At 65.1% G+C, this 55058-nt stretch carries 58 protein-coding genes (1 of these 58 running past the window's edge); 18 read left to right on the forward strand and 40 right to left on the reverse strand.

Annotated features, from left to right (window positions below):
- A partial coding sequence (locus tag QDT69_RS24230; RefSeq protein ID WP_279708994.1) for a hypothetical protein occupies positions 1-210 on the reverse strand: 210 nt, incomplete at its 3' end.
- Here QDT69_RS24230 and QDT69_RS24235 point away from each other — a divergent pair.
- Together QDT69_RS24235 and QDT69_RS24240 are read left to right on the forward strand one after the other, a co-directional pair.
- The gene (locus QDT69_RS24235; protein ID WP_279708995.1) at positions 194-1330 is read left to right on the forward strand and encodes a hypothetical protein; all 1137 of its coding nucleotides are present in this window, start codon (positions 194-196) and stop codon (positions 1328-1330) included. The genes QDT69_RS24230 and QDT69_RS24235 overlap by 17 nt on opposite strands.
- Before the next feature lie 150 nt (positions 1331-1480).
- On the forward strand, positions 1481-2707 hold the full coding sequence (locus QDT69_RS24240) for an ABC transporter substrate-binding protein (RefSeq protein ID WP_279708996.1): 1227 nt from the start codon (positions 1481-1483) through the stop codon (positions 2705-2707).
- 295 nt (positions 2708-3002) lie between these two features.
- Here the strand turns inward: QDT69_RS24240 and QDT69_RS24245 are convergent, their stop codons facing one another.
- A complete protein-coding gene (locus tag QDT69_RS24245; RefSeq protein ID WP_279709201.1) occupies positions 3003-3206 on the reverse strand; it encodes a hypothetical protein in 204 nt (67 codons plus the stop codon).
- 12 nt (positions 3207-3218) lie between these two features.
- On the opposite strand from QDT69_RS24245, the gene QDT69_RS24250 reads away from it, so the two are divergent.
- A complete protein-coding gene (locus QDT69_RS24250) occupies positions 3219-3497 on the forward strand; it encodes a nuclear transport factor 2 family protein (protein ID WP_279709186.1) in 279 nt (92 codons plus the stop codon).
- Between the two features lie 95 nt (positions 3498-3592).
- Here the strand turns inward: QDT69_RS24250 and QDT69_RS24255 are convergent, their stop codons facing one another.
- The 9 genes from QDT69_RS24255 to QDT69_RS24295 form a co-directional block, all read right to left on the reverse strand.
- Positions 3593-4843 carry a TCR/Tet family MFS transporter gene (locus QDT69_RS24255; RefSeq protein ID WP_279708997.1) on the reverse strand — a complete coding sequence of 417 codons (1251 nt, stop codon included), beginning with the start codon at positions 4841-4843 and terminating at the stop codon, positions 3593-3595.
- Between the two features lie 40 nt (positions 4844-4883).
- On the reverse strand, positions 4884-6266 hold the full coding sequence (der, locus tag QDT69_RS24260; protein WP_279708998.1) for a ribosome biogenesis GTPase Der: 1383 nt from the start codon (positions 6264-6266) through the stop codon (positions 4884-4886).
- A 153-nt stretch (positions 6267-6419) separates the two neighbouring features.
- A complete protein-coding gene (locus QDT69_RS24265) occupies positions 6420-6974 on the reverse strand; it encodes a hypothetical protein (RefSeq protein WP_279708999.1) in 555 nt (184 codons plus the stop codon).
- 37 nt (positions 6975-7011) lie between these two features.
- The gene (locus QDT69_RS24270; protein WP_279709000.1) at positions 7012-7668 is read right to left on the reverse strand and encodes a tetratricopeptide repeat protein; all 657 of its coding nucleotides are present in this window, start codon (positions 7666-7668) and stop codon (positions 7012-7014) included.
- A 341-nt stretch (positions 7669-8009) separates the two neighbouring features.
- Positions 8010-9608, reverse strand: coding sequence for a class I adenylate-forming enzyme family protein (locus QDT69_RS24275; RefSeq protein ID WP_279709001.1), 1599 nt, complete (start codon positions 9606-9608; stop codon positions 8010-8012).
- Positions 9609-9618: 10 nt separating this feature from the next.
- Positions 9619-10440, reverse strand: a complete 822-nt coding sequence (gene panB, locus QDT69_RS24280; RefSeq protein WP_279709002.1) for a 3-methyl-2-oxobutanoate hydroxymethyltransferase — start codon at positions 10438-10440, stop codon at positions 9619-9621.
- A 2-nt stretch (positions 10441-10442) separates the two neighbouring features.
- Positions 10443-11027, reverse strand: coding sequence for an NnrU family protein (locus QDT69_RS24285; RefSeq protein ID WP_279709003.1), 585 nt, complete (start codon positions 11025-11027; stop codon positions 10443-10445).
- 192 nt (positions 11028-11219) lie between these two features.
- A complete protein-coding gene (locus QDT69_RS24290) occupies positions 11220-11831 on the reverse strand; it encodes a hypothetical protein (protein WP_279709187.1) in 612 nt (203 codons plus the stop codon).
- A 221-nt stretch (positions 11832-12052) separates the two neighbouring features.
- Positions 12053-13672 carry a peptide chain release factor 3 gene (locus QDT69_RS24295; RefSeq protein WP_279709004.1) on the reverse strand — a complete coding sequence of 540 codons (1620 nt, stop codon included), beginning with the start codon at positions 13670-13672 and terminating at the stop codon, positions 12053-12055.
- A 153-nt stretch (positions 13673-13825) separates the two neighbouring features.
- Here QDT69_RS24295 and sugE point away from each other — a divergent pair, with 153 nt between their 5' ends.
- Positions 13826-14140 (forward strand): quaternary ammonium compound efflux SMR transporter SugE, encoded by a 315-nt coding sequence (gene sugE / locus QDT69_RS24300; RefSeq protein WP_050419043.1) that lies wholly within the window; start codon positions 13826-13828, stop codon positions 14138-14140.
- Positions 14141-14204: 64 nt separating this feature from the next.
- On the opposite strand, the gene QDT69_RS24305 is transcribed toward sugE, so the two are convergent.
- From QDT69_RS24305 to QDT69_RS24335, 7 genes are all read right to left on the reverse strand, one after another.
- Positions 14205-15209, reverse strand: coding sequence for an inorganic phosphate transporter (locus QDT69_RS24305; protein WP_279709005.1), 1005 nt, complete (start codon positions 15207-15209; stop codon positions 14205-14207).
- Between the two features lie 14 nt (positions 15210-15223).
- Positions 15224-15868, reverse strand: coding sequence for a DUF47 domain-containing protein (locus QDT69_RS24310; RefSeq protein ID WP_279709006.1), 645 nt, complete (start codon positions 15866-15868; stop codon positions 15224-15226).
- Positions 15869-16014: 146 nt separating this feature from the next.
- A complete protein-coding gene (locus QDT69_RS24315; protein WP_279709007.1) occupies positions 16015-16983 on the reverse strand; it encodes a branched-chain amino acid ABC transporter permease in 969 nt (322 codons plus the stop codon).
- 1 nt (position 16984) lies between these two features.
- On the reverse strand, positions 16985-17848 hold the full coding sequence (locus QDT69_RS24320; RefSeq protein WP_279709008.1) for a branched-chain amino acid ABC transporter permease: 864 nt from the start codon (positions 17846-17848) through the stop codon (positions 16985-16987).
- A 64-nt stretch (positions 17849-17912) separates the two neighbouring features.
- Entirely contained in the window at positions 17913-19133 is a 1221-nt protein-coding gene (locus tag QDT69_RS24325; protein WP_279709009.1) for an ABC transporter substrate-binding protein, read from the reverse strand.
- A 41-nt stretch (positions 19134-19174) separates the two neighbouring features.
- The gene (locus tag QDT69_RS24330; protein ID WP_050419038.1) at positions 19175-19918 is read right to left on the reverse strand and encodes an ABC transporter ATP-binding protein; all 744 of its coding nucleotides are present in this window, start codon (positions 19916-19918) and stop codon (positions 19175-19177) included.
- Positions 19911-20666, reverse strand: coding sequence for an ABC transporter ATP-binding protein (locus QDT69_RS24335; RefSeq protein ID WP_050419084.1), 756 nt, complete (start codon positions 20664-20666; stop codon positions 19911-19913). The genes QDT69_RS24330 and QDT69_RS24335 overlap by 8 nt, the downstream gene beginning before the upstream one ends.
- A gap of 457 nt (positions 20667-21123) precedes the next feature.
- Between QDT69_RS24335 and QDT69_RS24340 the strand changes: the two genes are divergently transcribed.
- Positions 21124-21741 (forward strand): hypothetical protein, encoded by a 618-nt coding sequence (locus QDT69_RS24340; protein ID WP_279709011.1) that lies wholly within the window; start codon positions 21124-21126, stop codon positions 21739-21741.
- Positions 21742-21775: 34 nt separating this feature from the next.
- Here the strand turns inward: QDT69_RS24340 and QDT69_RS24345 are convergent, their stop codons facing one another.
- From QDT69_RS24345 to QDT69_RS24365, 5 genes are all read right to left on the reverse strand, one after another.
- Positions 21776-22636 (reverse strand): EamA family transporter, encoded by an 861-nt coding sequence (locus tag QDT69_RS24345; protein ID WP_279709012.1) that lies wholly within the window; start codon positions 22634-22636, stop codon positions 21776-21778.
- Between the two features lie 72 nt (positions 22637-22708).
- Entirely contained in the window at positions 22709-23323 is a 615-nt protein-coding gene (locus QDT69_RS24350) for a TetR/AcrR family transcriptional regulator (protein WP_279709188.1), read from the reverse strand.
- Positions 23324-23477: 154 nt separating this feature from the next.
- Positions 23478-23846 carry an ArsC family reductase gene (locus QDT69_RS24355; protein ID WP_143201626.1) on the reverse strand — a complete coding sequence of 123 codons (369 nt, stop codon included), beginning with the start codon at positions 23844-23846 and terminating at the stop codon, positions 23478-23480.
- A gap of 99 nt (positions 23847-23945) precedes the next feature.
- Positions 23946-24455, reverse strand: a complete 510-nt coding sequence (locus QDT69_RS24360; RefSeq protein WP_279709013.1) for a cytochrome P460 family protein — start codon at positions 24453-24455, stop codon at positions 23946-23948.
- 252 nt (positions 24456-24707) lie between these two features.
- Entirely contained in the window at positions 24708-25754 is a 1047-nt protein-coding gene (locus QDT69_RS24365) for an alpha/beta hydrolase (RefSeq protein WP_279709014.1), read from the reverse strand.
- 163 nt (positions 25755-25917) lie between these two features.
- Between QDT69_RS24365 and QDT69_RS24370 the strand changes: the two genes are divergently transcribed.
- Positions 25918-27471, forward strand: coding sequence for a winged helix-turn-helix domain-containing tetratricopeptide repeat protein (locus QDT69_RS24370; protein WP_279709015.1), 1554 nt, complete (start codon positions 25918-25920; stop codon positions 27469-27471).
- A gap of 39 nt (positions 27472-27510) precedes the next feature.
- Here the strand turns inward: QDT69_RS24370 and QDT69_RS24375 are convergent, their stop codons facing one another.
- The 3 genes from QDT69_RS24375 to QDT69_RS24385 form a co-directional block, all read right to left on the reverse strand.
- Positions 27511-28665 (reverse strand): acyltransferase, encoded by a 1155-nt coding sequence (locus QDT69_RS24375; protein ID WP_279709016.1) that lies wholly within the window; start codon positions 28663-28665, stop codon positions 27511-27513.
- Between the two features lie 114 nt (positions 28666-28779).
- Positions 28780-29796 (reverse strand): helix-turn-helix domain-containing protein, encoded by a 1017-nt coding sequence (locus QDT69_RS24380; protein WP_279709189.1) that lies wholly within the window; start codon positions 29794-29796, stop codon positions 28780-28782.
- Between the two features lie 220 nt (positions 29797-30016).
- A complete protein-coding gene (locus tag QDT69_RS24385) occupies positions 30017-31345 on the reverse strand; it encodes a dicarboxylate/amino acid:cation symporter (RefSeq protein WP_279709017.1) in 1329 nt (442 codons plus the stop codon).
- Positions 31346-31487: 142 nt separating this feature from the next.
- Here QDT69_RS24385 and QDT69_RS24390 point away from each other — a divergent pair, with 142 nt between their 5' ends.
- Both QDT69_RS24390 and QDT69_RS24395 read left to right on the forward strand, forming a co-directional pair.
- Positions 31488-31646, forward strand: coding sequence for a DUF5993 family protein (locus tag QDT69_RS24390; RefSeq protein ID WP_021080068.1), 159 nt, complete (start codon positions 31488-31490; stop codon positions 31644-31646).
- Between the two features lie 8 nt (positions 31647-31654).
- Positions 31655-32200: a disulfide bond formation protein B gene (locus QDT69_RS24395; RefSeq protein WP_279709018.1), complete on the forward strand. Its 546-nt coding sequence runs from the start codon at positions 31655-31657 to the stop codon at positions 32198-32200.
- Positions 32201-32206: 6 nt separating this feature from the next.
- On the opposite strand, the gene QDT69_RS24400 is transcribed toward QDT69_RS24395, so the two are convergent.
- Complete coding sequence (locus tag QDT69_RS24400; RefSeq protein ID WP_279709019.1) at positions 32207-32911, reverse strand: glutathione S-transferase N-terminal domain-containing protein; 705 nt, start codon at positions 32909-32911, stop codon at positions 32207-32209.
- A gap of 78 nt (positions 32912-32989) precedes the next feature.
- Here QDT69_RS24400 and QDT69_RS24405 point away from each other — a divergent pair, with 78 nt between their 5' ends.
- Positions 32990-33871 (forward strand): SDR family oxidoreductase, encoded by an 882-nt coding sequence (locus QDT69_RS24405; RefSeq protein ID WP_279709020.1) that lies wholly within the window; start codon positions 32990-32992, stop codon positions 33869-33871.
- A 61-nt stretch (positions 33872-33932) separates the two neighbouring features.
- Here the strand turns inward: QDT69_RS24405 and QDT69_RS24410 are convergent, their stop codons facing one another.
- Together QDT69_RS24410 and QDT69_RS24415 are read right to left on the reverse strand one after the other, a co-directional pair.
- A complete protein-coding gene (locus tag QDT69_RS24410) occupies positions 33933-34277 on the reverse strand; it encodes a Lin0512 family protein (RefSeq protein ID WP_050627504.1) in 345 nt (114 codons plus the stop codon).
- Positions 34278-34341: 64 nt separating this feature from the next.
- Positions 34342-35565: an MFS transporter gene (locus QDT69_RS24415; RefSeq protein ID WP_279709022.1), complete on the reverse strand. Its 1224-nt coding sequence runs from the start codon at positions 35563-35565 to the stop codon at positions 34342-34344.
- Positions 35566-35663: 98 nt separating this feature from the next.
- Between QDT69_RS24415 and QDT69_RS24420 the strand changes: the two genes are divergently transcribed.
- Positions 35664-36605 carry a LysR family transcriptional regulator gene (locus tag QDT69_RS24420; RefSeq protein ID WP_279709023.1) on the forward strand — a complete coding sequence of 314 codons (942 nt, stop codon included), beginning with the start codon at positions 35664-35666 and terminating at the stop codon, positions 36603-36605.
- Positions 36606-37798: 1193 nt separating this feature from the next.
- Entirely contained in the window at positions 37799-39124 is a 1326-nt protein-coding gene (locus QDT69_RS24425) for a TROVE domain-containing protein (protein ID WP_279709024.1), read from the forward strand.
- A gap of 90 nt (positions 39125-39214) precedes the next feature.
- Here the strand turns inward: QDT69_RS24425 and QDT69_RS24430 are convergent, their stop codons facing one another.
- Both QDT69_RS24430 and hchA read right to left on the reverse strand, forming a co-directional pair.
- A complete protein-coding gene (locus QDT69_RS24430; RefSeq protein WP_279709025.1) occupies positions 39215-39919 on the reverse strand; it encodes a PA1136 family autoinducer-binding transcriptional regulator in 705 nt (234 codons plus the stop codon).
- A gap of 146 nt (positions 39920-40065) precedes the next feature.
- Positions 40066-40941 carry a glyoxalase III HchA gene (gene hchA, locus QDT69_RS24435; RefSeq protein WP_279709026.1) on the reverse strand — a complete coding sequence of 292 codons (876 nt, stop codon included), beginning with the start codon at positions 40939-40941 and terminating at the stop codon, positions 40066-40068.
- A 259-nt stretch (positions 40942-41200) separates the two neighbouring features.
- Between hchA and QDT69_RS24440 the strand changes: the two genes are divergently transcribed.
- Positions 41201-43114 (forward strand): right-handed parallel beta-helix repeat-containing protein, encoded by a 1914-nt coding sequence (locus QDT69_RS24440; protein ID WP_279709028.1) that lies wholly within the window; start codon positions 41201-41203, stop codon positions 43112-43114.
- Positions 43115-43123: 9 nt separating this feature from the next.
- On the opposite strand, the gene QDT69_RS24445 is transcribed toward QDT69_RS24440, so the two are convergent.
- Together QDT69_RS24445 and QDT69_RS24450 are read right to left on the reverse strand one after the other, a co-directional pair.
- Complete coding sequence (locus tag QDT69_RS24445) at positions 43124-43828, reverse strand: GNAT family N-acetyltransferase (RefSeq protein ID WP_279709029.1); 705 nt, start codon at positions 43826-43828, stop codon at positions 43124-43126.
- A gap of 196 nt (positions 43829-44024) precedes the next feature.
- Entirely contained in the window at positions 44025-44642 is a 618-nt protein-coding gene (locus tag QDT69_RS24450; protein WP_279709190.1) for a PadR family transcriptional regulator, read from the reverse strand.
- Between the two features lie 202 nt (positions 44643-44844).
- On the opposite strand from QDT69_RS24450, the gene QDT69_RS24455 reads away from it, so the two are divergent.
- On the forward strand, positions 44845-45198 hold the full coding sequence (locus QDT69_RS24455; RefSeq protein WP_279709030.1) for an MmcQ/YjbR family DNA-binding protein: 354 nt from the start codon (positions 44845-44847) through the stop codon (positions 45196-45198).
- 21 nt (positions 45199-45219) lie between these two features.
- Here QDT69_RS24455 and QDT69_RS24460 read toward each other — a convergent pair whose 3' ends face one another.
- Both QDT69_RS24460 and QDT69_RS24465 read right to left on the reverse strand, forming a co-directional pair.
- Positions 45220-45786, reverse strand: coding sequence for a histidine phosphatase family protein (locus QDT69_RS24460; RefSeq protein WP_279709031.1), 567 nt, complete (start codon positions 45784-45786; stop codon positions 45220-45222).
- Between the two features lie 88 nt (positions 45787-45874).
- On the reverse strand, positions 45875-46840 hold the full coding sequence (locus QDT69_RS24465) for a GlxA family transcriptional regulator (RefSeq protein WP_279709032.1): 966 nt from the start codon (positions 46838-46840) through the stop codon (positions 45875-45877).
- 208 nt (positions 46841-47048) lie between these two features.
- Between QDT69_RS24465 and QDT69_RS24470 the strand changes: the two genes are divergently transcribed.
- Positions 47049-47690 carry an HD domain-containing protein gene (locus QDT69_RS24470; RefSeq protein WP_279709033.1) on the forward strand — a complete coding sequence of 214 codons (642 nt, stop codon included), beginning with the start codon at positions 47049-47051 and terminating at the stop codon, positions 47688-47690.
- Between the two features lie 7 nt (positions 47691-47697).
- Here the strand turns inward: QDT69_RS24470 and QDT69_RS24475 are convergent, their stop codons facing one another.
- The gene (locus tag QDT69_RS24475) at positions 47698-48156 is read right to left on the reverse strand and encodes an SRPBCC family protein (RefSeq protein WP_279709034.1); all 459 of its coding nucleotides are present in this window, start codon (positions 48154-48156) and stop codon (positions 47698-47700) included.
- 76 nt (positions 48157-48232) lie between these two features.
- On the opposite strand from QDT69_RS24475, the gene QDT69_RS24480 reads away from it, so the two are divergent.
- Positions 48233-49324, forward strand: a complete 1092-nt coding sequence (locus QDT69_RS24480; protein ID WP_279709035.1) for an adenylate/guanylate cyclase domain-containing protein — start codon at positions 48233-48235, stop codon at positions 49322-49324.
- Between the two features lie 5 nt (positions 49325-49329).
- Here QDT69_RS24480 and QDT69_RS24485 read toward each other — a convergent pair whose 3' ends face one another.
- A complete protein-coding gene (locus QDT69_RS24485; RefSeq protein WP_347952057.1) occupies positions 49330-49605 on the reverse strand; it encodes a hypothetical protein in 276 nt (91 codons plus the stop codon).
- Between the two features lie 65 nt (positions 49606-49670).
- On the opposite strand from QDT69_RS24485, the gene QDT69_RS24490 reads away from it, so the two are divergent.
- Together QDT69_RS24490 and QDT69_RS24495 are read left to right on the forward strand one after the other, a co-directional pair.
- Positions 49671-50891, forward strand: a complete 1221-nt coding sequence (locus tag QDT69_RS24490) for a helix-turn-helix domain-containing protein (protein WP_279709036.1) — start codon at positions 49671-49673, stop codon at positions 50889-50891.
- 87 nt (positions 50892-50978) lie between these two features.
- The gene (locus QDT69_RS24495; protein ID WP_279709037.1) at positions 50979-51623 is read left to right on the forward strand and encodes a glutaminyl-peptide cyclotransferase; all 645 of its coding nucleotides are present in this window, start codon (positions 50979-50981) and stop codon (positions 51621-51623) included.
- Between the two features lie 6 nt (positions 51624-51629).
- Here QDT69_RS24495 and QDT69_RS24500 read toward each other — a convergent pair whose 3' ends face one another.
- Together QDT69_RS24500 and QDT69_RS24505 are read right to left on the reverse strand one after the other, a co-directional pair.
- Positions 51630-51962 (reverse strand): hypothetical protein, encoded by a 333-nt coding sequence (locus tag QDT69_RS24500; RefSeq protein ID WP_279709038.1) that lies wholly within the window; start codon positions 51960-51962, stop codon positions 51630-51632.
- A gap of 88 nt (positions 51963-52050) precedes the next feature.
- Positions 52051-53268: an MFS transporter gene (locus QDT69_RS24505; protein ID WP_279709039.1), complete on the reverse strand. Its 1218-nt coding sequence runs from the start codon at positions 53266-53268 to the stop codon at positions 52051-52053.
- 175 nt (positions 53269-53443) lie between these two features.
- Between QDT69_RS24505 and QDT69_RS24510 the strand changes: the two genes are divergently transcribed.
- Positions 53444-54253, forward strand: coding sequence for an aminoglycoside phosphotransferase family protein (locus QDT69_RS24510; protein WP_279709041.1), 810 nt, complete (start codon positions 53444-53446; stop codon positions 54251-54253).
- Positions 54254-54377: 124 nt separating this feature from the next.
- Here the strand turns inward: QDT69_RS24510 and QDT69_RS24515 are convergent, their stop codons facing one another.
- Positions 54378-55058: the 3' portion of an ABC transporter substrate-binding protein gene (locus QDT69_RS24515; RefSeq protein WP_279709042.1), read on the reverse strand. It continues 486 nt past the right edge of the window; 681 of the gene's 1167 nt are visible here — the last part of the coding sequence; its start codon lies beyond the right edge, outside the window; its stop codon occupies positions 54378-54380.

Raw genomic sequence — 55058 nt, forward strand, 5'->3', positions numbered from 1 at the left:
TGATCCATTAATCCATAGACGTCCGTACTTGGGCCGATAGGCCGCGGCGTACTGGATCGCCCGGTCGAGCCGGGCGATGACACCGCTTGCGACGTGTCGGCTTGCCGTCCCCATGCAATTGACTTCGCCCGCGCCCCGCGATTGACTGCCCTCCCCAGCGGGACGACCGCCAAGAAAAATCTCGGGAGGCATCATGACGCCGACGTTCAATCGCGCGCGCTCCATTCTCACTGGATTGTTTCTCACCGCCGGCATCGCATCATCTGCCTTTCTCACTCAGCCCGCGCCGGCCCAAGCCGGTGACGTCCCGACATTCGCGGTCGATCCGTCCTGGCCGAAGCAGCTGCCCAACAACTGGATCCTCGGCCAGGTCGGCGGCATCACCGTCGACTGGCAGGGGCATATCTGGGTGGTCCACCGCCCGCGCTCGCTGACCGACGGCGAGAAGGCGGCGAGCCTCACCCCGCCGCGTGCGAAATGCTGCGTGGCGGCGCCGCCGGTGCTCGAATTCGATGTCGACGGCAATCTGCTGCGCGCCTGGGGCGGCCCCGGCGACGGCTATCAATGGGTCGGCCGCGAGCATGGCATCGAGGTCGACGAGCGCGGCTTCGTCTGGATCGGCGGCAATGCCGATGACGACAGCGAAATCCTGAAGTTCTCACTCGACGGCAAATATCTCGGCCAGATCGGCAAGATCGCAGCCCGCACCGACAGCAACGACATCACCCAGCTCGGCCGCCCCGCCGAGATGGCGATCGACAAGGATGCCAACGAGCTCTACATCGCCGACGGCTACGGCAACCGCCGCGTCATCGTGTTCGACGCCACCACGCTCGCCTACAAGCGGCACTGGGGCGGCTATGGCAAGCTGCCCACCGACGACAAGCAGCCACCCTATGATCCGAGCGCTGCGGTGCAGGAGCAGTTCGGCAACCCCGTGCATTGCATCAAGATCGCCAATGACGGGCTGGTCTATGTCTGCGACCGCAGCCAGGACCGCATCCAGGTGTTCCAGAAGAACGGCACCTTCGTCAGGGAATGGTTCTACGAGAAGAACACCCGCGGCGACGGCGCGGTGTTCGATCTCGCGCTGTGGCCCGATCCGAAGCAGACCTATCTGCTCAACGCCGACGGCGCCAACAACGAGATCCGCGTGATCAAGCGCGACGACGGCAGCGTGGTCGGCACCTTCGGCCATAGCGGCCGCAATGCCGGACAGTTCGCGCTGCTGCATGTCATGGCGGTCGACCAGAAGGGCAATGTCTATACCGGCGAGGTCGAGGGCAAGCGGATCCAGAAGTTCAAGCTGACCTCGGACGCGCTGAAGTAGAGATGACGGCGGGATGACGCTTCGGCGCAGTTCATCCGGCTTTATGCGGATTGCCGCTTCCACCCGGACAGGGTAAGCGGGAACCCGAACGATCGGCACAAGGCCCCACAAGAGGGCCGCCCGGATAAATCACAGTGGAGGGAATGTCTGATGACGACGACGCTCGCACGGCGCCATGCCGTGCTTCTTGCTTGCGCTGCACTCGGCCTTGCAACCCCTGCCCTTGCGCAGGACAAGAACGTCAAGATCGGTGTGCTGAACGACATGTCGGGCCTCTATGCCGACATCGGCGGCCCGAACTCGGTCGCCGCCGCCAACATGGCGGTGGAAGATTCCGGCCTGCGCGCCAAGGGCTGGAAGATCGAGGTGGTCAGCGGCGATCACCAGAACAAGCCCGACGTCGGCGTCAACATCGCGCGCAACTGGATCGACAACGAGAAGGTCGACATCATCACCGACACGCCGAACTCCGGCGTTGCGCTGGCGGTGAGCAACCTCGCCAAAGAGAAGAACTCGATCGTGCTCAACTCGGGCGCGGCGACCGCCGACCTCACCGGCAAGGCCTGCAACGCCAACACGATCTCCTACACCTTCGACACCTACATGCTCGCCAACGGCACCGGCAAGGCGCTGACCAAGGCCGGCGGCGACAGCTGGTTCTTCCTCACCGCCGACTATGCCTTCGGCCATGCGCTGGAGCGCGATACCGCGGCGGTCGTCACCGCCAACGGCGGCAAGGTGCTCGGCGGCGTCAAGCACCCGCTCGACACCGCGGACTTCTCCTCGTTCCTGCTGCAGGCACAGGCCTCCAAGGCCAAGATCATCGGCCTCGCCAATGCCGGCGGCGACACCACCAACGCGATCAAGCAGGCCTCCGAATTCGGCATCACCGCGGGCGGACAGAAGCTCGCGGCGCTGCTCTTGTTCGTCAACGACGTGCACGCACTGGGCCTGAAGATCGCCCAGGGCCTCACCTTCACCGAGTCGTTCTACTGGGACATGAACGACCAGACCCGCGCCTGGTCGAAGCGCTTCCAGAAGGTCTCGCCGAAGGGCTCGATGCCCTCGATGACGGTCGCCGGCGTCTATGCCGGCGTGCTGCATTATTTGAAGGCGCTGGACGCGATGGGCGGCAATCCGCATGACGGCGCCAAGGTCGTCGCCAAGATGAAGGAGATCCCAACCGACGATCCGCTGTTCGGCAAGGGTCCGTTGCGGATCGACGGCCGCCGCATCATCCCGGCCTATCTGTTCGAGGTGAAGAAGCCGGAAGAGTCCAAGTATCCGTGGGACTATTACAAGCTGATCGCCACCATCTCGCCGGAAGACGCCGCCAAGCCGCTCGAGGCCAGCGATTGTCCGCTGGTGAAGAAGTGACTGCGTAGCAGTCATTCCGGGATGGTGCGCAGCACCGGACCTCAGATGCGCAATTGCGCATCGGGGAATCTCGAGATTCCGGGTTCGCGCTTTGCGCGCCCCGGAATGACTCGTCTTACCCATCACTTCGCCGCCGACTTCCTTGCCGGCGGCCGGGCGTTGTCACAAACCCGCGATATCTCTTGTGGTACGGCAGCAGCCGCCGGGGGATTTCAGGGGCCCGGTGCCGATCCAACGCCGCCAAGCGATCATATTCCGCTTGGACGGCGTTGTACTTACGGACAGCGCAGGAGCTTCAGCTGCGCTTGCGGGCCGATGCCGACTTTGTTGCCCGCGACGCCGATGCTGCGCGCGCCGCCGTCGCCCTGGACGGCTTTGCGGCCGTTGCAGCGCCCTGCTCCAGCGTCGTCCACTTGCTGTCGTCGAGCAACCGCTCGAACAGCCGGTCGCGTTCGGCAACGCCGTCCGCCGACAGAACTATCCGGGCATTCTCGCCCATCACGATCAGGACATCGTGATGTTCGACGTTCCGCCGCCATTGCAGTCGCGCGGATTGGATGAGTACCGGAAAACGTGGAACCTGTTCTACACGTGCTACCGTCCCTCTCACGCGTTCAATATCGAGGAGATCGCGATCACGGCCGGCGATGACGTGGCCTTTGCGGTGATGGTGATGCGTTGCGGCCCGCCCGATGCCACGTTCCAGTTCCGGCTGACGATCGGACTGCGCAAGGTCGACGGCGACTGGCGCATCACGCACGAGCACCATTCGGTGCCGGCGACGGATTAGAATTGTAGGGTGGGTTAGGCGAAGCCGTAACCCACCGACTCTCTCACCGCGGAGACAATGGTGGGTTACGCCTTCGGCTAACCCACCCTACGAAGCTACGCTTTCTGCACCGTCGCGCGCGCCGCGATCGCGAGCGCAAGCAACAAGAGTGCGCCCGCCAGATAGAACGGCGCGCCGGGCATTTTCAGCGGCGCGTTGTCGCCGATGAAATACGCAAATGTCAGCGTGAACAGGAACGGGCCGATCAATTCCGACATGCTCTGCACGCTCGAGGTCGCGCCCTGCAACTGGCCTTGCTGGTCGGCGGCGACGAGCTGCGTCGTCAATGCCTGCGTCGCCGCGCCGGAAATGCCCCATAACGCCATCACGGGAATGCCGATCCAGAAAAGCTGGCCTGTGGGTGCCGCGCCGAAGATCACGAAGCCCAGGGCGCCGCAGACGAGACCGAGGAACAGCGCGTTGCGCTCGCCGAGCAGCTTGACGATCGGGCCGATCGCCGCGCCCTGCACGATCATGCCGCAGAGCCCGACCAGCGCCAGCGTCGCGCCGACCGTGCCGGTGTCCCAGCCGTAGCGATAGGTGGCGTAGAGCACGAACACCGACGGCAGCACGACATGCGCGAGCTGGCCGAAGAACGTCGCCAGCGACAGCCCGGCCAGCGTCCGGTTCGAAAGCAGGAAACGCAGCGCGCCGATCGGATTGGCGCTCTTCCATTTGAACGGCGCGCGCCGCTCCACCGGCAACGATTCCGGCAGGACGAACAGGCCATAGAGGCCGTTGACGAAGCTCAACCCCGCCGCCGCCCAGAACGGCAGTCGTGGGTCGATCTCGCCGAGCAGGCCGCCGAGCGCCGGCCCCATGATGAAGCCCGCGCCGAACGCGACGCCGATCTTGCCGAACATCGCGGCGCGCTGCTCCGGTGCGGTGACGTCGGCGATATAGGCGAACACGGTCGAGATGCTCGACGAGGTGATGCCCGAGATCGCCCGCCCGATGAACAGCCAGATCAGGTTCGGCGCCAGCGCCATCAGCACATAGTCGGCGGCGAGGCCGAAATTCGACAGCAGCACCACCGGCCGGCGGCCGAAGCGATCGGACAGCGCGCCAAGGATCGGCGAGCAGACGAACTGCATCAAGGCCCAGATCGAGCCGAACACGCCAAAGATGCGCGCCGCATTGGCGGTGTCGTTGTTGACGAAGCCTTCGATCAGCTTGGGCAGGATCGGGATGATGATCCCGAGCGCCAGCATGTCGAGCAACAGCGTGATGAAGATGAAGACCACCGCGCCGCTGCGTGCCGATGGCGCGGCGGTGTCAGGATTCTCATTTTGACGCGTTTTTTTCACGCGAACCGGGATCCACTTCGCTCGAAAACGCTATGCCCGCTCACGACGGCCGTTTGCGCTTGTGAGCAAACGGATTGGCTTTCTCGCGCAGCGTGATCCGGATCGGTGTGCCCGGCAGATCGAAGGTCTCGCGCAGCGAGTTGATGAGGTAGCGCAGATAGGATCGCGGGATCGCATCCGCACGCGAGCAGAACAGCACGAAGCTCGGCGGGCGCGCCTTCACCTGCGTGATGTAGTTCAGCTTCAGCCTACGGCCGGAGACGGCCGGCGGCGGGTTGGCCTGGATCGCCTGCTCGAACCAGCGATTGAGCGCCGAGGTCGGCAAGCGCCGGTTCCAGACCGCATAGGCCTCCTGGATCGCCGTCATCAGGCGATCGATGCCCTCGCCCATCAGCCCGGAGACCGCGACGATCGGCGCGCCCTTGACCTGCGGCAGCCAATGATCGGCATCGGTGCGCAGCTGCGAGATCTGGTTGGGCTTGCGCTCGACGAGGTCCCATTTGTTGACCGCGAGCACGATGGCGCGGCCCTCGCGCTCGACCAGGTCGGCGATGCGCAGATCCTGCTCCTCGAACTTGTTCTGCGCGTCCATCATCATCACGACGACTTCGGCGAAGCGCACCGCGCGCAGCGCGTCGGCGACCGAGAGCTTTTCCAGCTTCTCCTCGATCCGCGAGCGGCGGCGGAGGCCGGCGGTGTCGAACACCCGGAACTGGCGGTCCTGCCAGGTGATCTCGACCGCGATGGAATCGCGCGTGGTGCCGGCCTCGGGGCTAGTCAGCAGCCGCTCCTCGCCGAGCAGATGATTGATCAGCGTCGACTTGCCGGCATTGGGCCGGCCAACGATGGCAACGCGGATCGGGCGCTGGGCAGCCTCCTCCTCCGAGATGTCCTCGTCATCCTCGACCTCGTCGTCATCCTCTGCTGTCTCGGGCACCAGCGCGCTCAGCGCCTCGTGGAGGTCGCCCATGCCTTCGCCATGCTCGGCCGAGATCTGCACGGGATCGCCGAGACCGAGCGCATAGGACTCCATCGCGCCGATCTCGCCATGCTTGCCCTCGGCCTTGTTGGCGACCAGCACCACCGGCTTGTTGGCCTTGCGGGCGAAGTCGGCGAAGGCGCGGTCGGTCGGCGTCAGGCCGACGCGGGCGTCGATCACGAACATCAAGGCGTCGGCGAGCTCGATCGCGGTTTCAGTCTGCTCCTGCATCCGCGCCGTCAGCGAGCCCTTGGCGCCCTCGTCGAGCCCCGCGGTGTCGATGATGGTGAAGTCGAGGTCGTAGAGCTTGGCCTGCCCCTCGCGGCGGTCGCGCGTGACGCCGGGCTCGTCGTCGACCAGCGCGAGCTTCTGGCCGACCAGGCGGTTGAACAGCGTCGACTTTCCGACATTGGGCCGGCCGATAATGGCGATGGTAAAAGACATGGATGATCCAGGCGCCGCGGCACGACGCGCGTCAATGAATTGAAGCAGGAGCCTAACGCGCGACGAGATTAGGTTGAACCGTCATCGCGCTCTAGATTCTTGTTTTAGCATGATCTTTTCGGAAAACCGCTTCGGACTTTTCCGGATCATGCTTTACCGGCTAAAGCCGCCGCTCGGTAGCGGTGCGGGGAACGCGCCGCCGGATTGTTGCGTGGTCTGAGTCTGCTGCTGGGCCGGTGCCGCAGGCTGCGCCTGCTGGTCGTCGGCCGGCGGCGCGGTGGTGCGGCGGCGGGCGATCTTCTTCGGCTTCGGCTCGGGCGGCAGCGCGGCGGGTGCGCCCTCCTCGGTTGCGGCGTCGGGAGCAGCCGCCTGATCCGCTGATGGCGCGGCGCGCTTGCCGTGCTTCTTGGCGCCCTTCGGCGGCTCGGGTGGCGGAGCCGGCTGGCCGGCCGCCGCTGCGGCATTCTGCTGGTCGAGCTGCTCCTGCTGCGAGCCCTTGTACAATTCCTTCGGCACGCCCTGCTCGAGCCCGGGCACGCCTTCGGGGAAGACCGGCTTGCGGTCGCCAGCCAGCTTCTTCTTGGTATCGAGGAAGTCGAGCAGGTCGCTCGGGTCGAAATTGGCCATGCCGCCACCGCCGCAGCCCGCCAGCACGCTGCAAAGCGCGACGAGAACAGCGGCTGCGATCAGGCGTTGCGAGCGGCGCATGGTCGATCTCTCACTCAAACTCGGGTTTCGCGCCAAATCAGCTTTTCGCGACCGGCGGCAACAGTGCCTGCAGCGCTTCGGCGCGCGAGCGCAAGCTCGGCGGCGTCTCGCCGTCATTGGCAATCTCGTCGAGCCACTTGCGTGCGGCGGTGGCATCGTTGGCGTGCCAGGCCGACAGCGCCAGCAACTCGCGCGCGGAATGGCGGAACGTCGAATCCTTCGACGTCGCCATCGCTTCGAGCCGTTGCTGCATGTTCGGATAGGTCGTGGTGTCCATCACGATCTGCGCGGCGCGGATCCGTGCCAGGTCCTGGTCGGGACCATTGACGCTGCGGTCGGCTGCGATCTCGTCATAGAGCTTCGCAGCGGCCGGCTGATCGCGGATTGCGACCTCGGCAGCCATGCGCAGCCGAGCCAGATTGCGGTAACCGGACGGCGCCTTGGTGATCAGATCGGCAAAGGCGGCCTCGGCCTCGGCATGCTTTTTCTGGTCCGACAGCTCGACGGCGCGGTCGAACGCCGCACCCGCCTCGGCGGCCTTCTTGGCCTCGAGATATTGGTAGCCGCGCCAGCCACCGACGCCGGCGACCACCAGGACCGCCAGCGCGATGATAAAGATCGAGTACTTGTCCCACAGCTTCCTGAGCTGATCGCGACGGACTTCCTCGTCTACTTCGTCAAATAATTCAGACACTTAAAGCTATCCCATCCCCTCGGGACCGCGAATCTCGGTGGAGCCTGGCCCCTACCCGATCCCCACATCGCGGCGGCGTTACCCTAACGGTGTGGCGGAGGCAAGGCAAAGCGAGGCGGATCAAAGCGTTAACGGTGGAGGTTTGCGCGGCACGCGACAGCGGCAGGGCTCCCTCTCCCGCTTGCGGGGGAGGGTCGGGGTGGGGGTATCTCCACGAGTCGGATCGATGAGAGAGCCCCCGTGGGGAGAGAGCCCCCACCCGCATCGCATCTCCGATGCGATGCGACCTCCCCCGCAAGCGGGAGAGGTAAACCGAGCAAGCGGACGTACGTTGGCCCGGTTCACGCTCCTGCCGCAGTCAGGCTCTCCCTGAGCTGCCGCTTGATCACCTTGCCATTGGCGTTGCGCGGCAGCGGGTCTGATGTCAGCGCCATCGTCTCCGGCACCTTGTAGTCCGACAGCTGCTCGGCGCACCAGGCGCGCAGGCTTTCCGCATTGACCTCGGCGCGGGTCACGATCACGGCGTGCACGCGCTCGCCGAGCACCGGGCACGGTTTTGCGATGATCGCGCTCTCGATCACGGCCGGATGGCCCGCCAGCACGGACTCGACCTCGGCGGAATAGATCTTCAGCCCGCCGCGGTTGATCATGTCCTTCTGGCGATCGAACACGCGAACGAAATTGTCGGCATCGATCGAACCGAGATCGCCGGAATGCCAGAACCCCGCGGTGAAGCTCTCCGCGGTCGCCGTCGGATTATTCCAGTAGCCCTTGATGACGGAGGCGCTGCGGATCCAGAGTTCGCCGATCTCGCCGCGCGGCACCTCGCGGCCGTCGGCGCCCATCACGACGATCTCGGCGCCGGGGCACGGCAGGCCGACGCTGTCGATATGGGCGGCCGTGAGTTCGCCCGGCATCAGGGTCGAGGGCGATGTGGTTTCGGTGGCGCCGTAGCAGTTGGCGAGCTTCAGTCCGGGAATCTTGGCGTCGAGCTTTTCGATGGTTGCGACCGGCATCGGCGCGCCGCCGAAGCCGCCGATGCGCCAGTTCGACAGATCGTAGCTGTCGAAATCCGGCTGCATCAGGCAGAGATTGTACATCGCCGGCACCATCACCGTGTAGCTGACGCGCTCGCGCGCCGCGACCTTCAGATACTCCGCCGCCTTGAACTCCGGCATGATGATCAGCGCACCGGCGCAGCGCGCCATGGTGGTGACGTTGGCGACCGCGCCGGTGACATGCGCGAGCGGCACCGCGGCGATCGAGCGATCGGCTTTCGTCAGCTTGAGGCAGGAGGCGAACACCATCGAGGAGTGGATGATGTTGCAATGGGCGAGCATCGCGCCCTTCGGCCGGCCCGTGGTGCCCGAGGTGTAGAGGATCATCGCGGTGTCCTCTTCCCTCACCTCCGCCGGCGCCTGGGCGGGAGCGTTGTCGCGCAATGCGGCGAATTGCGACGCGCTGTCGTCGCTGACCGCAATGCGATGCGTGAGGCTGGGAATATCGGCGGCGTCGGGGATGCGGTCGGCAAGCATCGCCTCATGGACCAGACACTTGGCGCCGCAGTCGTTGAGCACATAGGCGATTTCGGGCCTCTGCTGGCGCGTCGAGAGCAGCACGGTCACCAGCCCGGCATGGGCAGCGGCGAACATCGTCAGCACGAATTCGGTGCGGTTGCCGAGCAGGATCGCGACACGGTCGCCGGGCACAAGGCCGAGTTTTGAAAAGCCCGCCGTGACCTTAGCGGACTGCTCGGCGACCTCGCGCCAGGAGAGGCGCGTCGCGCCGCAGACCAGCGCCTCGCCGTCACCGTTCTCTGCGACCGCGTCCGCGATCATCGCCCATAGGCTGGCCGGCCGCTCGGCGAATGCCGGCACAACGCGGTCGCCGAACCTGGGCTCGAGCCGCATCGGCGGCAGTGCGTGTTGCGACCAGTCCATGCGTGCCTCGTCAGCTCTTCTTCATTCCGTAGACATGCTCGGGCCCCGGGAAGGCGCGGCTTTTCACGTCGCGCGCATAGCCTGCGATCGCTTCCTCGATCGCAGGGCCGAGATTGCCGTAGCGGCGGACGAATTTCGGCGCGCGCGGCGACAGGCCGAGCATGTCCTCCAGCACCAGGACCTGGCCGTCGCAGGCCGCGCTCGCGCCGATGCCGATGGTGGGCACGGCGATCGATTGCGTGATCTTGCGCGCCAGCGGCTCGGCGACGGCCTCGACCACGATCGAGAAGGCGCCCGCTTCCGCGATCGTCTTGGCGTCGTTCTCGATCGGCGCCCAGTTCTCTTCCTCGCGGCCCTGCGCGCGGAACGAGCCCAGCGTGTTGATCGACTGCGGCGTCAGGCCGATATGGCCCATGACGGGAATGCCGCGCTCCGACAGGAACGCCACCGTCTCCGCCATCCGCGCGCCGCCCTCGAGCTTGACCGCGCCGCACAGCGTTTCCTTCATGATCCGCACCGCGGAGTGGAACGCCTGCTCCTTCGAGCCTTCATAGGAGCCGAACGGCATGTCGACCACGACAAGGGCAGCTTGCGAGCCGCGCATGACCGCACGGCCCTGCAGGATCATCATGTCGAGCGTGACCGGCACCGTGGTCTCGAAGCCGTGCATCACGTTGCCGAGGGAATCGCCGACCAGGATGGCGTCGCAGTGACGGTCGACCAGCGCGGCGGTGTGCGCGTGATACGACGTCAGCATCACGATCGGCTCGCCGTTCTTGCGGGCGCGGAGATCCGGCGCGGTCTTGCGCTTGATGGCGGATTGAACAGACATAGTCAGGCTCCCATGACAGGCACGCCGATCACGACCGGGTGGAACGCAAACGCAAGCGCCAGATAGACGATGACACCGACCGCGATCGCGATCAGGTCGTTGGTCGGGCCGCCGACCGGGATCGGCGGCGCGCCGGCATCGCTGCGGCGCTTCAGCGAGATGCGGTCATAGACCGCCCAACCGAGAAACGAGCCGAACAGGATGATCGAGCCGAGATCGCCATTGGCGAGCAGATGCGCGAATGCCCACAGTTTTACGCCCGCCAGCATCGGATGCTTCAGCGTGGTGTAGATGCGGCCGCGGATATAGGAGGCGACGACGAGGATGACGGCGGGCAGCATCAGCGCCACCGCGATGTGCTTGAGCGCGGTCGGCGGCGTCCAGACGTCGATCCAGCCGGTCCCGCGGTAGTGGCCGAAGCCCCAGATGATCAGCGCGAGGCCCGCGAACGACACCAGCGAATAGACGCCCTTGTAGGCCCCCTCGCCCATCGCATTGACGATGCTGCCGCGTAGCTCGCGCAGGCTGCTCAGCACATGGATGCCGAGGAACAGCACGAGACCCAGGATCATGACGAGCAGTCCCACGATGTTCCTCCCCTGATTGGTTAGTGCCTTCGCGTAACATCTTCGCCGGGCGGGTGGCAATGCGTCACGCCCTGCGTACATCCCGTCATTCCGGGATGGCCCGTAGGACCCGGAATCTCGAGATGGTGAGCGTGCAAACCAATCTCGGGATTCCGGGTTCGCGCTTTCAGCGCGCCCCGGAATGACGTGCCATCACGGATTACCAGCCGGCTTGGCCAATTCGCGGTTGTCGACATAGCGGATCATGATCGGGCGGCCGGCCAGCGCGCCACCGAGCCCGCCGGTGAATTTGAGCGGCAGGCAGGCATCGAGCGAGGCATTGATCGCGTTGAGGTAGGTGGTGCGGGTGTCCGCCGGGATGCCCCGCGTCGAAAATGTCAGGCGCGGCGCGCCGATCATCTCGCCTGTCCGCTTGAAGCTGAAGCGCACCGACATCTGCATGCCCTTGCGCGCGTCATCGGGCGGCGGCGGCGCCCAGCAGGAACGCAGCGCCGCGAACAAATCGCCGATGGTATCGAGATCATGATCCGGTTTGCGGTACTTCTCGGCCTGGTCTTGCGGCGGCACGGTCAGGATCGTGAGCTGGAGATTTTCGCCGTACGGATAATCGATCTCGGGCAGGCACGGCCCGTGATTGAGCATGCTGCAATAGGATGGAATGCAAGGCCCGTTGTCGAGCACGCTGCATGGCGTGTGCGCGAACGGCACCGGGTTCGTCTGGTGCCGCTGCCGCGCAAAGGCGCTGCCGGCAAGGCCGATGGCCAGCACGGAAAAAGCGAGACAGATGAGGACGCGTCGGAGCATGCGATTGGACCCGGGATGCGCTCCGGGGAAAATGGTACCGCGGCCGGAGCGGAGCAAGCGGGGCCGGTTCACGTCCTCGCGCTTTTCTCGCCACAACCTCGCCGTCATCGCCCGGCTCGACCGGGCGATCCAGTATTCCAGAGACGGTTGTGAGTCACGGAGAAGCCGCGGCGTACTGGGTCCCCCGGTCGAGCCGGGGGACGACACCGAGTATGTGGCAACTACGCCTTCTTCTTCACGTCCTTGACGTTGGAGAAGGTGATGCCCTCGGCGCGCTCGCGGGTGTAGCCGAGATAGAACTCGTTCTTGGCCATGAACACCGGATCGCCGTCGACGTCGTCGGCAATGCCGGAGTTGTTGGCGGAGATGAAAGCGTCGAGCGCCTTGCGGTCGTCGGACGAAATCCAGCGCGCCAGCGAGAACTCGGAGACTTCGAACTCGACCGGCAGCGAGTATTCCGCATCGAGCCGCGCCTTCAGCACGTCGAGCTGCAGCGGGCCGACCACGCCGACCAGCGCCGGCGCGCCGTCGCGCGGGCGGAACACCTGCACGACGCCCTCCTCCGACATCTGCTGCAAGGCTTCCTTCAGCTTCTTGGCCTTCATCGCATCGGTCAGGCGAACGCGGCGGACGATTTCCGGCGCAAAGCTCGGCACGCCGACGAAGGTCAGATCCTCGCCCTCGGTCAGGGTGTCGCCGATCCTGAGCGTACCGTGATTGGGAATGCCGACGACGTCGCCGGCGAAGGCCTCATCCGCCACCGAGCGGTCCTGCGCGAAGAAGAATTGCGGGCTCGACAGGCTCATGTTCTTGCCGGTGCGGACCAGCTTGGCCTTCATGCCGCGGCTGAGCTTGCCCGAGCACAGCCGGGCGAAGGCGATGCGGTCGCGGTGGTTGGGATCCATGTTGGCCTGGATCTTGAACACGAACGCGCTCATGCGCGGCTCGGCCGCCTCGACCTTGCGCAGATCGGAATCCTGCGCGCGCGGCGCCGGTGCGAACTTGCCGAGACCTTCGAGCAAGTCGCCGACGCCGAAATTGCGCAGCGCGCTGCCGAAATAGACCGGCGTCAGATGGCCCTCGCGGAACGCCGCAAGCTCGAACGGCTTGCAGGCTTCCGAGGCCAGCGCGAGCTCGTCCTTGACCTCGGCGACGTCGAGATTGGGGTTGCGCTTGCCGAGATCGGCGATGTCGATCTGCTCGGTGGCGCCGGTCTTGGCGCCGCCGCCCTCGAGCAGCCGCACGCCGCCGTTGACGACGTCATAGGTGCCGAGGAAGTCGCGGCCGCGGCCGACCGGCCAGGTCATCGGCGTGGTGTCGAGCGCCAGCGTCTTCTCGATCTCGTCCAGCAGCTCGAACGTGTCGCGGCTCTCACGGTCCATCTTGTTGATGAAGGTGATGATCGGGATGTCGCGCAGGCGGCACACCTCGAACAGTTTTCGGGTGCGGGCCTCGATGCCTTTCGCGGCGTCGATCACCATGACGGCGGAGTCGACCGCGGTCAGCGTGCGATAGGTGTCTTCCGAAAAGTCCTCATGGCCCGGCGTGTCCAGCAGGTTGAACACGAGCTCGTTGAACTCGAAGGTCATCACCGAGGTCACGACCGAGATGCCGCGCTCGCGCTCGATCTTCATCCAGTCCGAGCGCGTGTTGCGCCGCTCGCCCTTGGCCTTGACCTGGCCCGCGAGGTTGATGGCGCCGCCGAACAGCAGCAGCTTTTCCGTCAGCGTGGTCTTGCCGGCGTCCGGGTGCGAGATGATCGCAAACGTGCGCCGGCGCGCCACTTCCTCGGAAAGCGGCGAACGGGACGGGGATTCGGCTGAAACTGAGATGTCGGACATGGCGGGGCATTTGGCAGGGAAAACGGGCGCAATCAAGGGCGTTTTGTCGCAATGCGGCGTGACCGCACCACCCCCATATAGGGACACGAGGGACGACCTTCTTCTCATCATACCACCCGCGGGGACGACCCTGCCTTATCTGGAGGGTTCGTTATGGCTTGGGCCATTCTGTTCACCGCAGGCCTGCTCGAGATCGGCTGGGCGATCGGGCTGAAATACACCGAGGGCTTCTCGCGGCTGGTGCCGTCGGTGCTGACGCTCGCCGCGATGGCCGGCAGCATCATCCTGCTCGGCCTTGCGCTGAAGACGCTGCCGATTGGAACCGCCTACGCGGTCTGGACCGGGATCGGTGCGGTCGGCACCGCAGCGCTCGGTATCATCCTGCTCGGCGAACCCGCGACCGCGATGCGGCTTGCCAGCATCGGGCTGATCGTGTCCGGCATCGTCGGGCTGAAGCTCGTCGGGTAAGATCTTTTTTTACACGCGTTTTCTTAGCGCGAACCGGCTTCCACTTCGCTCGAAAACGCTCTGGTCACTTCAATACCTGCACCGCCCAATAGGTCGCGGCGGCGACCGCGGCCGACGCCGGGATCGTGATCACCCAGGCATAGACGATCGAGCTCGCCACGTTCCAGCGCACGGCGGACAGCCGCCGTGCGGCGCCGACACCGACGATGGCGCCGGTGATGGTATGGGTGGTCGATACGGGAACCCCGAGATAGGTCGCCAAGAACAGCGTCACGGCGCCGCCGGTCTCGGCGCAGAACCCCTGCATCGGCGTCAGCTTGGTGATCCGCAGCCCCATGGTGCGGACGATCCGCCAGCCCCCCATCAGCGTGCCCAGCGCCATCGCGCTCTGGCAGGCCAGCACGACCCAGAACGGAATTTCAAATTTGTCGCCGAGATGGCCCTGCGAATAGAGCAGCACGCCGATGATGCCCATCGTCTTCTGCGCGTCGTTGCCGCCATGGCCGAGCGAATAGAGCGACGCCGAGGCGAATTGCAGGATGCGGAAGGCGCGATCGACCGCGAACGGGGTCGAGCGCACCGAGAGCCAGGACACGATCGCAACCAGCACCAGCGCCAAGAGGAAGCCGACCAGCGGCGACAGCACGATGGCGAGCAAGGTCTTGGTGAGCCCGCTCCACACCGCGGCCGAAATGCCCGCCTTCGCCATGCCGGCGCCGACCAAGCCGCCGATCAGCGCATGCGAGCTCGACGAGGGAATGCCCAGCGCCCAGGTGATCACGTTCCAGACGATCGCGCCGACCAGCGCGGCGAAGATCACGGTCGCATCCACCACCGCGGGATCGATGATCCCGGTGCCGATGGTGTTGGCGACGTGCAGGCCGAACACCGCGAAGGCGACGAAGTTGAAAAAGGCCGCCCAGAACACCGCGTATTGCGGCCGCAGCACGCGGGTCGAGACGATGGTTGCGATCGAGTTCGCGGCATCGTGCAGGCCGTTCAGGAAGTCGAACAGCAGCGCGACCGCGATCAGGATGGTCAGGACCGGAAGACCCAGCGTGGCGTCCACGTGATGGCCCTGCCCTAAACCTGTTCAATGACGATCGAGTTGATCTCGTTGGCGACGTCGTCGAAGCGGTCGGCCACTTTCTCGAGATGGTCATAGATCTCCGCGCCGACGATGAAGTCCATGGTGTTGGCGTCGCGATGCTTCAGATACAGCTCCTTGAGCCCGATATCCTGGAGATCGTCGACCCGGCCCTCGAGCTTGGTCAGTTCCTCGGTGATCTGGGTCAGCATCGAGACGTTCTGGCCGATCGCCTGCAACAGAGGTAGCGCGCGGCCGACCAGGTTGGCGCATTCAACGATCAGGCCGCCCATCTCGCGCATCGGCGGCTCGAATTCGCGCACCTCGAACAGCATCACCGCCTTTGCGGTCGCCTGCATCTGGTCGACCGCATCGTCCATCGACGTGATCAGGTTCTTGATGTCGCCGCGGTCGAACGGGGTGATGAAGGTGCGGCGAACCGCGGTCAGCACCTCACGGGTGACGCTATCGGCGTCGTTCTCGAACTGATTGACGCGCTGGCAGAAGACCGGGGTCTCGTCCCCGCCCCGCAGCATGTCCTGCAACGCCTTCGCGCACTGCACGGAGGTTTGGGCGTGGCGGGCGAACAGGTCGAAAAATCGCTCTTCCTTGGGCAGAAAGGCGCGAAACCAGCGCAGCATGTCTCAGTTCCATCGTTTCGGGACGGTCCTTTTAGCGACTGTCACAAAACTGTCATAGAACATCCTGCGATAAAAGCATCCGGCACGACCGCCCGAACGGGCGGTCGTCCACCGCTATGTCGGCTGAGAGAACGCTGATCCCTGCCCTACAGCGACCGCCGCAGCAGATGGGCCAGCTCACCGACCAGGCCGCGCCGGAACAGCAGCACGCAGGACACGAAGATCACGCCCTGGATCACCGTCACCCACTGGCCGAAACCGGCAAGATATTGCTGCATGGCGATGATCACGAATGCGCCGACCACCGGGCCGAAGATGGTGCCGAGACCGCCGACCAGCGTCATCAGCACGATTTCACCGGACATCGACCAGTGCACGTCGGTCAGCGAGGCATTTTGCGCCACGAACACCTTCAGCGAGCCGGCAAAGCCCGCCAGCGTGCCCGACAGGATGAAGGCCAGCAGCTTGTACTGGTCGGTCTTGTAGCCGAGCGAGATCGCGCGCGGCTCGTTCTCGCGGATCGACTTCAGCACTTCGCCGAACGGCGAGTTGATGGCGCGGTAGATCAAAAGGAAGCCGGCGAGAAAGCCGACCAGCACGACGTAATACAGCACCAACGGCTTCGAGAGATCGAAGATCCCGAACAAATGGCCCTGCGGGATGCCCTGGATGCCGTCCTCACCATGGGTGAACGGCGCCTGCAGATAGAGGAAGTAGAGCAGCTGCGACAGCGCCAGCGTGATCATCGAGAAGTAGATGCCCTGGCGCTTGATCGAGATGTAACCGGTGGCGAGGCCGAGCAAGGCCGCCGCGGCGGTGCCGACCACGATGCCGAGCTCCGGCGGCAGCCCCCACACCTTCAGCGCATGCGCCGAGACGTAACCGGCGGTACCGAGGAACATGGCGTGGCCGAACGACAGCAGGCCGCCATAGCCGATCAGGAGATTGAAGGCGCAGGCCAGCAGCGCAAAGCACAGCGCCTGCATCACGAAGAACGGATAGATCCCCGTAAACGGCACCACGGCCAGCAGCGCGGCCATCAAGGCGAATACGATCATCTCGTCGCGCATCGCGCGCGGCGTCATCGGAAGTGTATCGTCGGTCAATGCTGACATATCAGGCCGCCCGTCCCGTCAGTCCCGTTGGCTTCACCAGCAACACCACCACCATCAGGACAAACACCACGGTGTTGGAGGCTTCGGGATAAAAATACTTGGTCAGTCCCTCGATCACGCCGAGCGCGAAGCCGGTGATGATCGAGCCCATGATCGAGCCCATGCCGCCGATCACGACCACCGCGAACACCACGATGATGAGATCGGCGCCCATCAGCGGGCGGACCTGGTTGATCGGTGCCGACAACACGCCGGCGAGCGCGGCAAGACCGACGCCGAGCCCGTAGGTCAGCGTGATCATCCGCGGCACGTTGATGCCGAAGGCGCGCACCAGCGTCGGATTCTCGGTGGCGGCGCGCAAGTACGCGCCGAGCTGCGTCTTCTCGATCAGGAACCAGGTGGCAAGGCATACCACCAGCGAGAACACGACGACCCAGCCGCGATAGATGGGTAAGAACATGAAGCCGAGGTTGACGCCGCCCTTGAGCTGATCCGGGATCGAATAAGGCAGGCCGGACGAGCCGAAATAGTTCTGGAACACGCCCTGCACGATCAGCGCGATGCCGAACGTCAGCAGCAGTCCGTAGAGATGGTCGAGCCCGGCCAGCCATTGCAGCATGGTCCGCTCGAGGATCATGCCGAAGATGCCGACCACGACGGGGGCGATGATCAGCGCCCACCAGTAGTTGATGCCGCCCAGATTGAGCAGGAAATACGCCACGAAAGCGCCCATCATGTAGAGCGCGCCATGCGCGAAATTGATGATGTTGAGCATGCCGAAGATGACGGCGAGCCCCAGACTGAGCAGCGCGTAGAACGAGCCGTTGATCAGTCCCACCAGAAGCTGTGCGTAGAGAGCCTGCATCGAATGAGCTTTCGCTGGATAGATGAAGCCCGCCGGCCACGCGCGCGGCCGGCGGGCATGATCGTCACTTCTTCAGAAGTGCGCAGGTGCTCTTGTCGAGCGGCGTGAAGGCCTGGTTGCCCGGCACGGTGCCGACCAGCGTGTAGAAGTCCCACGGTCCCTTGGACTCCGAGGGCTTCTTCACTTCGAACAGGTAAGCGTCGTGGGTGACGCGGCCGTTGGCCTCGACCTCGCCCTTGCCGAACAGCGGATCATCGGTCGGGATCGTTTTCATCTTCGCGACCACCTTGGCGCCGTCATGCGGGTTGCCGCCGAGCGCTTCGAGCGCCTTGAAGTAATGCATCAGCCCCGCATAGACGCCGGCCTGCACCATGGTCGGGGGCGCGCTGTTCTTCATCCGCGCGGAGAAGCGCTTCGAGAACGCCCGGGTGTTGTCGTTGAGATCCCAGTAGAATGTCTCGGTGAAGTTGAGGCCCTGCGCGGTCTCGAGGCCGATCGCCTTGACGTCGGTGAGGAACAGCAAGAGCGCGGCGAGCTTCTGGCCGCCCTTGACGATGCCGAACTCGGCGGCCTGCTTGATCGAGTTGGTGGTGTCGCCGCCGGCATTGGCAAGACCGATGATCTTGGCCTTGGAGGCCTGCGCCTGCAGCAGGAACGAGGAGAAGTCCGCGGTGTTGAGCGGATGCTTGACGCCGCCGACCACCTTGCCGCCATTGGCGGTGACAACCGCGGTGGTATCGCGCTCCAGCGCCGCGCCGAACGCGTAGTCCGCGGTCAGGAAGAACCAGGTGTCCCCGCCCGCCTTCACCAGCGCCTGGCCGGTGGCGTGCGCGAGCATGTAGGTGTCGTAGGTCCAGTGCACCGTGTTCGGCGAGCACTGCGCGTTGGTGAGGTCCGAGGTCGCAGCGCCCGAATTGATGTAGACGCCGTTCTTCTCCTTGACGACGTTGTTGACCGCGAGCGCGACGCCGGAATTCGGCACGTCGACGACGGTGTCGACCTTGTCGACGTCGAACCACTGGCGGGCGATGGTGGTGCCGATATCCGGCTTGTTCTGGTGATCGCCGGAGATCAGGTCGATGGTCCAGCCCTTGGCCTTGAGGCCGGAATCCTCGATCGCCATCTGGGCCGCCAGCGTCGAGCCGGGACCGGCGAGATCCGCATAGAGGCCGGACTGATCCGACAACACGCCGATCTTGACGACCTTGTCGTCGGCGGAGGCAATGCTCGCGACGCTGAGCGCGATCGCGGTGCCGAGCAGAAGCGCAGAAATCGTGTTCTTCATGGGTATTCCCTCAGTCTTTAAATTTTCTGGCTCGGGCGAAATCAGACGCCGAGATAGGTATGAAGCTTGTCCATGTTGGCCGACAGCTCCGAATTGGCGAAGCCGTCGATCACCTTGCCGTGCTCGACGATGTAGTAGCGGTCGGCAACCGTCGAGGCGAAACGGAAATTCTGCTCAACCAACAGGATCGTGAAGCCCTGCGACTTCAGGCGCGCAATGGTGTGCCCGATCTGCTGGATGATGACCGGCGCCAGGCCTTCGGTCGGCTCGTCCAGCATCAAGAAGCGCGCGCCGGTGCGCAGGATGCGCGCGATCGCCAGCATCTGCTGCTCGCCGCCCGAGAGCTTGGTGCCCTGGCTGGTGAGACGCTCCTTCAGGTTCGGAAACAGCGTGAAGATCTGGTCGAGCGGCAGGCCGCCCGGACGCACCACCGGCGGCAGCAGCAGATTCTCGCGCACGTCAAGACTGGAGAAGATGCCGCGCTCCTCCGGGCAGAATGCGATGCCGAGCCGCGCGATGCGGTCGGAGGTGGCGCGGATGATCTCCTTGTTGTCGAAGCGGATCGAGCCGGAACGCTTGCCGATCACGCCCATGATCGACTTCAGCGTCGTGGTTTTGCCGGCGCCGTTGCGGCCGAGCAGCGTCACCACCTCGCCTGCCCTGACGTTGAAATTGATGCCGTGAAGAATGTGCGATTCGCCGTACCAGGCCTGCAGGTCGTTGACCGTCAGCACCTCGGCGCCGGCCGCAGCCACGGGCCTCTCCGCCAGTTTTGCCTCAGCCATGACCCGCTCCCAGATAGGCTTCCTTCACGCGCTCGTCCTTGGAGAGGTCGGCGTAATTGCCCTCCGCCAGCACCTGCCCGCGCGTCAGCACGGTGATGATGTCGGAGAGGTTGGCCACCACCGAGAGGTTATGTTCGACCATCAGGATGGTGTATTTGGCCGAGATCCGCTTGATCAGGGCCGCGATCTTGTCGATGTCCTCGTGGCCCATGCCGGCCATCGGTTCGTCGAGCAGCATCATCTCGGGGTCGAGCGCGAGCGTCGTTGCAATTTCAAGTGCGCGCTTGCGGCCGTACGGCATCTCGACCGCCGGCGTGTTGGCGAATTCGCTCAAGCCGACGTCGTTCAGCAGTTCATGGGCGCGCGGATTGAAGCGGTCGAGCACGCTTTTCGAACGCCAGAAATCGAATGACGAGCCGTGCTGGCGCTGCAGCGCCACGCGCACGTTTTCGAGCGCGGTCAGATGCGGAAATACCGCCGAAATCTGGAACGAGCGGACCAGCCCTAGCCGCGCCACGTCGGCCGGCGGCATCGCGGTGATGTCCTGGCCCTTGTAGCGAATCTGCCCGCCGGTCGGCTTCAGGAACTTGGTCAGCAGATTGAAACAGGTCGTCTTGCCGGCGCCGTTCGGCCCGATCAACGCATGGATACTGCCGCGACGCACCTTGAGCGCGACGTCGCGAACGGCGAAGAAACCCGCGAATTCCTTGGTCAATCCGCTGGTTTCGAGAATGAACTCATCGGCCAAATAGATTCCCCCATACGCCATCGCCGCGAAGCCCCTCGCCCGCGTGGCCCGATTTTTTCGTGTCCGACAGGTTGTCCGTACGTCTTGGAAACCGTCCGGGGGCCTGTCGCCTCCGGGCCGGAATATGCCGTCATCTGCGGCGGTTACGCAAGGTGGAAAGCTGTGCGGTGCAGTATCGGAACGACCGGTTCCGGTTGATCCTTAGTCGAATGGTATTTGAACGCGCTTTGCGCCTCGGAAAGTCGCCATTAAGGCTGTTTTGCTCCTGACTTTCCCTTTCATAGAATATTTCCGCCTCTCGCCGAAACTCCCGGCCATTGCATGATGAACGGCTAGAGCCTTGTATTTCGAACGCGCCAATTCCTCGGTCGTCAGATCGATCCGGCAACGTGATGTCCTGAACACGTGGCTGCGGCTTTATGCCTGCGGCCAAACCATCCCGCGCTTCGGCTAGCCGATGCCATTCAAGAGTGCCGATCCATCGGTGGTCAAATCGATCACGCAGCGGGTGCTGCTGAACGACTGGCTGCGCGCGGCGCGAACGCCCGACACGCTTCCTCTGCTGTGCGACTTCCACACCGAAGGCAGCGCCGACGAGCGCGCCGACATGATGGGCTTTGACGTGGTCGGCAGCGGCGAAGACGCGCGCTTCCTGATCACGCAGGAAGGCGCGCGGCTGACCACGGCTTACGGCAACGAGCATGTCGACCCGCGGCTGCGCACCAACCGTTACCTCGATGATGCGATTGGCCCGGAGCGCTACGCCGGCGTGATCCTGTCCTATCGCTCCTGCCTGGCGCGCAAGCGTCCGACCTACACCGTTGCGGAGGTCACCGACGCCGACGGCAAGGACGTCTCCTATGAGCGGCTGCTGCTGCCGTTCGGACGCGGCAACCGCGTCGAGCACATCGTCGGCTCCTACAAGGCGATCAGCATCGAGGGCGGATTCCGGCTGCACAATCTGATGGGCGTGAAGACAAAGTCGGTCCCGGTCGTCACCATCAGGGCGGTGATCGATCGGAGGTTCGTCCCAATGGATCATGCAGCGAGCCAGGATTCGGTCGAGCTGATCTAGGGCGCGTACTCATACCACGACGCAACTTTCGCGCTCAAACCGTTCGAGCGCTCGGTCTAAACTGTGTCAAGGCAACACCAGAGATCGCCAGCAGCGCACCAACAATCAACTTCGGGGTCATCGCCTCGCCGAGGAACAATGCGCTCGACATCAAGGCGAACACCGGCAGGAGCAGACCGAAGGGGGCGACGCGCCCCATAGAGCAGCGAGCGATCAGCCAGAACCAAAGGCCAAATCCGACAATTCCTCCGATGAAAATTGTGTAGGCGAGTGCCAGCCACCCCCGTTCATCCGCAGCAACCAGGCTCGCCAGTTGTCCATATTCAAGGAGCAGCGACATCAGCATGACCTGCGGCACCGTGAACAGCGACGACCAACCCATCAACATCAAGGGGTCAAAAGGACCGTAGCGTTTCGTCAGGACGTTGGACACCGCGAATGCGAAGGCGGCTCCGACCACCAGCAGCAGTGGTAGCCCGTTTGCCGACAGGCCGGGCTCCGCTCTCAGCACAAGGACGCCGGCGAATGCAAGCACCACCCCGGAGAGAGTGGTGAGAGACGGCCTCTCCGCCAGCAGCGGCCAGGCCAACAGGACCGTGAAGGGCGTGGAGAGTAAATATGCAACAGCCGTCATGCTTCCCGAGCCGAGCCCAAGACCCACGTAGAAGAGCCCGAAGTTCAATCCACCGAGGAAAAACGAGATAGCTGCGATCGGACGCAACTGTTCACGGGTCGGCTTTTTGACCAACGGAATAAGCAGAAGCGCAGTGGCCAGGAAACGCAGCGCCAGGAAGAAGAACGGCGGAAACTCCGTAATGCCCATTTTGATGATCACGAACTGATAACCCCAGAGCAAGGGAACGGCCACCGCGCAAACCATCTGGATCGCAGACATCGTATTCTCCTTTAACGACCGATCGGTCCAGATATTGGCGGAGCCGATTGTGAGAACGGGCCCTGGACTTGGTTACCTGATGAAACGATCGAGCAGAGCGTCGGCGGCGGCGTGCGTGATGGCTCCCGCAGACGCCGTTTTGCTGATGACTCGCAGCCCCTCGACGAAACAGACGAGAATGCGGGCAGCATTTGCAGGGTCGACACCATCGGCCAACTTGCCCGCTGCCTTCGCACGGGAAAGCGCATCCGCCACCCGCGCCTCCATGACTTTGAAGAAGCTCGCGATGCGACGATTAACGTCGGCGTCACGCCCGGCCAGTTCCATGGCTGTAGCGATCACCAGACATCCGCGTCGACCATGAGCACCGCTCGTGCGGTCGACATATCCAGCAAGGTAAGCCCGCAGGCCGTCTACCGGGTCCTTGCGAGGGTCAAGCTCGATATTCAACCGTGTCACGGCGTCATCGATGTAACGATCGAGCGCGCGCAGGAAGAGCGAATGCTTGTCGCCGAAAGCAGCGTAAAGGCTGCCACGCGAGAGCTTCGTCGCACGAAGGAGGTCTGGCAGCGCCGTGGCATGATAGCCGCGCGACCAGAACACGCCCATCGCGCGTTCGACGGCAGCGTCCTCATCGAAACTCCGCGGGCGACCGCGGGGCAACGGCACAGAGGTTCGATTGCTCATCAAGGAAATATAGACCAACCGGTCTTTAAATCAAGCGGCCGCTATGGGTCATTTTCGGCCGATTTCAACGTGGATCGCGATGTCAGCTTATTCTGCGGAAGCGGACACCGAACCGCCGGCGCTGATTAGTACGCCCCGGCTCGCGCCGAACGCCTCAGCCCTTCTTGCGCGCTTTCGCCGGCACTTCCTTGGCATAGATGTCCGGCTTGAAGCCAACGACGCGCTTCGGCCCGAGATCGAGCACCGGACGCTTGATCATCGAGGGCTGCTCGGCCATCAGCGCCAGCGCCTTGCGCTCGTTCAAGCCTTCCTTGTCGGCATCGGGCAGCTTTTTGAAGGTGGTGCCGGCGCGGTTGAGCAGCGTCTCCCAGCCGACCTCCTCGCTCCACTGCTTGAGCTTGTCCTTGGCGATGCCAGCGGTCTTGTAGTCATGGAAGTCATAGGCGACGCCATGATCGTCGAGCCAGCTGCGCGCCTTCTTCATGGTGTCGCAGTTCTTGATGCCGTAGATGGTGATGGTCAAAGCCGTTCCCCGGATGCGATTGCAGCTCGGAAACTAGCCCCGCAGCAATCGCAACGCCAGATCGGAGCTATCAGGTCTCCACACCGATATTGCCGGCGCTCAATGCGCATAGTGGGTGAAGACGAAATCGTGATCGCTGGCGTGGGCCTCGTGGCAGGCGAAGCACGTCTCGTGCTGGGCGGCATCGACCGGCTTGCCGTCGATGAAGCGGCCAAAGCCCCAACCGCCGGTCGCGGCATATTTGGCTGAGTCCTTGACCATGACCTGCACTGTGGTCGCCGGCCCCGCGATGAAGGCGCCGTTGAGGCCTTTAACCGGCTTGCGCTTCCAGGCGAGCTTGACCAGCACGGTGCCGTCGGGGAAGCGCGCGGCGCCGTCCCGATAGGCCTTCACGGCGGTGGCGTTGCCGAGCACGCCGCGCAGCTCGTCGAGCCCGGTCTCCTCGCCGACCGCGATCAGTTTCCAGTCGCGATAGCCATCGGGAATTGTCACGCCGAAGATCGGCGATGCCAGTGCATTGTCATCGGCATGCCCGACGGCAAACGGCAATGAGGCGCTGATGCAGGCTGCCGCAATCGCGGCAGCCGCCCATTTCACAACTTGCTTCATGATGCGTTATCCGCGCCCGCCTAAAGCGGGATGAGTTTTGGTTGAATCGGCTTGATCCGGTCTCGGTTGACCTCTCCCCGTTGGAGAGAGGTCGGATTGCACCTGGCGATGCCAAGCATCGTCCAGTGCAATCCGGGTGAGGGCTCTTGCTCTCTCGATAGACCGTACCCCCTCACCCGATTTGCTGCGCAAATCGACCTCTCCCAAGGGAGAGGTGAGCTTTCGACGCGGTTCCAGCTCGGCCTAATCTCATCAGGCTCTAACCTTGCTGACGTCGATGATGGCCTGGACGAAGGCCTGCGGCGCTTCCTGCGGCAGATTGTGGCCGATGCCTCCGGGCAACTGGCGATGCTCATAGTGCCCGGAGAACTTCTTGGCATAGGCCGCAGGCTCCGGATGCGGCGCGCCGTTGGCGTCGCCCTCCATCGTGATGGTCGGGATCGCGATCACGGGCGCCTGGGCCAGCGTCTTCTCGAACGCGTCGTACTTCGCCTCGCCCTCGGCGACACCGAGCCGCCAGCGGTAATTGTGGATCACGATATCGACATGGTCGGGGTTCTCGAACGCGGCCGCACTGCGGTCGTAGGTGGCGTCGTCGAACTTCCACTGCGGCGAGGCGAGCTGCCAGATCAGCTTGTTGAAGTCGTGCCGGTTCTTGGCATAGCCCTCGCGGCCGCGCTCGGTCGCGAAATAGAACTGGTACCACCATTGCAGCTCGGCCTTCGGCGGCAGCGGCACCTTGCCGGCCGCCTGGCTGCCGATCAGGTAGCCGCTGACCGAGACCATGGCCTTGCAGCGCTCGGGCCAGAGCACTGCCATGATGTTGGCGGTGCGCGCGCCCCAATCGTAGCCGCCGAGCACGGCCTTCTCGATCTTCAGGGCATCCATCAAGGCAATGATGTCGGCGGCGACCGCGACCGGCTGGCCGCTGCGCTTGGTATCGCTGGAGAGGAAGCGCGTGGTGCCGTAGCCGCGCAGATGCGGCACGATCACGCGATAGCCGGCCTCCGCCAGCGCCGGCGCAACGTCGGCATAGCTGTGGATGTCGTAGGGCCAGCCGTGCAGCAGGATGACGGCGGGACCTGAGGCCGGTCCCATCTCGACATATCCGGTATCGAGCACGCCGGCATTGATCTGCTTGACCGGACCGATCGTGGTGTGGCCGCCGAGCTTGACCGCGGGCGCTGCCGCCTTGGGCTGCGCGCCGGCAGATCCAATGAAACCGAGCCTGGAAGCGGCGAGGATCCCGCCGGCGATGCCGAGGAAGCGGCGGCGTTGCTGATTGATCGATTGGGACATGGCGATCTCCTTGCGTCTGGTGTCGAAATCAATATTGCAGAGACCGACCCCGTCCGCTTTCAGAGGACGTGGATTTGTCCTTCAGACCGTCGTGATTTTGGCTCCGCCCGGCCTGTGCTAGGTTCCGCCGCGGACTCAGCCGCCGGCCGCCGGACTCTTCGATTTGACCTACCATTTCAACGACTTGACCCTCGACTCCGAGCGCCGGGAGCTGCGCCGTGGCGACGCCCTGGTGGCCGTCGAGCCGCAGGTCTTCGACCTCCTCGAATTCCTGATCCGCGCCCGCGATCGCGTGGTCAGTCGCGACGAGGTACTGGCCGCCGTCTGGCACGGCCGGATCGTCTCGGAGGCGACGCTGAGCAGCCGCGTCAATGCCGCGCGGACCGCGATCGGCGACAATGGCGAGGAGCAGCGGCTGATCCGCACCCTGCCCCGCAAAGGTCTTCGCTTTGTCGGCGATGTCCGGGAGGGCGGCGCGCCCGATCGTCCAGTCGCGGACAGCACCACGCCGCCACGGCCGAGCGAAGGCCCGTCGATCGCAGTGCTGCCCTTCACCAATATGAGCGGCGACCCCGAGCAGGATTATTTCGCCGACGGGATCGCCGAGGACATCACCACCGCGCTCGCTCGTTGCAGCCGCCTCACCGTGATCGCGCGCAACTCCGCCTTCACCTACAAGGGCAAGGCGGTCGATATCCGCCAGGTCGGTCGCGAGCTCGGCGTCGGCTACGTGCTCGAGGGCAGCGTCCGCCGCGGCGGCGACCGCCTGCGCATCACCGGACAGCTGATCGACGCCGTCTCCGGCGCGCATCTGTGGGCCGACCGGTTCGATGGCGCGGCGACCGACGTGTTCGACCTGCAGGATCGCATCACCGAGAATGTGGTCGGCGCGATCGAGCCGACGATGCTGGTCGCAGAGGCCGAGCGGGTGCGCGCAGCGCCGCCCGACAAGCTCGATGCCTACGATCTGCTGCTGCGCGCCTACAGTCTGCGCTACGAGTTCACGCCCGAGAGCATGGAAGCCGCGCTCGATTGCCTCGACCAGGCGCTGACGCTCGATCCGAATTACGCGCCGGCGCTTGCTGCATCGGCCTATTGCCATTCGATGCGCCACGTCCAGGGCTGGCTGAAGCCTGACGACTCCTACCGGGAGCGCGCGGTCGCGCAGGCTTGGCGCGCCGTGGAGCTTACGCCCGGTGATCCGCAGGTGCTGTGGATGGCGGCGTTCGCGATCTGGAACATGGCCGACGAGATCGAGCCCGCGCGCGAATTGTTCGAGCGCTCGCTTGCGATCAACCCGAACTCGGCGATGGCGCTCGTGCTCGGCGGCTGGATCGAGGCGATGCGCGGCAACCAGCAGGCCGGCCGCGCCATGATCGAGCGCGCGCAGCGGCTCAACCCGCGCGACCCGCGCGGCTGGTTCGCCTCCGCAGCGCTCGCGATCTGCGCGGTGCTCGACGGAAATTTTGCCGAAGCGGTGACGTGGGCCGACAAGGCGCTGGCACAAAACCGCCGCTTCGCGGTCGCCCTGCGCGTCCTGATCGTGGCGCTGGTCAAGACCGGCGAGACCGCGCGCGCGACCCAGATCGCGCGCGAGCTGCTCAAGGTCGATCCGGAGTTTTCGATCTCAGGCTTCCTGTCACGAATTCCGTTCCCGGTGGAATCGATGTCCGCGACCTATCGTGAAACCCTCAAGGCGGCCGGCGTCCCGGATTGACTGCCGTTTGACCCACATATCCCATGGGCGCGGCAACACTCACAGGACTGCGCGCAGCCCGGGAACGCGCCGAGCCAGCAATCCGACGACCAGAAAGCTGGCGACCACGCCGGCGAGGCTTGCCAACAGGAACTTCCATTGCGGGGCAACGGACCAATCGTGCATGACGCGGGTCACCGCGATCAGCACAGGGGCGTGCAGAACGTAAACGCCGAAGGCATTCCGGCTGAGGAACCCTGTCACCGGACCCTGCCAGTCGAACAGGTCACGATACAGCACCACCAATCCCAGGCTGAGCGAGACGCACGTTGCCGACCGCCAAAAGTCCATGCCTGCGGCCTGCCAATGCCAACCGCCGCCGTAGTCGGCCAGCCGACCTTCGAGCGCTCCCCCGAAGATGACGATCGCCGCCCACAGCGCGATGCTCCCCAGCAGCCCGCAGACCAGCCAGCGCCGTCCTGCGCCGCTCGGAATCTGTCGCAGCCAATCGCCCCGCCACGCCGCGACTCCGGCGGCGAACATGAAGGGGTACTGCGGCGCGTCGTGAATGGCGATGTTGAGGATGGTGCGGCCATCCGGCGCCAGCAGCCCCACCGCGAACGTCACGGCGCTCATCATAAGGACAAAGCCGAGCACAGCGGCGGGGCTCGGTACCGGCCGGACGGAGGCCTGGCCGATCGGCCGGAATCTGCAAACCAGGGCAAAGCAGCCGGAAAACAGCAACAGCACGAGGCAGAACCAGAGCGGGCCGGAGCCGTCAAGAAGTTGGCCGTTGGAGGCGTGGTGCAACCAGTCCTCGGTGAAACTCCGGCGCGGCTGCGACCACCATGATCCCGCCACGTAGTACTCGGTCAGCGGTCCGATAAGCCCGATATAAAGAAGCAGGGGTACGCCGAGCCGATACAGCCGTTCCTTCAAGAAGCCGGCGACGCCGCGGCGGGCGACCATGCCGGCGGCAAAGTATCCGGCGATGCCGAACAGCAGCCCCATCGAGACTGCGTGCTGAAGCGCCTGATAGGCCGCAAAGGCCACCCGAGTGCCGAGGCCCAACGGTGGATGTTCGCGATAGTACCAGCTTCCAAACGGCGAGTAGGTGACGGCGGCATGCATGACCACCACCATGCTGATCGCCGACCAGCGCAAATTGTCGATATAGAGGAGCCTGTGGGGCGTCGGTCGAACGGGCTGTACCATGGGCGTCTCCTTTGGACGCCGAACATGGTGGCCAAGACCGAGCCGGTCGCGCCGAAACTCGCAGTTTGGGTCGCCGAAACCCGCAAAGCCTGGCCGATTGCGACAATCGGCGCGTCACACCGGCCCGGCCAGGGTCCGTTTGCGGAACGTGCTCGGCGTTTCTCCAGTCACCGCTTTGAACGCGCGATTGAACGGGCCGATCGACTCGAAGCCGGCATCCAGTGCAATGGTCAGGATCGGGACACGCGCCTGGCCGGCATCGGCCAGGGCCGAGCGCGCTTCCGCCAGTCGGTAGGAGTTGACGAAGCGGGCGAAGTTGCCGTAGCCGAGCCGCTGATTGATGAGCTGGCGCACCCGGTATTCCGGCGTGTCGAGCCGCTTGGCCAGGCTGGCGATGGTCATGCTGCCGTCGCGGTAGGCCCGCTCCACCTCCATCACTGTCTGCAAACGCCGATGGAGGGCCGCTTCCGCCTCGGTCATTTCAGATATTGATGGGGCCGGTTCCGATGCCGGTGGCGCTGCGGCGACCGCGGAGATCGGGCTTGCCCTATGCAAGCGGAACAAGGCGGCAGCAAGCGCGATGGCCAGCACACCGGGAAGCGCGGGCGTCATCGCGAGATTGCTTGACCCAATCAGCGTGCAGCCCACGATCGCGAGACCCAAACCCCATGCGAACACGACCCGATCGCGGCGGCGCATCTCGACCAGGTCGTTGGCTCGCCCCAGCAGAACGCGACCGATCGCGATCACCACAAGCAACACAGCGCAGACATGGGTCGCGAGCCAGGCCCATGAGGAGTCCGTGACCACAGACCAGATGGCAAGCAAGGCCATCAATCCCACCGCGGTCCAACCAATCCATGGCGGCCTCGCCGTGTCGTCGAATACCTCCTCGCTCCAGAGAACAAAGACGGCCGCCGCCATATTGCTCGCCAGCCGCAGGAAGAGGATCCACACTGCCTGGCTGTCGCGAAATTGTGGAGCCGTCTCAATGAGAAACGCAATTCCGCACAGGTCGAAAACAAGGGTGATGCGGCCGAGCCGACTGTTGCGCAACTGCAGGAGGGCGTCGAGCGCAAGAAGCACCAGCAATGCGAGGGCCCCGCCGCGAAGACCGATATCCAGGAGCATCTTCTTCACCAAACTGGTCGACAGGCTCGCCAGCGATGTGGGGGGCGTCAGGGCGAAGGGACACCAGCGCTATTTCGGAATATTAGAAATATATTCCTGAATTGCCCGACGTGTCAAGCTGCCCGGTCGAACGCCGGCCGACGCCGGGCCCCTTTGCATGGGGTTGTTTTCGATATTTTGGCGGCGCCCCCTTTCGACGGCCCCCTCACCTCATATTGCCCTAGCCGGTCCCGCCCGGCTCCAGCGCCTCGCCGAGTTCGAGCGGATGCGCCATGGTCTCGTGCAACGCGTCCTTGTCGAGCTCACCCTCGGAGAGGCTGATCACGACGCAGGCGACGCCGTTGCCGATCAAATTGGTCAGCGCGCGGCACTCGCTCATGAACTTGTCGATGCCGACCAGGATAGCGATCGACTGGATCGGAATATCGGGCACGATCGACAGCGTCGCGGCGAGCGTGATGAAGCCGGCGCCGGTGACGCCGGAGGCGCCCTTCGAGGTGATCATGGCGATGCCGAGGATGCCGAGCTCCTGCCAGATCGTCAGATGCGTGTTGGTGGCCTGCGCCAGGAACAGCGTCGCCAGCGTCATGTAGATGTTGGTGCCGTCGAGATTGAAGCTGTAGCCGGTCGGCACCACGAGGCCGACCACTGAGCGCGAGGCGCCGAGATGCTCCATCTTCTGGATCATCTGCGGCAGCACCGTTTCCGACGACGAGGTGCCGAGCACGATCAAGAGCTCGTCCTTGATGTAGGCGATGAAGCGTATGATGGAAAAACCCGAGAGCCGCGCGATCGCGCCGAGCACGATCAGCACGAACAGGATGCTGGTCAGATAGAAGGTGGCGATCAGCGCCGCCAAATTGACCAGCGAGCCGAGGCCGTAGGCGCCGACCGTGAAGGCCATCGCGCCGAACGCGCCGAGCGGCGCCACCCGGACGATCATCCGGATGATGCCGAAGAACATCTTCGACGCTTTATCGATCGCCTCGGCGATCGGCTCGCCGGGCTTGCCCATCAAGGCGATGGCAAAGCCCGAGAGGATCGAGATCAGCAGCACCTGCAAGAGGTCGCCGCGGGCGAGCGCGCCGAAGAAAGAGTCGGGGATGATCGCCATCAGATGGGCGACGATGCCCTGCTCCTTCGCCTGCGTGACGTAGGTGGAGACCGACTTCGGATCGATCGTGGCGGGATCGATGTTGAAGCCGCGGCCGGGCTGCAGCAGCTCACCGATCAAGAGGCCGACCGCGAGCGCGACCGTCGACACCGCCTCGAAATAGATCAGCGCTTTCAGCCCGACCCGGCCGACGCGCTTGAGATCGCCCATCGAGGAGATGCCGTGCACCACGGTGCAGAAGATCACCGGCGCGATCATCATCTTGATCAGCGCGATGAAGCCGTCGCCGAGCGGCTTCAGCTGCTTTCCGAGGTTCGGATAGAAGTACCCGATCAGGACGCCCGCGAAAATCGCGATCAGCACCTGGACGTAGAGGATCTTGTACCAGGGTTGATGTTTGTGATGGACAGCGGGCTTGATCGCGTCTGTGGTCATGAGGTGCCCCGGGCTGGAAGTGAACTCAACTGGTGATGCCATCTTGGCGGAGCCGCGCGCAAGCGACAATGCCCATTCGCGTCGCCGCGAGCGCACACGAATCTGTCATAGACTGCAGCCGGCTCGCACCCGGAGGCTGAGGATGGAATTCACCGCACTGTTTCTCGCCATCACCATCGCCATGCTGGTGGCCTGGCGTGGTCCGCGTCCCCTGGCGATCGGCTTGTTCGCGGTGATCCTGGTCGCCTGCGTCGCGACCTTGCTGCACCACGCCACCGACCGTCTCACTTTGTCGTTCTGAGGCCAATCATGACCGACACCCAGGCCGTGACCCTGAATGCCCTCGCGCTTTATGGCCTCGCGCTGCTGCTGACCGCAGCTTTTGCCGCGCAGCTGCTGCTGCACGAGCTGCCGTGCCCGCTGTGTTTGTTGCAGCGCATCCTTTTCGCTCTGCTGGCGATCGGACCGATCCTGAACATCCGTTTCGGACCACGGCCGAGCCACTATGCCCTGTCGCTGCTGACGGCTGTGCTCGGCGCCTCGGTCTCGACCCGGCAGGTGCTGCTGCACATCCTGCCCGGCGATGCCGGCTACGGCTCGGCGCTGCTCGGCTATCACTATTATACGTGGGCGCTGATCGTATTCATCGCGGCGATCGTCCTGCTCGCCGCGATGCTGCTGTTCGACCGCCAGTTCGATCACCGCACAGCAGAGGTCACCACGCCCGGCAAGTTCGCACAGGGGGCGGTGTGGTCGGTGGTCGTGCTGACGGCGCTGAATGCGCTCTCCACCCTGCTCGAATGCGGCTTTGCCGCCTGCGCCGACAATCCGATTGTCTATGAGTTGCTGAAGTAGCCTTGCTCAGGGACGCTTCGGGATATTCAGCCCGCGCTCCACGGCCGGCCGCTTGAGACCGCGCTCGAGCCAGGCGGCGACGTTCTTGAATTGATCAAATTCGACGAGCTCGCGCGCGCCGTAGAAGCCGATCAGATTGCGCACCCAGCCGAGCATCGAGATGTCGGCGATGCTGTATTCATCGTCCATGAACCACTGCCGCCCGGCGAGATGCGTCTCCATCACGCCGAGCAGGCGCGCGGACTCGGCGACGTAGCGCTGCAACGGACGCTTGTCCTCATAGTCCTTGCCGGCGAATTTGTGGAAGAAGCCGACCTGGCCGAACATCGGCCCGATGCCGCCGATCTGGAAATGCACCCACTGGATCGCCTGGTAGCGGCGCGCTGCATCCGCCGGCAACAGCTTGCCGGTCTTCTCGGCGAGATATTGCAGGATGGCGCCGGACTCGAACAGCGGCAGCGGCTTGCCGCCGGGGCCGTTGGGATCGAGGATCGCCGGGATCTTGCCGTTCGGGTTCAGCGACAGGAACTCGGCCGTCTTCTGGTCATCCTTGTTGAAGTCGACGAGATGGACCTCGTAGGGCAGCTCGATCTCCTCGAGCATGATCGAGACCTTCACGCCATTCGGCGTCGGCAGCGAATAGAGTTGCAGGCGATCCGGATGCTGGGCGGGCCAACGCTTCGTGATGGGAAAGGCTGTGAGGTCGATCATGTGGGCATTCTTTGCATGATTGTTGTTGGACGGCTAATGTACGGAGCTCATTGAAAGCCGCAAGGTCTGCAACCGGCCATGAACGATTACGAGCACGATCGACAGACAAGCGCAACGCTCGGCCTTTCCGACGACGAACTCGCGACACATCCGACCGTGTTCGCGGCGGATGCGCTGGCCGGTCAGGTGGTCGTGGTGTCCGGCGGCGCCGGCGGCATCGGCCGCGCCATCGCGTGGCTGTTCGCCCGGCTCGGCGCGCATGTCGTCGTCGTAGGACGCAATGCCAACAAGCTCGATGCGCTGGTCGATCATCTCGGCCATCGCGGCGTCAAGGCATCCGCGCACGTCGCCGACATCAAGGATGCCGACGCGGTCAATGCGATGTTCGATGCGTTGTGGGCCGCGCACGGCCGCGTCGATCATCTCGTCAACAGCGCCGGCGGCCAGTTCCCGCAGGCCGCGATCGATTTCTCGATCAAGGGCTGGAACGCGGTCATCAATACCAACCTCAACGGCACCTGGTACATGATGCAGGCCGCGGCACAACGCTGGCGCGATCGCAAGCATCAAGGCAGCATCGTCAATGTCGTCGTGGTCACGACCCACGGCCTCTACGGCATCGCGCACACGATCGCGGCGCGCTCCGGCGTGATCGGCCTGTCGCGCGCAGTCGCGGTCGAATGGGCGCCGCTGAACATCCGCATCAACTGCATCGCACCCGGCGCGATCGAGACCGAAGGCTGGAACGTCTACAGCGAGACGGCGCGCGCCGCCTATCCGCGCTCCAACCCGATGATGCGCCCGGGCACGCCCTGGGACATTGCGGAAGCCGCCGTCTATCTCGCCGCGCCATCCGGCAAGTTCATCACCGGCGAGACGCTGACCGTCGACGGCGGCGGTCAGCATTGGGGCGAGACCTGGACCACCGGCAAGCCGGACTATTTCAAAGGCGGCGATTGACCACCTCCGTCGTCCCAGCGAAAGCCAGGACGACGCGGGGTCATGGTCCGGTCGACCATGATCACTTCCCGTCGTCGAAACTGACGATGACGGCAGCGTTCGCGATCAGGATCGGATCGTTGCCGAGATCGGACGGAATCTCGAGCCCGCCCGCGATCGCCTTCACGGTCTTGGTGCCATAGGGCAGTTCCTTGGCGACGGCTTCGGTATCGACCGCTTCCGGATTCGGCACGGCGATCGTGACGTCGACGAACATGTCGTTGGCGGTCTTGCCGAGCATGCGGAAGAAGCCGAGGCTGGAATGGCGGATCGCATCCGACACTGCCCGCTTGGCAGCCTTGGTGGCGTCGCGGCCGTGAACGTCGACGCCCATGCCCATTTCGGTGATACAGCGCACGCGTGTCATGAAACTTTCCTGTTGTCGTTGGCGTGAGAGACTGATCACTCCTTCGCCCTCTGCGTTCGCGCCGTCAAGCCGGGTCCCTGGCCTCGCTTACGCCGTCGTGATCGCCGCGCGCGAGCAGCCATGCCGCCAGACCGGCAAAGATCGCCGCGGCGGCCACCATGACGCTGGCCGCGCCCCAGCCCCATGCCGAGACGACCGCGCCGACCGCGATCGGTCCGGTCACCTGGCCGAAATTGCTGCCCGTCATCAACAGTCCCATCATGACCGGCACCATCGCCGCCGAACGCGTCTCCGCGGGCGCGGTTGCAAGCAGCGTCGCCGGGATCAGGCCGCCGACGGCCGAGAACAGCAGGCACAGCCAGAATGCACCCCACCCGCCGAGCACCGTCAGGAAGATTCCGAACGCGGACGCGCCCATGACCAATGCCGCCACGGCGATCAACACATTGCGGTTGACGCCGCGCGCCAGCAGATTGCCGGCGGCGAGATTGCCGACCACGTTGGCCGCCGCCGCCAACGCACTGAGTCCGCCCGCGCTCTGGCTGGAGACGCCGAGCCGCGCGGTCAGCAGGATCGGCAGGAAGCCGAACAGCGCAAAGAACATCAGGCTGTAGAGCGCAAACAGCACCATCAGGAGCGCCGGAGTGCGCCGCCGCGCCAGCGCGGTGGCTTCCTGCATCAGGCTTGCTCGCGCCGGGCCGGTCGGCGATGCCACCTCGGGCACGGTGATGCCGGCGAGGACGAACAGCGCGGCGGCAAAGCCGGCACTGGCCCACCAGATCGCGCGCCAGCCATCGAACATCGGGCCGGCCACCAGCGCGAGCGCAATCCCGAACGGCATCACGCAGCTCCACACCGCCATGGTGACGTTGCGCGCGCTGACATCGACGACACGATCGAGCAACGCGGGCGCGACCACCATCACCAGCAGGAAGCCGAGCCCTTCCAGCAGTCGCGATGCCAGCAACACTGCAAGTGACGGCGCGAGCGCGCCCGACGCCGCGCCCAGCGTGATGGCCGCAAGGCCGCAGAGCAACACCCTGCGGGCACCAACCGCGGCAATCACGACGCCGGCCGGTACGCTGCCGACCAGCCCCAGCACCGCGAAGATACCGGCGACCGTTCCGACCGCGGCGAGGTCGATGCCGAGATTTTGTTGCAGCATCGCCGCAGCGATCGGCACCTTGCCGACCTGCAATGCGGCGCCGATCCCGCAACCGATCACGACGACGACCGTCGCCCATCGCTTGGCCTCGCTCTGCTGCGCCACGGCCGTTTCGATCGTCATGCGTGCACTCCACCCCAGGCTCAAGCCACCACAAATAGCGTTTCCAGGTCATCGACAGAGTGATATGTTTTGCATCCAGTCGATCGATTTCATAGATCATGCTCGATAACCTTACGCTCGACCAAATCCGGGTCTTTGTCGCCATCGCCGACAGCGGCAGCTTTCGCGCCGCCGCGACCAGGCTGGCGCGGGTGCAGTCCGCGGTCAGCCATGCCATCGCCAACCTCGAGGCCGAGCTCGGCCTCGCGCTGTTCGACCGCTCCAGCCATCGCCCGGCGCTGACCGCCGAAGGCAAGGCGCTGCTCAGCAATGCGCGCGACCTCCTGCTCCGCGTCGATGCGATGCGAGCGCGAGCCCACGGCCTTGGCGACGGGGTGGAGTCGGAGCTCGCTGTTGTCGTCGACACGCTGTTTCCGATCGCCGCCGTCGGCGCGGCGCTGACGCAGATGCGGGCGGCCTATCCATCCGTCAGCGTGCGGCTCGCGGTCGAACCGATGGGCGGTCCGATCGCAGCCCTCACTGAGCGGCGCAGCGCGCTCGCCGTCACCGTCGGCGAGGATTTTCGCGACCCCCGCCTCGCGCTCGACGCGATCTGCTCCGTGCAGATCATCGCCGTCGCCTCGGCAAGCCATCCGCTCGCGCGCCGTGGCCGCAAGAGCGTCGCCGACCTCGCCGATCATCTGCAGATCGTGCTGTCGGACCCGACGCCGCTGTCGGAAGGCCGCAACTTCGGCGTGCTCTCGCCGCAGATCTGCCGGGTCAGCAATCAGGACACCAAGCACGCCATGATCCTGGCCGGGCTCGGCTGGGGCCGGCTACCGCTGTGGCAAGTGGCGCGCGACTTGAACGAACGCCGCCTGGTGCGGATCGAGACCGGCGCACTTGGACGCAACGCCGCGCTTGCGATGGAGGCCTATCTCGCGCACCGGCTTGACGAGCCGCTCGGCCCCGCCGCTCACGCGTTCGCAGATGCGCTGAGGCGGATCGCTGCGCGCGGCAGCAAGCCGGCGAGCAAAGCGAAGACGCACAAGCGGCGCTGAATTCTTCCGTCGCTATCATTTCCGTTGTTGACATCGACATCGACGAGGCGTATGTCCTGCAACCTTCGCGAGCACCATCGCTCGCGGTCAAACATGAGCCAGATGATGCACTACGGATTTGAAAGATTCCGCCAACTGTCGAACGGTCTGCGGCCGATCGATAGCGTGTGCCCGGCTCATGGGAGCGACCTCGCATAGCGCGAGGTCGACAGTTCGCAATCAATGCGGACCCTCCCGAGCCAGCCGCTCCGGAGGGTTTTTTGTTGTCCGCAGCACAGCTCATTTGAATTGCCCGGCGCAAGCCGGAACGGGAGACCCGGATCCCGGGGCTCGCGCGGAGACGCGCGTGCCCAAGCGCGCGGGGCCTGCCGGAGGGAACGAGGCGATGAGCCGGACACCGATGGCAGAGCGAACTCCGAGGAGTTCGCAAACGACGGCGCATCGACAGCGCCGCGACGAAACTTTTCAAAACGGTTTGCCGCATTTACCGCGGCTCAACCGACGCTGGTGGTGAAGACATCGGATACTTCGCTCCACCGGAAAGAGCGGGTTCGAATCCCGCCTGTGACACACGCACCGGGATGCGGCTTGGCAAAGGTCCGCGTGCGGCCCGGCGCAGTCTCTCGTCCGCAAGGCGAGCGGCTGTGTTGTCGTCACTGACACCGATATCGCCTGTTCCCCAGCGTACCTATCGACGGCCGGCGCAGTCGCGTCGGTCAGGCGGTGGTGAAGATGTCTGTTACTTCGTGGTAAGGCGCTACGGCGCCGAGCGGGTTCGAGGCCCGCACGCCGAAAGGCGGTTCGCCCGCAAGGGCAGCAACAGCATCGCTTGTTCCCCGCCGACCCCTTCCACGCCCCGTGGTGAAGATCGCTGTTACATCGTCTGTGAAACGAGAGGTCGCGGGTTCGAATCCCGCCCGGTGTCATGTGCACCGGTAGCTCAGTGGTAGAGCGCTTCCCGACCGGCAGGGTAAGCTGCCGAACGGGGTCTCAGCAATCGCCTGTTCCCGGGTCGTGGTCCGTCAATGCCGGTGGTGAAGAGCGCTGTTACTTCGGTGTCGGAGGTTCGAACCCTCCCGAACGAAAGTTCGTAGCCCAGTGGTAGAGCACGTAAGCCCTTCGATGGGCAGTCCAGCCTCGTCTGTTCCCCGGCTCCACTTTCCAATCCATACTCCCCCAGAAAGGAGGCCATCATGGCCACGATCAACAAGATCATGCGCGCCTTCACCCGCGAGGGTGCGCGCGGCAAGCGCTTCACGCCCGAGATGGAGCTGCGGCGCGCGCTGCTGAACTGCCTCCTGTGGGAGAACCAGTTCTACGAGGACGGCGTCGCGATCGCCGATCGCATCAAGGCGCTGGTGCCGATGGTCGCCCCCGAGCGGACGGCCGAACTCGCCATCGCTGCGCGCGAGACGATGAAGCTGCGGCACGCGCCGCTGCTCGTGGTTCGCGAGATGGCGCGGCATCCGACCCATCGCGCCCTCGTCGCCGATACGCTGGCGCGGGTGATCCAGCGGCCTGACGAGATGACCGAGCTGCTTGCGATCTACTGGGCGGATGCGCTCGGCCCTCAGCAGCAGCGCAAGCGTCAGCCCGTCTCGGCGCAGGTCAAGAAGGGCCTGGCGCGGGCGCTGACCAAGTTCGACGCCTACCAGCTCGCGAAGTACGATCGCGACGGCGCGGTGCGGATCAAGGACGTGCTGTTCCTGGTCCACGCCAAGCCGAAGGATGCCGCGCAGGAGAAGGTGTGGAAGCAGCTCGTCGACGGCGAGTTGGCCTCGCCGGACACCTGGGAGGTTTCGCTCTCGTCCGGCAAGGGCAAGCGTGAGACCTTCGAGCGGCTGATCGCCGAGAACCGGCTCGGCGGGCTGGCGCTGCTCCGCAACCTGCGCCTGATGCAGAAGGCGGAGGTGCCGCGCCGGACCATCGCGGAGGCGATCGACGCGATGCGAACCGACCGCATCCTGCCCTACCGTTTCATCACGGCGGCGCGCTATGCGCCGGACTTCGAGCCGGAGCTCGAGGCAGCGATGCTGAAGTCGGTCAAGGACTACGCGCGGCTCGACGGCCGCACGCGGCTCCTGATCGACGTCTCGGGATCGATGTTCGCGCCGCTCTCGGCCCAGTCCGAGATGACGCGGGCGGAGGCGGCGTGCGGTCTTGCAATCCTCGCCCGTGAGGTCTGCGACGAGGTGGAGATCTTCACGTTCAGCAATGAGGTCGTGAAGCTGCCGCCGCGCCGCGGCTTCGCGCTGCGCGATGCGATCATCGGCTCGCAGCCGCATGGCGGGACGTATCTCGGCAAGGCGGTGACGGAGATCGACCACGAGGGCGATCGCCTGATCGTCTTCACCGACGAGCAGAGCCACGACCAGATGCCCGCCCCAAAGGGACGTGGCTACATGGTCAACGTGGCGTCCTACCAGCACGGCGTCGGACACGGCCCGTGGATGCGGGTCGACGGCTTCTCCGAGGCCGTCATCGCCTGGATCGCAGCGTCGGAACAGACGATGCACTAACGCCTGCTCGACAACAACGGGCCCGGACGCGCATGCGCCCGGGCCTTTCTTTTTTGGTGCGACGGACGAGCGAGCGTCGTCCGCCCCCCTTCAATCCTCGATCTCGCCGCTGCGGATCGCGAGCCTGATGGCTTGCGCCGTCGTCGCGACGCCGAGCCGAAGCCGCGCACGCCGCAAATGGTTCTCGACCGTCCGCTCCGACAGCCCGAGCGATGCCGCAATGTCGGCCTGCCGCCGCCCGGCGGCGATCCAGCGCAGCACCTCGCGCTCGCGCGGCGACAGGCTGGACGCTCCGTTCGACTCGTGCGCCTCCATCAGCCGGCGCGCGGCGCGGAAGGCCGTCGTGCCGATCATCGTCAACGTCGCACGCGTTCCCGCCGACGCGTCGATCCGCGTCCCGGCGAAGCTCATCGCGCCTTCAAGGCCGGTGCGCCCGAACACCGGCACCTGCAGCCCATGAAAGCCGGGTCCACGCGGCGTGCGCACCACGCGGTACTTCTCACCACGTGCGGACAGCACCTTGGTCCAGAAGAACGATTCATCCACATTGAGGAAATTGCGCGTGACCGGACAATGCCGGACATAGGTTTCGGCGTCGACCGTCACGCCCTCGCCGAACCATTCGCCCTCGACCCAGTAGATCCTGTCGACCAGGTCCTCACGCGAAGGCGATGCCGAGAACATGACGAAGCGGTCGTAACCGAGCGGCACGCTCACCGACCGCACAGCCGCCTGGATCGCGGACAAGCTCTCGCTGCCCTCGATCGCAACCACGGCTTCGATGTAGCGGTCCATGCTGACGTCATCGCGTTTCGGGACGCCCGGCCGGGCGTGTTGAGGACTTTCCCCCAACCCGAATGGGCCTGCAAGCCGCGCAAATTGTCCGGCAGCGGGCGGCGTGGCCGGATCGCCTCGCCGCCTCGCGCCCCGGGGCGAAGATTTCAGCCCGCGCCGAGCGTATCGAGCAGGGCCTTTGCGGCCACCTTGCCGACATTGTTGGCGGCAAAGGGACTGTCACCGGTGATCAGCTTGCGATCCTGATAGGTCTTGCCGGCGATGTCCTTGTTCAGGATCTCGACGCCGAGCGCTTGCAACTCCTCGCCGAAAGCCCAGGTCAGCGCGCCCGGCATGTAGCCGATATCGGGCGTGGTTCGATCGATGGCGTCGGGGAATGCGCAGATCTTGTAGCCCTTGAAGGGATAGTCGCCTTTGGTCTCGCCGACCGCGGACGCCAGCAGCGCCGCCGGGCCGTGGCAGAGCGAGACGATATGCTTGTCGTGGTCGAGCGCCCATTTCAGGGTGGCCTTCACGTCGAGGCTTTCCGGAAGGCCGATCAGCGCACCATGGCCGCCTGGAATGAACACCGCGATATAGTCGGAATCCTTGCCGAGCTTGTTTGCGATGACGTCGGAGAGCTTGAGCGGCTGCTTCAACCTGCCGAGATACTTCTGGTAGATGCGCTTGACTTCGTCGTCCTCGTTCGGGAATGCCCAGAGCTCAAACTTGACCGGATTGCCGGACACCGTCGCGATGTCGAACTCGAAGCCGGCCTTGTCGAGGTGGTACATCGGCAACAAGGTCTCGACGGGATGGTTTCCGGTCGAGAACATCGTGCCGTTCTGCAGCAGCAGATAGCGCTCATCCGCGGCGATCATCAGAATTTTCCAGCGGCCGCCCTTGTAGGCATTGGGGTAGTCCGCGCCGGAGAGATCCGACTTGGCCGAGGTGAATTGGCCCAGCGAATACGGCGACGGAAAGAAGGCGTTGTTCTCCGCCGGATCGGCTACGGGACGCTTGTCCTGGGATTGCTCGGTCATCGAGATATCCTCTCTCATCGTGTTGCGGTCCGGCAAAGGTAAGCACGAGGCGCGAAATCCCGAATGAGGGATTTCCCTCAATACCTCACAGGATGGAGCAACCCGACACCGGCGCAAGACAACTTGCGGCAATGCGGGCAGCGATATCCATCACGACGTCGAGAGGCCGCGCGCCTGCCGCCCGCCATTTCGCTGCGGTTCATCTCCACGGACGGATAGTGCGCGCGACCGATCCCGGTCTCGCAAGGAGACGCGCTCCATGTCGATCAGCCGCCGGCGGGCGCTGACGCTTGCCTCGCTTTTTGTTGCGAGCCCGTTGCTCGGCACGGAGAGCCGCGCCGAACCGGCTCCGGTCCCGGGTGCGGCCAGCTTTGACATGGCGACCTTCTCCGCCACTTCCGGCGGCGACGCCGACGCGGCTTTCGCCAAGGCGCTGGCCGCGATCGCCAAGGCAGCGGCTGACGCCAGCAAGGCGGGGCCGGTTCACATCGTCCTCAATTTGGAGAAGAACGCCAGCTACCGGATCAAGCGGCCGCTCGCGTTCCGGCAATTGCACGGCTTCGAGCTCAACGGCAATGGCGCGCAGCTGATCAACACCACGCGCAGCGGGACGTTGACGATCTCCGGCTGCAACCGCCTCACCGTCCGCGATCTCACCATCGACTACGACCCGCTGCCCTTCACGCAAGGGACGATCACCGCCTTTGACAAGCAGGCGATCGAGATCACGGTGAAGATCGACCCCGGCTATCCCGATGATGCCGCACTGCTCGCCGCCTTCACGGACGGCTTTTTCAAGGTGATGGACCGTCACAACCGGGCGCTGAAGACCGGCGCCAGGGATTTCCTGTCGCCGGCCCATGCCACACGCGTCGGCGAAGGCCTGATCAAGGTGCATCTGCGGTGGAGCGCCAACGATCGCTTTCCGAGCCAGCTGCCGATTGCGGCCGGTGACGTCGTCACCATCGCAAATAGCGGCGCGCACGCCATCGCCATCGACTCCAGCTTCGCCACCAGCCTGATCGATCTCAAGCTTCTCGCCTCCCCGGGGATGGGCATCATCGAGAACGGCGGCGAAGGCTCGATGATGCTGCAAAAGGTCTCGGTCGTTCCGGGACCTCGGCCGAAGGGCGCAACGGCCGATCGGCTGATCTCGACCAATTCCGACGGCTCGCACTTCACCGCGGTCGCACATGGTCCGACCATGGAGGATTGCAGCTTCGCCAACACCTCCGACGATGCCGTCAACGTCCACGGCTTCTACTACTACGTCGTGGCGAAGACCGCGCCACGCCGGTTCCTGCTCAGCCCGAAATGGGACATCGGCCTTGCGGCCGGCGACGACATTGAGAGCTGCGACCACGCGACGTTTCGCTCACTCGGACGCGGCAAGGTCGCGCAGTTGACCAAGCGCCACGCGCCGGAGCTGAAAGCGAAGATAGCCCAGCTCTGGAAGAACCGGAGCCCGACCACCCAGCCGGATTTGATCTACGACGTCGTCCTGCAGCAGGACCTGCCGCTCAAGGTCGGCGATGCCGTCACCTCGCTGACGCATACCGGATCCGGCGCCACCGTGCTGCGCTGCAGTTTCCACGCCTGCGGCCGCGTACTGATGAAGGCGCCGAACGCCATCGTCGAGAACTGCCAGTTCATGTTCGCGACCGGCGTCGCACTGCAGGCGGGGAGCGACATCGGCTTCTGGTCGGAGTCGGGATTTGCCGATAACCTCGTGCTCCGCAACAACCGCTTCAGCCACTGCGTCAACGGCGCCAATGAGCTGACCAGCGGCAGCGGCACGCTCGGCACGATCTATGTCGGCATGGTGCCGCCGGAAGGCGCCAAGGGATTTCAGGACAACTTCCAGAACCGGCGCGTCATCATCGAAGGCAATCACATCGACGATTCCTACATCTATGCGATCTTCGTCAGCAATGCCGACGGCGCCAAGATCGGGGGCAATGTGATCGGCCAGACTTTTCTGCGCGGCAATGTGTTCGGGGCTGGCGAGTTCTTCCATATCAAGCCCGACAGCGCGATCTTCGTCGGCCGCGCCAGGAATATCGAGATCAGCAACAACGTCGTCGCCCGCGGCCGGATCGCGACCACTGCCGTCGCGATCGATCCGAGCTGCGACAAGCGCACGGTGCATCAGGCGAGCAACAGGCTCACCTGAACCATCCGCTTATCCACCCTCACCCTGCTTCTGCACCACCGTGATGTGCAGACGCCGGCGAATCTCCATACCTTGACGCCGGTACAACGCGATCGCCGAGACGTTGCTGGTGAAGACGTGAAGGAACGGATTTTCGCCGCGCGCCGCGATCTGGCGGCCGACCGCCGATAGCAGCGCCTGCGCGTAGCCGCGGCCGCGATGGTCCGGATGCACGCAGACCGCGGTCATCTCGGTATAGTTCCCCGGCTTCATCCGCTCCCCGGTCATCGCGACCAGCTCGCTGCCAACGCGAATGCCGAAAAAGTTGCCGAGCTCATGCGTGCGCGCGCTGAACGGTCCAGGTTTTGTCAGCGCCGTCAGCGCCATCATCGCGGGAACGTCGGCTACGCCGAGCCTGACGATCTCGGCGCCGGGCAGAGAAAAGTCTGCCGGCGTGCCGATCATCTGCTCGCCGGTCTCGGCCAGCAGCGTCTTGAACTCCGGCGGCACGCTCACCGGATCAGGCGTGAACAGCACCGCGATGTCAGGTCCCGCCAGCAGCGCGCCGAGCGCAGCAAAGCTCTCTGGCGACATGTCGGCCATATCGGCGAAGGGTGCGATCGCGACCGGAAAGCGCCGGGCATTCGTACGGACTTCGGCAAGGTCGCGCTGTCGTGTGGTCAGTGCGCTCCAGATCGGGCGATCGAGTGGATGATGAGGCGGGACATCGGACATGCGGCGCTTCGCTCCCTGTTTTCCGGGAGCAGAGCAAGAAGCGCCGACAAAATCCAGCATGGCGTGAGGCCATCGCGGCTCACAATCACGCCAACGGGATTTCCTGCCTGCGTGCGGAACAGATCCTCGCGCCACCTTCAGGCAGAGCTCGCTGCCGCCCCTAAGCGGCAGCGTTACTCCTTCCCTGCGACTAACGTCATTGCTGCAGGATTTCAGCGGCAGCGCGGTCCAGGATTTTTGCGATGCGCCGCGCCTCGGCGGCATCGCAGCCGCGCTTCTGACGCAGCGCGCTCTTCAGCGCGTGACGGGCGCGGTGCACATCGTCGGACGCTTCGCCATCGAGATCGCTGACACCGGCGAAGGCTTCGCGCACCTCCTCCATACGGCGGCCGATCCGCGACAGCGCTTCGAGAATGGTATCCGCGGTGGCGCGGTTCTCGGCGAGATGGGACTTGCCCTGCTCGGTGATGCTGTAGAGCTTGCGCGCCGCGTCCTGGGTGACGCTGGCATGCCCGATCTCCTCGAGGAAGGTCAGCGCCGGATAGATCACGCCCGGGCTCGGGCTGTAGAAGCCGTCCGACCGCTCCTCGATCTTCTTGATCAGCTCGTAGCCGTGCGCCGGCTGCTCGCCCAGCAGCGCCAGGATCACGAGCTGCAGGTCTTGCGACGAGAGCCGCCGCGATCCCGGAAAGTCACCGCCGCCACCGCGCCCGAAGAAGCCATGGCCACCGCGGCCGAAGCGATGGCCGCCCCTGCCGTGTCGTCCCATGAAGAAGCCAAATCCGAAGCCCTCGTGGTCCCGGTCGCGAAACATCGATCGTCTCATTTTCTTGTTCCTTACTGAAAACATATCTTACGATATATCTACAGATTGAATGGCAGCAACCCACGTTTTCGTGAGGTCATGATGACGCGGCAGGGACCGGAACGAGCCGGGGATCGCCGGCCTCTCACCGGGCTTGTCGACCGTCACGCGGCCGGCTTATGGCTTTGAGCCCTCCCGGCCTGTCCGACTCATGCGCCCCAAAACCTTCGAAGCCCATTGCCTGCGTCTGCCTGCCGCCACCAAGGTGGTGCAATGGGAAGGCACGTCGGTGTTCAAGGTCGGCGGCAAGATGTTCGCGCTCGCCGGCGGCTACATCGAGAGCACCGGCGGCTTCATGTTCAAGACCTCGAACATGGCCTACCAGCTTCTGATCGAGCAGGGCTTTGCGCGGCCGGCGCCCTATCTGGCGCGCGCCACATGGGTGCAGCTGGTGAGAAACGACGCCCTGCCCGACGCCGAGCTCAAAGCCTATCTCGATCAAGCCCACGCGCTGATCGCCGCGAAGCTGACGCGGAAATCGCGCAAGGCGCTCGGGCTGGATTGATCGGCGCAGTTGCAGCGCGGCTCAGCCGCCGAGTGGTTTGTCGGAATCGCCCGACAGCAATTTCGGAAACAGCTCCTTGAAGGCGAACTTGTCGTCGCCCTTGGCGCGCTCGAAGCGCAGCACGACGTCGAACCGGCTGCCCTCCCATTTGGTCGGCGGCGTGCCCTTGCTGACCGGGATCAGCGGCAGGATGTCGGAGATGATCGCCTTGTGCTCCCAGCACAAGAGCACGACGCCCTTCGACGCCAGCACCGCCTTCATCAAGGCCGGCTCGTCACCCTTGCCGAACCCTTCGTTCGGCGTCAGGCCGCGACGCGCTGACAGCGCCGAGATCGTCTCGGCGGGACGGCTCGACGGCGGCTGATTGGGCTCGGTTCCGGGTGTCGCGGCGTAGATCGCATCAGGCTTGGCATAATCACCGCCGGTGAGATCGGTGCCGAACAATGCGGTCCACGCGCCGGCGCGTTGCCAGCCGCGCAGCACGAGCGACTCGGTATCGGACACACCGTTCGGGGTGAAGCCGGGTCCCGGCCAGGACTCGCCCGGCTTCTCGGCATGACGGATAATGAAGAGCGTGAGCGCGTCCATGGCGGCCTCGCGGATAGGTTGCGTGATTTGAAACAATTTCTGAGAGGTTGATCCTATCTCCGACGCCTCCTCCGCTCCATGAACGGCGTCACACTTTGCGAAAACTCGACCGATACTGCGCCGGCGACACGCCAAGCCGCTCGGTGAACACGATGCGCATCCGATCGGCCGAACCGAAGCCGCAGTCGAAGGCGACCGCCTTCAGCGGCCGGTCAGAGCCCTCGAGCAGCCGGCGTGCGGCGTCGACCCGCGCCCGCTCGACGAATTCGTGCGGCGTGATGCCGGTCTCCTGCGCGAAGGCGCGACCGAAATTGCGCACGCTCATGCCGATCGCATCGGCCAGCGATTGCAGCGTGTGGCGCTCGCCGACCTGCTGCATGACATGCGCCTGCGCGCGCGCAATCGGCGAGGCCTCGTCGACCGGCGCGGTGAGATAGGGACTGAACTGCGACTGCCCGCCCTGGCGCTGCGCTACCACGACCAGCCGCTTGGCCACCGCGACCGCGACCTGCGGCCCATGACGCTCGGCGACCAGCGCGAGCCCGAGATCGATGCCCGCGGTCACGCCGGCGGAGGTCATCAGTCTGCCGTCCCGAATGTAGATCCGGTCGAAGATCACCTCGGCAGCCGGAAAGCACGCCGCCAGAAGCTGCGCGTTCTGCCAATGCGTCGTCACCTTGTGGCCGTCGAGCAACCCGGCATGGCCGAGCGCGAAGGCACCGGTGCAGATCGAACCGTACAATTCGGCGCGCTCGGGCGCGCGGCGCAGCCACCGCGTGAGGTCGGGATCAGGCGCGGCGTCGGGCAATTCGGGCCCACCGGCGACGAGCAGAATGTCGAACTTCGCCGTTGCTTCGTCGAAGCTGAGGTCGGCCGCTATCCTCATGCCGCTCGATGCGCGGAGCGGTTCGCGGCTGGCGCCGACCAGCACGGTCTCATAGCCATCGCCATCAGCGACAAAGCCGTTGGTCTCCGCGAACACGTCGACCGGGCCCGCAACGTCGAGCGCCTGAACCCCTTCGTGAATCGCGATCGCGACCTTCTGAACCGCCATACCTTCTCCCCGCCCCGCTGGCGCGAAACGATGTCTCGTTGGCCCGATCCGGCGGCGCGCGATCGTTGCGGGATCAAGCCGAACCGGGCGACAAGGACGCCAAGGATCCACACCACCAGGCGATCCGAACCCACATCGCAGCGACGAGCGCCGGCCCGCGTGTCCGCACGCCACGGCATCGTCTTGCCATATCGAGGAGCGTCTTGAAATGACCGAGATCATCGCCGGCATCCGCGTACCCGACAGCGCCATGGCGCGCGCCGCGAACCAGCTGGTGCGCGATACCGAGGACGATCTGCTCTACAATCACAGCCGCCGCGTGTTCTTCTGGGGTGCGCTGACCGGTAACCGCCGCAAGCTGCAATTCGATCCCGAGTTGCTCTATGTCGGCGCCATGTTCCACGACATGGGCCTGACCGCAGCACATGCCAGCCCCGATCTGCGCTTCGAGGTCGACGGCGCCAACGCCGCGCGCGACTTCCTCAAGGGCTATGGCGTGCCGGCGCGCGACATCGAGGACGTCTGGACCTCGATCGCGCTGCACACGACGCCCGGCATTCCCGAGCATATGCGTCCGACCATCGCGCTGGTCACCGCCGGCGTCGAGATGGACGTGCTCGGCATTGCCTATGACGATTTCTCGCACGAGCACCGCGACCATGTCTGCGCGCACCATCCGCGCGAGGCGAACTTCAAGGAGAACATCATCGATCACTTCGCCAGCGGCACCATCAGGAAGCCGCTGACCACCTTCGGCAACGTCAAGGCCGACGTGCTGGCGCTGAAAGACATGAACTACACCAGGACGAACTTCTGCTCGATCATCCTGGGCTCGAAATGGCCGACCTGACGCGGCGTCACTGACGGTTGGCCGGACCGTGGTCCGGCCCGGGATCGCGGCCGGCAGCCGCGAGCGAGAGCCGGTCCATGTAGTGCGCCCACCCCCTGGCATGGCTGGCGCACTGCTCGGCATTCGGCAGACCGCTATGGGTCATGCGCAGCAGCGTACCGCTGTCCTTGTCGATCAGGTCGATCTCGATCAGGCTCGATCCCGGCGGCACTTCCGCGCCGCCTTCCCAGCCGAAGCTGTAGGCAAGACGATGCACCGGCACGACCTCGCGGAACGCACCGCGCGCGGCGCGGCTCCGATCATTGCCGAGGCCCTTGAGCAGATAGAGCCCGCCGGGATGCAGCTCGGTCTCGGCCTCGAGCCCCATCCAGCTCACGATCTTCTGCGGATCGGTCAGGAACGCGAACACGGTGGCGGGCGGCGCTGCGATCTGGATCTCGCGTTGAACGATGAAGGCTTCAGTCATCGATCGATCCTCCATGGACGGTCGGTTTCAGGGATAATTCGTGACAAGGGCGGCGCATCACCCCCATGATGGGGTGATGCAATTGTCCTCGACTCTGAGCTGGCTGGTCGACGCCGCGGCCGAGACCACTGGCGCCAACCGGTTGCTGGCGGACCTCGGTCGCCACCTTATCACAGATGGCCTGCCGCTTGCCGGTGGCGCCCTGACGCTGGAAGTTCCGCACCCGCTGATCGCAAGGCGCACTTGGCTCTGGCGTGCCGAGAATGGCGAAGTCATCGAGGCGCTCGGCTTCGCGCCGGAACAACCCTTTGCAATGCCCGACATGGTCGGGTCCGGCGATGCCGGCCGGCGCTGGCTCGGCGCGCTCGCGCCCGGCCCGATCCACGAGGACACGATTGGAACGCGGCCGGACGGCCCGACCCTTGGCTGGATCGGGACACGCACCTTCACACCTGCCGAGGCGGATCGATTGCGCGAGGCGGCGCGCTTCATGGCCGCGCCGCTCGCCGCGCTTGCCGCGCGCGCGACCTTGACCGCGGCGCTGGAGGCCTATCTCGGCCGTCGCAGCGCGGCGCGTGTCCTGGCCGCGCCGTTGCGGCGCAACACCGGCGAAACCATCCGCGCGGCGCTGCTGTTTGCCGACCTGCGCGGCTTCACTGCGCTCTCCGAAAGCCATCCGCCCGCCGAGGTGATCGCAGCACTCGATGCCTGGTTCGACCGCATCGCCGGTGCGACCCACGCATTCGGCGGAGAGGTGCTGAAATTCATCGGCGACGGACTGCTCGCGATCTTTCCGGTCACGACCAGCGCGCGCAGCGCATGCGAGGCGGCTTTGCGCGCGGTGTCGGCGGCGCGCGTCGGCATGGCGCATCTTGACGCCGAGCGGCGCAGCCGCGGTTTGCCGCCGCTGGCGTTCGGCGCGGCGCTGCATCTCGGCGAGGTGCATTGGGGCAATATCGGCGCCGCCGATCGCCTCGACTTCACCGCGATCGGCGCCGCGGTCAATCTGGTCAGCCGGCTCGAAGGCCTGTGCAAGCCGCTGGAGCGGACCGTGCTGGTCTCGGGCGCGCTCGCCGCCGAGACCGAGACGCCGCTGGTCGCGCTCGGCACCCATGAGCTGCGCGGCATCGCGCGGCCCTGCGCGGTCTTTACCCTGCCGGAGGGATGAGCCGGTCATCGGAACAGGCGCAACCACGGCGCCAGGTGAAATGCGCTCATCAGCGCGTACATCGGGACCATGCTCTGCAATGAAAGCGGTCCCTGCATGACGCCGCAGATCATGTCGGCCGGCGCCAGAGCGGCCACCAGCGCCATCACGGCGAAGGTCGGCGCCGCCGCCAGCGACAGCCAGCGCGCGGCGATGGCACCACGGCCGCCAAACCGGCCCTTCAACCAATCCTCATGTGTTTCTAAACCGGTCATCATTCGATCTCTCTGGAGATGATCCATGTCGTCATGTGCTAGGTTAGGACCGGGCCTCGGAGGGCGAGAGTGACAAGTGTGTCGGGATTCGAATGGACTCGCTGATTACGGCTGCGGCGCGCGCGCTCGCGGCGGGTGATCCCCTCGGCGCACTGAAACGGGTGGCCCTGCGCGACGATGCGCCGGCGCTGGCGCTGCGCGGCATCGCGATGGCTCGGCTCGGCGATTTCACGCGCGCCAAGGAGCTGCTGCGGCGAGCGGGCCGCGCCTTCGGTCCGCGCGAAGCCATCGCGCGGGCGCGCTGCGTGGTGGCCGAGGCCGAGATCGCGCTGGTGTCGCGCGACCTGTCCTTTCCCAGCAAGAGCCTCGCCGCGGCGCGCGCAACGCTCGCGGCACGCGGCGATGCGCTCAACGCCGCGCACGCCGGCTATCTCGAGATCCGCCGCCTGCTCTTGATCGGGAGCCTCGATGCCGCCGAGCGCATGCTTGACGGCCTCGATCCGGCGCCCTTTCCGCCGGCACTGCGCGTCGGCCATGAACTGGTCGTCGCCGGCATCGCGATGCGGCGGCTGCGGACACGGCCGGCGCGCGAAGCGCTAGCACGGGCTAGGGACGCCGCACGGCGCGCCCGCATCGCCGCGCTTGCGGCCGAGGTCGAAAGTACCGCTCACCTGCTCGCGACGCCCGCGGCACGCCTGATCACGCGCGGTCACGAGCGGCCGCTGCTGCTCGAGGAAGTCGAGGCGTTGATGGCGTCGAAGGCCCTCGTCGTCGATGCCTGCCGCTATGCCGTGCGCGACGCCCGGACGACAATCTCGCTGACGCGCCGGCCGGTGCTGTTCGCGCTCGCCCGAGCGCTGGGCGAAGCCTGGCCGCAGGACGTGTCGCGCGGCACGCTGATCGCACGCGCGTTTCGCGGCAAGCACGCCGATGAATCGCACCGTGCGCGGCTGCGGGTCGAGATCGGACGGCTGCGCCGGGCGCTACAGCCGCTCGCCGATCTCAGCGCGACGCCTGACGGCTTCGTGCTGCAGCCGCATGGCCGCCGCGAGGTCACTGTGCTGGCGCTGCCGGTCGAGGAAGAGCATGCGGCGGTGCTGGCCTTCCTCGCCGACGGCGAGGCCTGGTCGAGCTCGGCACTGTCGGTGGCGCTGGGCGCAAGCCAGCGCACCGTGCAGCGCGCGCTCGACGCGCTGGCCGCCACGGGCAAGGTGCAATCGGTCGGCCGCGCCCGGGCGCGGCGCTGGATGACGCCCCCGGTGCCGGGATTCACGACGACGTTGTTACTCCCCGCCCCGCTGCCGAACGGCTAGCATCGGGCTGAGATCAGAGCGTTTTCGAGCGAAGTGGATACCGGTTCGCGTGAAGAAAACGCGTCAAACAAGAACCTGGAGCGCCGCATGAAGAAGTCCGAAGCCGAGATCATCCGGGAATATGCCTTCGAAGGCGTCGAGAGCGTTGGCGGCGTCAGCTTCGACGGCGAGCAGGTCTGGTTCGCGGCCGGCGGCCAGCTGGTCGCCTTCGATCCCGACAGCGGCATCACCACCCGCACCCTCGACATCGCGGCCCATGCCGGCACCGCCTTCGACGGCAAACACCTCTACCAGATCGCCGAGGACCGCATCCTGAAGGTCGAGCCGAACAGCGGACGCGTGGTGTCGACGATCCCCTCGCCCGGCGGCGGCCGCGACTCCGGCCTCGCCTGGGCGGAAGGCTCGCTGTGGGTCGGCCAGTATCGTGACCGCACCATCGTTCAGGTCGATCCGGAGACCGGCAAGGTCATTCGCACCATCGAAAGCAACCGGTTCGTCACTGGCGTCTCCTGGGTCGATGGCGAACTCTGGCACGGCACCTGGGAGGAGGACCAGAGCGACATCAGGCGCATCGATCCGCAGACCGGTGAAGTCATGGAGCGGCTGGAGATGCCGAAGGGCACGTTCGTCTCCGGGCTCGAGTCCGACGGCAAGGACCGCTTCTTCTGCGGCAGCGGCTCGACCAACAACAAGGTACGCGCCATCCGGCGGCCGAAGCACAGCCGCGCGTGATGGCGACTACTTGCTGGCAAGGGATAGAATAGAGCGAATGATCTGGCGCTTTTCGTCCGACAACTCGGCGAGCTGTGTCTCGTCGAGATACCCTTCTCGAATGAAGCGCGCAAAAACAAACGGCAGCTGCGAGTACCGATAGTCGAACATCTGATCGAGGTCCCGCTTTCGTTGGTTCAGATAGTCGCCAACGTCCCACATGTCCGACGGTGTTGCCGCCGCGCTGGCCCGCCTTTTGAATTCGACCATTAGCCTCGCCAGGGCGCACTGCACCGCTGAATCATAGGCCGCGCGCGCTATCTTCTTCTCGGCTGGAGACCATTGCAGATCATAGTGCATAGTCGGCTCTCATGGACGGGCACTGCGATGACTGTCCATGATGCCACAACGTGATCGCCTTCGGCCGGCATCCGACAAGAATAATATCTTACGCCGGCGCGGGCACCGCGGTGGGCCGCGCTGCCGGCATCGGCCGGAACGTCATCATGATCAAGAATGCACCGAGACCGACGGCCCAGGAGCCGACATAGAGCCACGTATAGCTCGCGAAGGTGTCGTAGATCAGGCCGCCGGCCAGGGGTCCGGTCGCCATGCCGAGGCTGCCGGCCATCGCGGTGCCGCCGATCACGGTGCCCATCATCCGCAGCGGGAAATTCTCGCGGATCAGCACGGAGTACAGGGGCATGGTGCCGGCATAGATGAAGCCGAAGACCGCCGCGACGGTATAGAACACAGCAAGCTCGCGCGCGAAGACGTAGCCGAGCGCGCCGAATGCCTGTGCCAAGAGGCCCAGCACCAGCACGCGCTTGGCGCCGAAACGGTCGCCGAGCAGGCCGAAGGCGATGCGGCCGCCCATGCCGGCGAGCCCTTCCACGCTGTAGATCGTCACCGCAGCGACCATCGGAATGCCGCAAGTGACCGCATAGCTCACGGTGTGGATGATCGGACCCGAATGGGTGGCGCAGCAGAAGAAATTGGTCGCGATCAGGATGATGAATTGCGGCGAGCGCAGCGCCTGCCCCAGCGACATCGCCGGCTCGCCGTTCGCGGTCGCCGCTTCAGCGTGACCACCCTGCAGCGCCGGCGGGCGGCGCACCAGGAACGAGACCGGGATCATGATCGCGCCGACCACCGCTGAGACGATCAACATCGCGGTCCGCCAGTCATGGTGGGAGATCAGCCAGGCCGCCAGCGGCGACATCGTCATCGGCGCCATGCCCATGCCGGCCGACACCAGCGAGACGGCGATGCTGCGATGGGTGTCGAACCAGCCGGTTACGCATGCCATCATCGGCGCGAAGATCGCGGCCGTGGCGGCGCCGACCAGCACGCCGAACATGAATTGAAACGCCAGCAGCGAAGGTGCTTGGCTTGCCAGCGCAAGGCTTGCCGCGAGCACAACCGATCCGGTCAGCACCACGGGAAGCGGCCCGAAGCGGTCGGACAGCGTGCCCCAGATCATGCTGGTGAAGGCCATCGCCAGGAAGCCGATCGTCATCGCGCTGGAGATGCCGGTCACCGACCAGCCGGTCTCCCGCGCCATCGGCTGCAGGAACACCGGCAGCGAAAACATGCCGCCGATCGCGACGCAGCCGAGCAGGCCGCCGGCCGCGACGATCACCCAGCGATAGGTCGAATTGCTCATTCCGGAACTCCCTTGCAGCGCGTTCTGGCTGCAAGACGAACGGACCGGCATGGAACCGACACCGAAGGGCCGTTCAAGCTCACACTTTTTTGAGCTGGCAGTGTCCGGCGCCCACGCGACGGGAGGGGTTCCTTTTTGCTCGCCGCCGTGTTTCCTCTATCGCGGGAGAACAGGGATGCAGGGATCGCTGGGAGAGAAGATCGGCGATGGGCTTTTCGCTGACGTCTACGCCTGGGCGCCCGGTCAGGTCGTCAAGCTGTCCAAGCCAGGTATCCCGCAATGGGTGGTCCAGCACGAGACGCGAATGACTCGCGCGGTCTTCGCCGCCGGCGGCCCGGCGCCGGAGGTGCTCGGCGAAGTCGCCCTGGACGGGCGCTTCGGCATCGTGCTGCCCCGGTTCGATGGACCGACCCTGCTGCAGGCTACGCGCACTGGCGCCGTCACCCGTGAACAAGCGGGCGCAATTCTTGCGACGCTCTGCCATGCCGTTCACAAGACGCGACCGCCGCCGGACGCACTTTCGCTGCGCGAGGCGATGGCCGCCAGGTTGCGGTTCGGCGGCAGCGTGCTGCCGGAGCGCATCACCACCGGCGTCCTCGCGCTGATCGAGCACCTCGCACCCGATGACGTGCTGTGCCATTCCGATCTTCACCCCGGCAACGTGATCATGACGGCGCAGGGCCCGAGATTGATCGACTGGATCGGCGCGGCTCGTGCACCCGCCGCCTACGAGATTGCGCAGTGCCATGTCCTGATTGCCGAGCTTGACCCGGAACACGCCGACGATCCGGGGCGGGCCACGGTCAATTCGGTTCTGCAGGCGGAGTATGCGCGGCTGGCCGGCACAACCCCTGCGGCGCTGACGACGTCGATGCAGCCCTATTTGCCGATCGTCCGCGTATTCCTTCTGCTCGGCGGGGCCAAGCCTGACATGCGGGAGCGGCTGATCCAGCGCGTCGAGGCGGCCCTGCGCGGGGAAGGCTGAATTGTTTGGTCGCGCGCGAGCCGGAGTGGCCTATCGAAGCGAGCCGCCAGTGTCGATTTTGGGTGACGAGGCGATATCCCCAACGTCAGGTCGTGCGGTTATCAGTACGCGCCCTGGCCTCCTGTCAACGGCCCGCCAGACTGCATCCGGGCTGCGGTGTGATCTGGCCGAGCGCACGGACCTGGACGAGTTCCGTCCCCTGCGTCACGGCGATGAACATGTTCATCGCCGTGTGATGATTCTGGCCGAGCGCCACCGGGCCGGTCGGCGACGGAATGGTGAGGCCCGCCATCGCGTCGATGATGGCCTCCTTGTCGAGCTTGCCGGCCTTCTCGGCGGCTGCCTTGAGCGCGATCAGGGTGTTGTAATGCGTCATCACATAGTTCGAGACCGCGACGCCCGGCTCAGCGGCGGCGCGGGCCTTCGCGACGAACGCCTTCACCGAGGGGTCGTCGCTCGCCGCGACCGTCGGCACCACCGTCACCATGTTCTGGCCCTTGCCGCGGAAGATGCCGAGATCGACCTCGGACAATCCAAGGAAAGCGACCGTGATGTCCTTCAGCAATCCGGCATCGTCGGCCTGGCGGATGAAATCCATCCCGTCGCCTTTCAGCGCGAACAGCAGCACCTTCGCCCCGCTCGCCGCGACCTCCTTGATCAGCGGAGAGAAGTCGGTCTCGGTGCCAAGCGTGTACTTTGTCCCGACCACCTTGCCGCCGAGCTTCTCGATCAAGGGCTGCGCGATGTCGAACATCTGGTGCGGCCAGACCCGGTCGGCGCCGAGCAGGAAATAGGTGTTGCCGTA

Origin of the sequence: Bradyrhizobium sp. CER78 (assembly GCF_029846235.1) — a bacterium.
GTDB lineage: Bacteria > Pseudomonadota > Alphaproteobacteria > Rhizobiales > Xanthobacteraceae > Bradyrhizobium.

What these genes read in the sequence shown, in the direction of transcription:
- QDT69_RS24235 (WP_279708995.1), top strand. Translation starts at nt 194, where the DNA reads ATGACGCCGACGTTCAATCGCGCGCGCTCCATTCTCACTGGATTGTTT.
- QDT69_RS24240 (WP_279708996.1), top strand. Translation starts at nt 1,481, where the DNA reads ATGACGACGACGCTCGCACGGCGCCATGCCGTGCTTCTTGCTTGCGCT.
- QDT69_RS24245 (WP_279709201.1), bottom strand. Translation starts at nt 3,206, where the DNA reads ATGGGCGAGAATGCCCGGATAGTTCTGTCGGCGGACGGCGTTGCCGAA.
- der (WP_279708998.1), bottom strand. Translation starts at nt 6,266, where the DNA reads ATGTCTTTTACCATCGCCATTATCGGCCGGCCCAATGTCGGAAAGTCG.
- QDT69_RS24265 (WP_279708999.1), bottom strand. Translation starts at nt 6,974, where the DNA reads ATGCGCCGCTCGCAACGCCTGATCGCAGCCGCTGTTCTCGTCGCGCTT.
- QDT69_RS24275 (WP_279709001.1), bottom strand. Translation starts at nt 9,608, where the DNA reads ATGGACTGGTCGCAACACGCACTGCCGCCGATGCGGCTCGAGCCCAGG.
- panB (WP_279709002.1), bottom strand. Translation starts at nt 10,440, where the DNA reads ATGTCTGTTCAATCCGCCATCAAGCGCAAGACCGCGCCGGATCTCCGC.
- QDT69_RS24290 (WP_279709187.1), bottom strand. Translation starts at nt 11,831, where the DNA reads ATGCTCCGACGCGTCCTCATCTGTCTCGCTTTTTCCGTGCTGGCCATC.
- QDT69_RS24295 (WP_279709004.1), bottom strand. Translation starts at nt 13,672, where the DNA reads ATGTCCGACATCTCAGTTTCAGCCGAATCCCCGTCCCGTTCGCCGCTT.
- sugE (WP_050419043.1), top strand. Translation starts at nt 13,826, where the DNA reads ATGGCTTGGGCCATTCTGTTCACCGCAGGCCTGCTCGAGATCGGCTGG.
- QDT69_RS24310 (WP_279709006.1), bottom strand. Translation starts at nt 15,868, where the DNA reads ATGCTGCGCTGGTTTCGCGCCTTTCTGCCCAAGGAAGAGCGATTTTTC.
- QDT69_RS24315 (WP_279709007.1), bottom strand. Translation starts at nt 16,983, where the DNA reads ATGTCAGCATTGACCGACGATACACTTCCGATGACGCCGCGCGCGATG.
- QDT69_RS24320 (WP_279709008.1), bottom strand. Translation starts at nt 17,848, where the DNA reads ATGCAGGCTCTCTACGCACAGCTTCTGGTGGGACTGATCAACGGCTCG.
- QDT69_RS24325 (WP_279709009.1), bottom strand. Translation starts at nt 19,133, where the DNA reads ATGAAGAACACGATTTCTGCGCTTCTGCTCGGCACCGCGATCGCGCTC.
- QDT69_RS24330 (WP_050419038.1), bottom strand. Translation starts at nt 19,918, where the DNA reads ATGGCTGAGGCAAAACTGGCGGAGAGGCCCGTGGCTGCGGCCGGCGCC.
- QDT69_RS24340 (WP_279709011.1), top strand. Translation starts at nt 21,124, where the DNA reads ATGCCATTCAAGAGTGCCGATCCATCGGTGGTCAAATCGATCACGCAG.
- QDT69_RS24345 (WP_279709012.1), bottom strand. Translation starts at nt 22,636, where the DNA reads ATGTCTGCGATCCAGATGGTTTGCGCGGTGGCCGTTCCCTTGCTCTGG.
- QDT69_RS24350 (WP_279709188.1), bottom strand. Translation starts at nt 23,323, where the DNA reads ATGAGCAATCGAACCTCTGTGCCGTTGCCCCGCGGTCGCCCGCGGAGT.
- QDT69_RS24360 (WP_279709013.1), bottom strand. Translation starts at nt 24,455, where the DNA reads ATGAAGCAAGTTGTGAAATGGGCGGCTGCCGCGATTGCGGCAGCCTGC.
- QDT69_RS24365 (WP_279709014.1), bottom strand. Translation starts at nt 25,754, where the DNA reads ATGTCCCAATCGATCAATCAGCAACGCCGCCGCTTCCTCGGCATCGCC.
- QDT69_RS24375 (WP_279709016.1), bottom strand. Translation starts at nt 28,665, where the DNA reads ATGGTACAGCCCGTTCGACCGACGCCCCACAGGCTCCTCTATATCGAC.
- QDT69_RS24380 (WP_279709189.1), bottom strand. Translation starts at nt 29,796, where the DNA reads ATGCTCCTGGATATCGGTCTTCGCGGCGGGGCCCTCGCATTGCTGGTG.
- QDT69_RS24385 (WP_279709017.1), bottom strand. Translation starts at nt 31,345, where the DNA reads ATGACCACAGACGCGATCAAGCCCGCTGTCCATCACAAACATCAACCC.
- QDT69_RS24390 (WP_021080068.1), top strand. Translation starts at nt 31,488, where the DNA reads ATGGAATTCACCGCACTGTTTCTCGCCATCACCATCGCCATGCTGGTG.
- QDT69_RS24395 (WP_279709018.1), top strand. Translation starts at nt 31,655, where the DNA reads ATGACCGACACCCAGGCCGTGACCCTGAATGCCCTCGCGCTTTATGGC.
- QDT69_RS24400 (WP_279709019.1), bottom strand. Translation starts at nt 32,911, where the DNA reads ATGATCGACCTCACAGCCTTTCCCATCACGAAGCGTTGGCCCGCCCAG.
- QDT69_RS24405 (WP_279709020.1), top strand. Translation starts at nt 32,990, where the DNA reads ATGAACGATTACGAGCACGATCGACAGACAAGCGCAACGCTCGGCCTT.
- QDT69_RS24410 (WP_050627504.1), bottom strand. Translation starts at nt 34,277, where the DNA reads ATGACACGCGTGCGCTGTATCACCGAAATGGGCATGGGCGTCGACGTT.
- QDT69_RS24415 (WP_279709022.1), bottom strand. Translation starts at nt 35,565, where the DNA reads ATGACGATCGAAACGGCCGTGGCGCAGCAGAGCGAGGCCAAGCGATGG.
- QDT69_RS24420 (WP_279709023.1), top strand. Translation starts at nt 35,664, where the DNA reads ATGCTCGATAACCTTACGCTCGACCAAATCCGGGTCTTTGTCGCCATC.
- QDT69_RS24425 (WP_279709024.1), top strand. Translation starts at nt 37,799, where the DNA reads ATGGCCACGATCAACAAGATCATGCGCGCCTTCACCCGCGAGGGTGCG.
- QDT69_RS24430 (WP_279709025.1), bottom strand. Translation starts at nt 39,919, where the DNA reads ATGGACCGCTACATCGAAGCCGTGGTTGCGATCGAGGGCAGCGAGAGC.
- hchA (WP_279709026.1), bottom strand. Translation starts at nt 40,941, where the DNA reads ATGACCGAGCAATCCCAGGACAAGCGTCCCGTAGCCGATCCGGCGGAG.
- QDT69_RS24440 (WP_279709028.1), top strand. Translation starts at nt 41,201, where the DNA reads ATGTCGATCAGCCGCCGGCGGGCGCTGACGCTTGCCTCGCTTTTTGTT.
- QDT69_RS24445 (WP_279709029.1), bottom strand. Translation starts at nt 43,828, where the DNA reads ATGTCCGATGTCCCGCCTCATCATCCACTCGATCGCCCGATCTGGAGC.
- QDT69_RS24450 (WP_279709190.1), bottom strand. Translation starts at nt 44,642, where the DNA reads ATGTTTCGCGACCGGGACCACGAGGGCTTCGGATTTGGCTTCTTCATG.
- QDT69_RS24455 (WP_279709030.1), top strand. Translation starts at nt 44,845, where the DNA reads ATGCGCCCCAAAACCTTCGAAGCCCATTGCCTGCGTCTGCCTGCCGCC.
- QDT69_RS24460 (WP_279709031.1), bottom strand. Translation starts at nt 45,786, where the DNA reads ATGGACGCGCTCACGCTCTTCATTATCCGTCATGCCGAGAAGCCGGGC.
- QDT69_RS24465 (WP_279709032.1), bottom strand. Translation starts at nt 46,840, where the DNA reads ATGGCGGTTCAGAAGGTCGCGATCGCGATTCACGAAGGGGTTCAGGCG.
- QDT69_RS24470 (WP_279709033.1), top strand. Translation starts at nt 47,049, where the DNA reads ATGACCGAGATCATCGCCGGCATCCGCGTACCCGACAGCGCCATGGCG.
- QDT69_RS24475 (WP_279709034.1), bottom strand. Translation starts at nt 48,156, where the DNA reads ATGACTGAAGCCTTCATCGTTCAACGCGAGATCCAGATCGCAGCGCCG.
- QDT69_RS24480 (WP_279709035.1), top strand. Translation starts at nt 48,233, where the DNA reads ATGCAATTGTCCTCGACTCTGAGCTGGCTGGTCGACGCCGCGGCCGAG.
- QDT69_RS24485 (WP_347952057.1), bottom strand. Translation starts at nt 49,605, where the DNA reads ATGGATCATCTCCAGAGAGATCGAATGATGACCGGTTTAGAAACACAT.
- QDT69_RS24490 (WP_279709036.1), top strand. Translation starts at nt 49,671, where the DNA reads ATGGACTCGCTGATTACGGCTGCGGCGCGCGCGCTCGCGGCGGGTGAT.
- QDT69_RS24495 (WP_279709037.1), top strand. Translation starts at nt 50,979, where the DNA reads ATGAAGAAGTCCGAAGCCGAGATCATCCGGGAATATGCCTTCGAAGGC.
- QDT69_RS24500 (WP_279709038.1), bottom strand. Translation starts at nt 51,962, where the DNA reads ATGCACTATGATCTGCAATGGTCTCCAGCCGAGAAGAAGATAGCGCGC.
- QDT69_RS24505 (WP_279709039.1), bottom strand. Translation starts at nt 53,268, where the DNA reads ATGAGCAATTCGACCTATCGCTGGGTGATCGTCGCGGCCGGCGGCCTG.
- QDT69_RS24510 (WP_279709041.1), top strand. Translation starts at nt 53,444, where the DNA reads ATGCAGGGATCGCTGGGAGAGAAGATCGGCGATGGGCTTTTCGCTGAC.